This window comes from Verrucomicrobium sp. BvORR034 (assembly GCF_000739635.1).
Classification (GTDB): Bacteria; Verrucomicrobiota; Verrucomicrobiia; order Verrucomicrobiales; family Verrucomicrobiaceae; genus Verrucomicrobium.
In genome coordinates, this window is record NZ_BATQ01000179.1 from 1 (window position 1) to 57,671 (window position 57,671).

31 protein-coding genes (1 of these 31 running past the window's edge) are annotated in these 57,671 nt (G+C 62.1%); 7 read left to right on the plus strand and 24 right to left on the minus strand.

The features are described from left to right. Positions 1–23: 23 nt before the first annotated feature. The 4 genes from BV034_RS31570 to BV034_RS31585 are packed head-to-tail and all read right to left on the minus strand — an operon-like array spanning position 24 to position 9,293. The gene (locus tag BV034_RS31570; RefSeq protein WP_050030926.1) at positions 24–2,477 is read right to left on the minus strand and encodes a glutamine amidotransferase; all 2,454 of its coding nucleotides are present in this window, start codon (positions 2,475–2,477) and stop codon (positions 24–26) included. A 24-nt stretch (positions 2,478–2,501) separates the two neighbouring features. Further along, positions 2,502–3,944 (minus strand): trypsin-like peptidase domain-containing protein, encoded by a 1,443-nt coding sequence (locus tag BV034_RS31575; protein WP_050030927.1) that lies wholly within the window; start codon positions 3,942–3,944, stop codon positions 2,502–2,504. Further along, positions 3,931–7,350, minus strand: a complete 3,420-nt coding sequence (locus BV034_RS31580) for a hypothetical protein (RefSeq protein ID WP_050030928.1) — start codon at positions 7,348–7,350, stop codon at positions 3,931–3,933. Before BV034_RS31580 ends, BV034_RS31575 begins: the two co-directional genes overlap by 14 nt. Further along, positions 7,347–9,293, minus strand: coding sequence for a BatA domain-containing protein (locus BV034_RS31585; protein ID WP_050030929.1), 1,947 nt, complete (start codon positions 9,291–9,293; stop codon positions 7,347–7,349). The genes BV034_RS31580 and BV034_RS31585 overlap by 4 nt, the downstream gene beginning before the upstream one ends. A 391-nt stretch (positions 9,294–9,684) precedes the next feature. On the opposite strand from BV034_RS31585, the gene BV034_RS31590 reads away from it, so the two are divergent. Both BV034_RS31590 and BV034_RS31595 read left to right on the plus strand, forming a co-directional pair. Further along, positions 9,685–12,306 carry a DUF1800 family protein gene (locus BV034_RS31590; protein WP_050030930.1) on the plus strand — a complete coding sequence of 874 codons (2,622 nt, stop codon included), beginning with the start codon at positions 9,685–9,687 and terminating at the stop codon, positions 12,304–12,306. 40 nt (positions 12,307–12,346) lie between these two features. Continuing rightward, positions 12,347–13,792, plus strand: a complete 1,446-nt coding sequence (locus BV034_RS31595) for a DUF1501 domain-containing protein (RefSeq protein WP_050030931.1) — start codon at positions 12,347–12,349, stop codon at positions 13,790–13,792. A 30-nt stretch (positions 13,793–13,822) separates the two neighbouring features. On the opposite strand, the gene BV034_RS31600 is transcribed toward BV034_RS31595, so the two are convergent. From BV034_RS31600 to BV034_RS31610, 3 genes are all read right to left on the minus strand, one after another. Further along, complete coding sequence (locus BV034_RS31600) at positions 13,823–14,494, minus strand: PEP-CTERM sorting domain-containing protein (protein ID WP_050030932.1); 672 nt, start codon at positions 14,492–14,494, stop codon at positions 13,823–13,825. A 41-nt stretch (positions 14,495–14,535) separates the two neighbouring features. Continuing rightward, on the minus strand, positions 14,536–15,678 hold the full coding sequence (locus tag BV034_RS31605) for a TIGR02597 family protein (protein ID WP_050030933.1): 1,143 nt from the start codon (positions 15,676–15,678) through the stop codon (positions 14,536–14,538). 261 nt (positions 15,679–15,939) lie between these two features. Next, complete coding sequence (locus tag BV034_RS31610; protein WP_081888276.1) at positions 15,940–18,789, minus strand: peptidylprolyl isomerase; 2,850 nt, start codon at positions 18,787–18,789, stop codon at positions 15,940–15,942. Positions 18,790–19,043: 254 nt separating this feature from the next. On the opposite strand from BV034_RS31610, the gene BV034_RS31615 reads away from it, so the two are divergent. The 5 genes from BV034_RS31615 (at position 19,044) to BV034_RS31635 (ending at position 33,018) form a co-directional block, all read left to right on the plus strand. Then, positions 19,044–24,155 carry a DUF1800 family protein gene (locus BV034_RS31615; RefSeq protein ID WP_050030935.1) on the plus strand — a complete coding sequence of 1,704 codons (5,112 nt, stop codon included), beginning with the start codon at positions 19,044–19,046 and terminating at the stop codon, positions 24,153–24,155. Between the two features lie 47 nt (positions 24,156–24,202). Next, positions 24,203–25,660: a DUF1501 domain-containing protein gene (locus tag BV034_RS31620; protein WP_265593686.1), complete on the plus strand. Its 1,458-nt coding sequence runs from the start codon at positions 24,203–24,205 to the stop codon at positions 25,658–25,660. 24 nt (positions 25,661–25,684) lie between these two features. Then, a complete protein-coding gene (locus tag BV034_RS31625) occupies positions 25,685–26,344 on the plus strand; it encodes a hypothetical protein (RefSeq protein WP_050030937.1) in 660 nt (219 codons plus the stop codon). Positions 26,345–26,417: 73 nt separating this feature from the next. Further along, entirely contained in the window at positions 26,418–27,248 is an 831-nt protein-coding gene (locus tag BV034_RS31630) for a hypothetical protein (RefSeq protein WP_050030938.1), read from the plus strand. Positions 27,249–27,324: 76 nt separating this feature from the next. Then, the gene (locus BV034_RS31635; protein ID WP_050030939.1) at positions 27,325–33,018 is read left to right on the plus strand and encodes a S8 family serine peptidase; all 5,694 of its coding nucleotides are present in this window, start codon (positions 27,325–27,327) and stop codon (positions 33,016–33,018) included. A gap of 1,641 nt (positions 33,019–34,659) precedes the next feature. On the opposite strand, the gene BV034_RS31650 is transcribed toward BV034_RS31635, so the two are convergent. The 17 genes from BV034_RS31650 to BV034_RS31730 all read right to left on the minus strand — a co-directional run. Further along, positions 34,660–35,019: a hypothetical protein gene (locus BV034_RS31650; RefSeq protein ID WP_050030942.1), complete on the minus strand. Its 360-nt coding sequence runs from the start codon at positions 35,017–35,019 to the stop codon at positions 34,660–34,662. 204 nt (positions 35,020–35,223) lie between these two features. Then, positions 35,224–35,580, minus strand: coding sequence for a hypothetical protein (locus tag BV034_RS31655; RefSeq protein WP_265593687.1), 357 nt, complete (start codon positions 35,578–35,580; stop codon positions 35,224–35,226). Positions 35,581–35,842: 262 nt separating this feature from the next. Next, positions 35,843–36,139 (minus strand): hypothetical protein, encoded by a 297-nt coding sequence (locus BV034_RS31660; protein ID WP_050030944.1) that lies wholly within the window; start codon positions 36,137–36,139, stop codon positions 35,843–35,845. 91 nt (positions 36,140–36,230) lie between these two features. After that, entirely contained in the window at positions 36,231–36,962 is a 732-nt protein-coding gene (locus BV034_RS31665) for a hypothetical protein (RefSeq protein ID WP_050030945.1), read from the minus strand. Further along, positions 36,959–41,041: a hypothetical protein gene (locus BV034_RS31670; RefSeq protein WP_050030946.1), complete on the minus strand. Its 4,083-nt coding sequence runs from the start codon at positions 41,039–41,041 to the stop codon at positions 36,959–36,961. Before BV034_RS31670 ends, BV034_RS31665 begins: the two co-directional genes overlap by 4 nt. Positions 41,042–41,080: 39 nt before the next feature. Then, positions 41,081–41,956 (minus strand): prepilin-type N-terminal cleavage/methylation domain-containing protein, encoded by an 876-nt coding sequence (locus tag BV034_RS31675; RefSeq protein ID WP_050030947.1) that lies wholly within the window; start codon positions 41,954–41,956, stop codon positions 41,081–41,083. Positions 41,957–41,993: 37 nt separating this feature from the next. Further along, positions 41,994–42,443, minus strand: coding sequence for a prepilin-type N-terminal cleavage/methylation domain-containing protein (locus tag BV034_RS31680; protein WP_050030948.1), 450 nt, complete (start codon positions 42,441–42,443; stop codon positions 41,994–41,996). Next, positions 42,440–43,177 carry a prepilin-type N-terminal cleavage/methylation domain-containing protein gene (locus BV034_RS31685; RefSeq protein ID WP_081888278.1) on the minus strand — a complete coding sequence of 246 codons (738 nt, stop codon included), beginning with the start codon at positions 43,175–43,177 and terminating at the stop codon, positions 42,440–42,442. Before BV034_RS31685 ends, BV034_RS31680 begins: the two co-directional genes overlap by 4 nt. A 34-nt stretch (positions 43,178–43,211) precedes the next feature. Further along, complete coding sequence (locus BV034_RS31690; protein ID WP_050030950.1) at positions 43,212–45,371, minus strand: autotransporter-associated beta strand repeat-containing protein; 2,160 nt, start codon at positions 45,369–45,371, stop codon at positions 43,212–43,214. Between the two features lie 378 nt (positions 45,372–45,749). Beyond that, positions 45,750–47,093, minus strand: a complete 1,344-nt coding sequence (locus BV034_RS31695) for a right-handed parallel beta-helix repeat-containing protein (protein WP_050030951.1) — start codon at positions 47,091–47,093, stop codon at positions 45,750–45,752. Between the two features lie 69 nt (positions 47,094–47,162). Continuing rightward, entirely contained in the window at positions 47,163–48,434 is a 1,272-nt protein-coding gene (locus tag BV034_RS31700; protein ID WP_081888279.1) for a rhamnogalacturonan acetylesterase, read from the minus strand. A 26-nt stretch (positions 48,435–48,460) separates the two neighbouring features. After that, positions 48,461–50,086: a rhamnogalacturonan lyase B N-terminal domain-containing protein gene (locus BV034_RS31705; protein ID WP_265593688.1), complete on the minus strand. Its 1,626-nt coding sequence runs from the start codon at positions 50,084–50,086 to the stop codon at positions 48,461–48,463. 869 nt (positions 50,087–50,955) lie between these two features. Next, positions 50,956–51,600: a response regulator transcription factor gene (locus BV034_RS31710; protein ID WP_050030953.1), complete on the minus strand. Its 645-nt coding sequence runs from the start codon at positions 51,598–51,600 to the stop codon at positions 50,956–50,958. Positions 51,601–51,653: 53 nt separating this feature from the next. Next, positions 51,654–54,443 (minus strand): sensor histidine kinase, encoded by a 2,790-nt coding sequence (locus BV034_RS31715; protein ID WP_081888281.1) that lies wholly within the window; start codon positions 54,441–54,443, stop codon positions 51,654–51,656. Positions 54,444–54,797: 354 nt separating this feature from the next. Further along, positions 54,798–55,679 (minus strand): endonuclease/exonuclease/phosphatase family protein, encoded by an 882-nt coding sequence (locus tag BV034_RS31720; protein ID WP_265593689.1) that lies wholly within the window; start codon positions 55,677–55,679, stop codon positions 54,798–54,800. Between the two features lie 312 nt (positions 55,680–55,991). Next, a complete protein-coding gene (locus BV034_RS31725) occupies positions 55,992–56,858 on the minus strand; it encodes a glycosyltransferase family A protein (protein WP_050030956.1) in 867 nt (288 codons plus the stop codon). 209 nt (positions 56,859–57,067) lie between these two features. Beyond that, positions 57,068–57,671: the 3' portion of a response regulator transcription factor gene (locus BV034_RS31730; RefSeq protein WP_050030957.1), read on the minus strand. Its footprint extends 101 nt past the window's final position; 604 of the gene's 705 nt are visible here — the last part of the coding sequence; its start codon lies beyond the right edge, outside the window; it ends in the stop codon at positions 57,068–57,070.

The following is a 57,671-nucleotide window of genomic DNA, read 5'->3' on the forward strand; positions in this document are numbered from 1 at the left end:
TAGCCATGTGACGAAGACTCGGTTCATGCGACACCAGGGAGAGGGGTTAAAGGAGTAACGCTGAGGCGACCGACGCGGCGCAACAGCCACTCCAAGGCAAGCAGGGTCATGATGGCCGCCCACCACGGCCACCAGCTCCACACGGGCTGCGGCCAGGCCCGCGACTCCCGTGCGGCATGGGCCTCAGACGCTGCGCGATTCGCAGCCACGGCAGACTCCACGGTGGTCAGCACCTCACCACCGCCGGCTTTGGCCAGGCCGGCCATGAGTTCACCATCGGGAGCGGAGCGGGTGTATTCACGACTCTGCACCAGCACACCACACTTCACCGCATCCGTCAGAACTTCGCGGTCCGTGTTGGTGTCGAAGAGCACCTGCACCTCCTGGGCGGCGATATTTCCCGGAACCTGCAGCACACCCGTGAATTCCCGCCGATCCCGGTCGTACGTGAGACGGACGCGGGCGCTTCCCGGCAGGTCGAGACGGGCACCGATCTCTTGAACGGCCACTTTCTCTGGATCCGTCTCCGCCAGGAACTCCACCGCCACAGGAAGCTTGCTGCCCGGGTGGGCCTGCGCCACAAGGACCTTTCCTGAGAGCTTGTCCCGCCGCCAGCGGATGCTGTTTTCCGCGAGCCACTTCATGGTGTTCACCCAGTAGGCGGCATAGTATGGGGAGGGATGCGGCGGGCGCGGCGTGGTGGGTGCCTGCGCCTCACTGGGATGGGTGGTGAGCGACGCCCCCTGCCCCAGCTCAATGCGATCCCCCAAGGTGGGCGCGTGGTCAGAGCTCCAGCGGATCACCTCCGACCCCCAGCCACCGTTAGGATCTGGCAGATAGGCGATGGACCGGCCCCGTCCATAATTCTGGGCGGCGATGACGGGCTGATCGGGCTCATCCTTCACCACCGCAAGGATCGTAGCCCCGGGCTTCGCGCGACGCACCCGGTTCATCCCGCTGAAGGAGGGATGCGTGTCCAGAATCGCCGCATTCTCCTTGGGATCGTCCACCATCTGCCAGATGGGATGGTTCCGCACCGAGGACGGAATGGCAACTTCCAGGGTGCCACCGTAGTTGCCGTCGCCATAGTCCACCATGTCCACCGGAGTGATCTTTTCCCATGGCGTACGGTCATAGTTGCCGGAGTCGAATGCCGTATTGCCCCCGGCCATGAGGAAGCCGCCGCCCCGCTCCACCACCCACTCCACGACCCACTGCATCTGCTCCTCAGAAAAATTCCCCACCGGTACATCGCTGAACATCATCACATCATAGCTGTGCAGTTCTTCACGGGTTTTAGGAAACGGACGGGCGGAGTCCACCAGCATCTCGCCATTGGCGAACTTCACGCCAAAGAGGTTGGGCCGGTCCACATACTGGCTCACCGGGGTGAAGGTGGCGCATTCCATCTCGCCTGTGCCGGTGCAGGCGGAGGTGATCATCTCAATGTCATTGACGAAGTGGCCCTCGGACCCCAGGGAGCGTTTGGCGTGAGTGCCCTCTGCCACCAGCACGCGCAGCTTCGTGGTCACCACCTCCAGCGTGAAGGTGAAGCGATTGTCCTCCAGCGTTGCTTCAGCACCTGGTCCCTTGAGTTCCACCGTGTACTTCGTGGTGCGGGCCGGGCTCACGAAGAAGAGCTTGCGTGAGGCGGTGGCAACACTCGAGTCAGAAGCGGGCGAGAAGCTGACGGCCTGTCGCGTGATCTCCGCACCCTCCTCATCCCGGAGGATGAGATCAAAGCCTTCCGTCTTGGAGACGCCGCCCGCCTCCAGCTCCACGGGCACCACCACGCGGGACTGGGCACGCACCATGCGCGGTGGCAACACGGAGACGAGCGCGGCATTGCGCGCCGGCACATCTCGACCCACCAGCCGGGTGGAAAGGCGAACGCCTGACTCATGCAACGCCCCTAGTGCCGCACTGAGGCGCGGGGCATCATGCACACAACCATCTGACACCACGATGACGTGATCCAGAGCCGATGTCCCGCCGCTGGCAGACAACCGCTCCAGCGCTGCGGCCAGCAGGGTTTCCTGGCCTTCGGGCGCCGCGTGGGTTGTTCCCTCAACCCCGCCATCCATCGATTCCGATTCCGTCGCAAAACGGCGGAGTTCCGGCGCCGACAATCCCGCACGCTGTAGCGCAGATCCCAGTGAAGCCGTCCACTCCAGCGCCTCTTCCCAGCGCGTTCCCTGCTCCGTGCCCGCCATCGTCATGCTCGCTGAGGCATCCACCAGCACCAGACTCCGTGAAGCCTTCACAGGGGTGCTCACATTCTCCGAGGGGTTCAACAAGATGAAGGCGAGCAGGGCGATGGCACTCAGGCGCAACAACAGCACGGGAGCCTGCAGCCAGGCCGGACGCAACGGGCTGCCCCGGAGCGCGGTCACGATGGCCAGCAGCGCGGCGCACGCGGCAAGTCCCACGATCAAAGACACGGGCAGCGCAGGTTGCAGAGTGAAATACAGATTCATGCAGGAAGAGAGTGATGCGGGTGACTACTCCCTTTCTGCGTTCAAGGGCAGACGGATGGCAAGCGTCTGCTCCTCCGCTCCGGTTCGAGCCTTCACTTGGTTCACCCCCTCCACCAGCGCCGCCCCGGCGGCGACGGCATCCAGCACGGGTTTGCCGTTGATCTCCACAATCTCCATACCCACGGCGAGTCCCGTTTTCGCTTTCTCCTTCTTTCCGATCTGCTCCACCACGAGCCCCTTCCGCCCCTTGCGAAAATCAATGCCAGGCAGGCTGTCGAGGCGGAAGGTGGATCCGGCAGGAACGGCCTGCGGGTCATTGCGTCCCGCGGTCAAAGTGGTCGTCAGCTTCTGACCTGCCCTCTGATAGATCACTGGCAGCGCTTCTCCTGGCCTGACCATGGAAGCGATAAAGCGCAGGTCCCCACGGGCGTAGACCTTGCCGCCGGATGCCTCCAGCACGATGTCGCCCGCCTTCAATCCCGCAACCGCGGCCGGGCCACCCTCCATCACCTGGCCGAGCTTCGCCCCCGCCATGCTGACGAGACCCGCGGCCTCGATGTCCTTGCGCAAGGGCTCCTCAATCTGCCAGCCAAAGAAGCCGCGCTCCACCTTGCCCTGCTCCGCAAGCTGCGTGACCACATTCCGCACCAGGTTCGAGGGAATTGCGAATCCGATGCCCACATTGAAACGCCCTGCCGCGCCCCAGATGGCGGTGTTGATCCCGGCGAGCCTCCCATGCCTGTCTGCGAGCAAACCGCCGGAGTTCCCCGGATTGATCGCGGCATCCGTCTGAATGTAACTCTCGAACCCACCGCTGGTGAGGTCAAGATTCGCACGCCGCACGGCGGAGACCATGCCTTTTGTCGCGGTGATGCCGATCTTGAAGGGATTGCCCACGGCATACACGGGATCTCCCACACGCACCGAGTCACTGTCTGCAAGCTTCAAGAAGGGCAGCCCAGTGGCCTTGATCTTCAGCAGTGCCAGATCGGTCAGCGGATCATCCCCTACTACCTCCGCGTCATAACGCCGACGGTCGGCAAACTCCACAGAGATTGCATCCGCCTGCTTGCCATTCTGAAGATGAATGACGTGGCTGTTTGTGACAACCCACCCGTCTGCGCTGATCACCACACCCGAGCCCACGCCCTGCACACGCTCATTCTCCCGGCTGCCCCCGTCCCCGCCATTGCCTTTGGGGGCGGAGCGATCGCGGTTGAAGAATTGGTCGAGCGGATTCTCCGCATCAGGCCCCTCCACAATGCGGGCGGGAAATACCGATACCACGGCAGGAGTGACCGTGTCGATCAGGTCCGCATCGCTGGGATAGACAGGGGCCGTGCCCGAAGGCGCGGCAAAGAGCGCTGCGCCCTGGCCTGCCGGGAGACGGGGCACCTCCGCCCGCAACGCCAAGGGCGACAGGAGACAGAGCATGCTGGCGAGGCCGGCGGCCTTACTGGGGTTCATTGCCAAAGTCATCGGAAAGGTTGCGGAAATAAGCTTCGATCTCGCGGCGGTATTTTTCCGGAACGCGGTTCTGCACAGTTTGAGGAGTCACGCGACCCGGAAGGCTGGCCATGAGGAGGTCCAGACGTTCGATGATGCCGTCAAAGGCAGAGAGAGAAGGCACCACGGTGTCCAGCTGCTTCGCCAGTCCGGTGATGGTTTCATCACCCAGGCGCTTTGCTTCAGCCGAGAAGCGATCAATGTCCGCCTTGGCGCTGCCTGCACCTGGCTTGCCCTCCCCTTCGCCGGGACCTTCCCCTTTGCCATTGGCACTACCGGGGGTTGGTGAGGTTGGTTTCCCGCCCTGGGCCAGAAGTTGTTCAGGCGGAGCGGCCCCCTCACCCTGCTGGGCCGACTGGTCGCGCAGGGCCCTGGCTTTCTCCCGGAGCTCGGTGAGTTGCGCGAGACGTGAGGCATTCAGCCGGGCCGCCTCCGCATTCAGCTCCTGGGCCATCTTCTCCAGCCGCTTCGCAATGCCCGGCCCTCCCGTTGGGTTTTCGCCTTCACCGGGTTTATCTCCCAGTCCCGTCGGACCTGTGCCGTCAGGTTTGTCGCCGGATCCGGGCCCCTCTCCCTTCCCTTGATTACTTCCAGCGAGCGCCTTTAGATCTTTGGCGAGTGCTTCTGTACCAGCGCGGGCCCGGAGGGCGGCGAGCTCCGCAGCTCCCGTGCCGGGGCCGGGACCTGCACCGGCACCCTTCCCGCCTGGTGTTTTGCCGTTGCCATCTCCCCCTGGCGTATTGGACGGTTTGCTGCCACCTGCGGCGGCAAGCGCCTCCAGAGCCTTGAGGATTTCATCAGCGAGCTCCGCATTCCGCGCAGCCTTTTCAACAGCCTGCCGCCCGTCTTTGCCAACCGCTTCTCCCTGGGAGTTCTTTGCCAGCTCAGGAGCCTTGCCGTCCGCCCCCTTCTGGTTGTTTCCTTTTCCAGATTCCCCGCCCTGGGAGGATTCTCCCTCACCCTCTCCCTTGCCGCTGCCCTGGCCTTGGCCTTGGCCTTTGGAGCCGGACTTCTGGGCATCCGCCTGGGCCTTGGCGGCCATCTTCTTTAGGGTGTCGGCCAGCTTCTCCTCGATCATCGCACGGATGAAGTCGGATAGGTCCCGCAGCCGCTGCTCCGCATCTGCCAGGGGTGGCAGCGCCGTGAGATGCTCCTTGGAGTGGAGGCGCTCGTCCGCATCGCGCATGAAGTTCTCCGAGGCGGCCATCAGCTTTAGCATCGAGTCGTTCTTCTGCGGGTGGGTCACGATGATGGAGAACAGTTCACCCGCATCGGCCACAGCCACCTCCTGCTGGCGGCGGGAGGAGTCAAGCGTTGCGATAGGCCTGGCCGCGCCCTGTCCGATCTGCTCCCGCACCGTTCTTTCCTCTTCCGCCAGACGCTGGGCCTCGCGGGCCAGTTCTTCCAGACTCTTGATTTCAATGTCCTCGCCTTCGTCCGGCTCGCCCTCACCAGCATCCCCGATCAGCAGGATGAGGTGTTTGCGAATCTGGAGCAAAGAACTCAAGGCCCGGTCAGACGACTGATGGGCGGGCTCGGTGAGCAGACGGGTGAGGTGGCGGCTGGTCTCCGCCATCTGCGCTACGGCGGTGCCCAGAAGGGTCACGTCGTCCTGAGACGCATTGGGCAGTTGTTGCCAGATGGCGAGCAGGGCGTTCGCCTTGAGGACTACCTCCTGCTGTTTCACGTCGGTTTCCTGACACTTCTGACCCACACCTTCAGTGTTTTCATCCTTGGCCGCCTCCTTCAGCACATGGCAGTCAGAGACCACCACCCGCTGACCGCGAATGAGTTCGTTCAGCTTCGCGATCTGCAGGGGGGTGCCGTTGGGCGGGCGTCCCTTGGCCAGTGCGGCCAGCTTCTTGAAGTCGCGAATGTCGATGCAACGCAGCGCGCTGACGCTGCGGGGACCGCCCCGCGGCTTGTGGTCCAGCGCGTAGGCATACAGCTTGATGTTGTCGTTGATGGTCAACGGCACCGTCTCCAGCATGGCGCGGGTGAGTTCCGAAATGTCGCGCTGGTCCCGCTCAGTGATGACCTTTTCAAGAGTCCACAAAGTCTGACCTGCAGCCTCCATGATCAAGCCCACCTCCGCGACGCCGAAGTCATCACGAGCCCGGATGCGCACGGGCAGCTCCGTCACGCAGGTGGCCTGGATATCTTTCACCGGCTCCAGCAGCTCCACGGTGGGCAACCGGTCTGCCAGCCCGACCACCTCATAGCGCCAGGTGTCCAGCAGGACGCCTGCTTTGTCGAAGACGTTTAGGACACCGGAGTACTTGCCCAGCGGCGCCTTCCATGACGCCTGAACCACCGCCCCATCCCCCTGCGTGGTAATTGTTTGCGGCGCACTGGTGTCGGACGCGAGTGACCACTCAACCCGGTCGGGCGGGGTGTTAAACCTGAAACTCCAGTCCAGGCGGCTGCCCTCCACCACGCTGGCATCGCCGCCCGGCCGCTCCTCGGCATTGAGCCCCGTGTAGTCTGGGAAGTGCACCGTTACCTTTGCTTCCTCCAACCGGGGGATGGGATGATACTTCACCGTGTGCGTCGGCGTCGTGCCATCGCCTGCCACCACGCGCGCCTGGAAATCACCCGTTATACCGGTGAGCACGGCATCATAAGTGCGCCCATCTGCCAGCGTCGTGAGTGCCTGTGACCGCCATTCCCTCGAACCCGCCGTCTGCACCAGGAGCTGTGGCTCAGCGTTCCGACCCACAACCGTGACAGCGAGACGCGGAGGATGCCGGTCATCATAACGCGCTGGCGGCGACTCCCAGGCGACCGTGGTGTAAGTAGGTGCCCCAAGTGGGAACAAGATGCGGTGCAAGGCGGTCCGAAAATCCTGCGACTGCTGGACCGCCGCTAGTAGCGTCGCGGCCAGGACGCCACTCAAGGCAAGCCATCCCATCAGACGCCCGACTGGCGCGAGGGTCTGCCACTTGCCACGACGCAGGCGATCCTCCGCCTCGGTCAACAAACGTGAGGCCAGGACTTCCTGGTCGCTTTTTGTCGATGTCGGAGCCTCTTTGCCCGATAGTTCCCAGGCAGTACGCAGCATCTGGCCGTCTGCAGGGTTACTGGTCTCCATCGCCTTCACCACGGCCAGGGCATTCCGCCTCTTCCTGCCGACCAGCCAGCGTTGCAGAACCAGCAGCAGCACCCCGGCCCCCGTCAGACTGATAACCCAAAGCCGCGCCTGCTCGGGCCAGGCTTCTTTGAGATCGAAGTATGCCAGGCCCATGACGGCGGCCAACAACACCACCAGCCCGGCAAGCAAGGCGGTGGTGCCGTCGATCAGTCGGCGACGACGCACGACGGCGTGCACCGGTGACTCATCGAACCGAGGATAAGAGGGATTTTTCACCGGGCGGATGAGGGTTGTAGACGACGGGCGGCAACGACGTTCTCCACCATGAGGAGAATCAGCAGCGCCACCACCACCCATGGCCAGAGTTCGTGCCGCCAGGGGACGGATGCCCTCGCCAGCGCGAGGTCGTTCTGCGGAGTGACGAGGGGAATCGTTGAGTCTGGGGCACCAAAGGCCTGTCGCAGCGCGACCACCTCCACGTCATTCACCAGGGACTCCGCGGGCGCAGCGGCCACAATATTCGTGTTGCCAGCGGCATCGGTGTAGAGGCCCGGTGGACGACTTTCATGCACACCTGGATAGTGGGGCTTCAGCTCAGGACTCGCGGCCTCGGCCTGCGCCACATGGGTGAAGAGGCTCTTCACCAGTGGCACAAACAAAGGATCTCTCGGCAGGTCTGTCCACTCGCGGGTCAAAGAGTGGGCCAGCACGAGCACGCGCCCCTTCGAGGTGGCGGCAGCGGACTTTTCCAGCAGCAGCGCGTGTCCTCCATCCAGCGTGGCCAGTGCCTTCCAGCCTGTTTCCACCGGGACATCGAAAGCATCCCGCCACTCGGCCTCCCGGAGATCGCCGCCATCTTTGCCATCGTGGGGAGCCAGGATGGGATGCGTCCGCTCCCAGGTCGTCAAAGCCCGCACGGGGCCCGCCTCCTCTGCCAAAGCCGGCATGCTGGCCCCTGTCGCAGGACGGATGCCGGGAGGGAGGAGCCCTGCCGTTTCCAGGACAGCGGAGGCACCCCGGGTCCAGCGGGCATCCAGAGCGACCAGCAAACCGCCCCCCGTCTCCACATACTGGGCAAGCAAACGCGCATCTGCCGTGGAAACTACGGGCAGACCGCACAACGCCACTGCGGCCACCCCTGACAAGTCGGCAGCCCCCTGACGGGCGGAGAGGCCGTAAACGATCTCAGGCTGGAACGGTGTCTTCCCATGCGCCGCCCCAGAAGCCGTGAGCGCCTTGTCCACGAAGTAGGCCTGACCTTCAAACGGGGTGTTGCCCGGGCTGCCGTCCACCAGCATGACCTGCCGTGGCTGCACCCAGCGCACCGCGAAAGGACGCTCGTCATCCGCAGGCCAGTCATCCCCGCCGCTGAGGGAGATCGTACCGCGCACTTCATCGCGAGGTGGCTTGAGTCTGAAGATGACCCGGTCACCCCCTTCTGGCACCGACTGGGTGATCGTGATGCCCTCAGCCTTCAAAGACACCCTGCGGTCAACTCCGGTGGGCAGGTGCACCTCGGCTTCAATCTCCATCTCTTCCATCACATAGGGCGTGAGCAGGGTGACCTGGCTCACGGCAGCGTTCTGGAGCGAAGCGGGCTTCAGGGCATGCACTTCCAGCGCCACTCCCGGAGGCCACACCCGTGGAGGGCTGGGCGGCAGACTCCCCTCCGCCAGATGCGCGATGAGCACCACCTTCCCTGACTGGCCTGCTCCTCCATTCCCAAGCCGGTCCAGCGCCCAGTTCATGGCACGGGTCAAGTCTGTGGGGGACCCGGCGCGAGGGGCCCATTTCCCGGCATCGGGAATCACCGCCACGTCATCCGAAAACTGGGCCAATGTCAGCTTGCCGCCCTCGGTGACACCTAACGCGGCGCGTTGGACAAAATTCATCCCTGCGGTTTTCATCGCCTCCGTCACGCTCCCGGAGGCATCCAGAAGGATCACCGTCTCCGCCGGATCAGCCACCGTCTTGACGCTGGAGCTCAGAAAGGGCCGGCAGAAGACCACGGCCAGCAGAACCACACAGAGAAGCCGGAGCAGCAGGAGGGGAATCTCCTCAAACCGCGACCGCCGCCGCCGCTCCTGCAACACCTCATTGAGAAACCGCAAACTGCCCACCGGGAGCTGCCGGTACTGCATGCGGCGGCGCAGATGCACCCACAGCGGCACCGACAATGCGGCCAGCGCCCAGAGGAATCCGGTGTTCAGGAGTGACATCGGGCGACATCATAGGTGAAAATTTCCACGGCTGACAAGCAGGCATTTTCGGGCGGGGGCTCGTTGTGGGCGGGGGCGGCTGGAGATTGAGGCCATCGAGGGGGGGGTGGCCCTCTCCTTTGTTTGCCCGGATGCTGGCGGGGGATTTTAGGAAACAGCTCACGCTCCGGCAGGCGAAGGCGGCGCCTGTAATAGGCTAGAACCTCACAACACCAGCAGCAGCGGACCTGTCTTGGAGACTTCAGGAAATTACATCCCGGCCTCCCGAGATAAACTCACGCGCAGAGAGGGCTTTCCCGACCCCTGACCCATTAAGTTTTCAACTCGAAACAATTTCTCACCTTGCTGGGAACATTTGCATAGCACGATTGGCCAGTGGTACTTTACCTCCATGCGATCTCCCGCATCGTTGGTCAGTCCTTCCCGCGTCACAGATTCCCGGCTTGCTTGGGCCCTGCCCCTGTTATTCGCTCTCTTCCCAGGAGCGTCAGCCCTGGCCGAGCTGGACAAGAACACCAACCAACTCAGCGACGTCTGGGAGCTCCAGTTCAGCGCCCAAGGGCTCGCGGCAGGACTGGACACGGATAACGATGGTTTCACAAATTTGCAGGAGGCAGCGGGCGGCACCAACCCCTTTGATGCAACCTCCCGGCCGGCCATCGGCATCGGGGCAGGATCAGGCAATGACGTCGAATTCTCGTGGCAATCGGCTCCCGGCAAGCGGTACCGGATCGATGTCAGCAATACCCTGGCGCTCAATTCCTGGCAGCCGCTGCTCACCGTGGACGGCACGGGCGAGATCTTCGACCTGCCGATTTCCACGGCACAAGGCTCTCAGTTTTTCCGGCTCAATGTCAGCGACATCGATACCGACCTGGACGGTCTGAGCGACTGGGAGGAACGGCAACTGGGGCTGGATCCACGCAGCAGCGCCTCGGAACGGCAGGCGACCTCCGACTTCAGCCGGGTGAACACGGAGTGGACCGGCACCAGCGTGGTGACGGTGGGGCTGTTGGACGGGGAGATCAATGAAGACTGGCCAGACAAAGGGCTGGTGGCGATCCGGCGGACCGGGGGACTCAAACCCATCACGGTCAATCTCACGCTGACGGGCACCGCCACCCGCAACACCGACTACACCTGCCCGGTGATCGGCAGCCAGGTGACAATCCCCCTCGGAGTACGCGAAGTGTGGGTGGAGTTCACGCCCCTGGCGGATGCGCAAACGGAGGGGGCGGAAACGATCATCCTCACGGCCACGAGCGGAACCGGATACACACTGGGGACCACGACCGCTGCCACAGTGAATCTGGCGGACGCCAGCGCCCTGCCCAACCCCAAAGCGGCGGCGCGATTCTTGATCCAGGCCGCCTTTGGCCCAGATTCTGACAGCAATGACGCGGACACCCTCCCGGAGAATGTGGAAGAGGTGATGGCGCTGGGGTTTGAGGGCTGGATCGATCAGCAGTTCGCGATGACGCCGGTGGGCAAGCTGCAGCCGTATGTGGACTGGGCGGTGCCCAACGGACAGGGGCTCGCACTGTATGGCAACTACAAGGAATTCGCCTGGTGGGGGCGAGTGATGGGATCGCCCAAACTCAGCCCCACCGCACCCGCCAGCCCGGTGCAGCCCTACGACGCACTGCGTCAGCGGGTGGCCTTTGCATTGAGTGAAATTCTGGTGACCTCCGACCGGCCGGAACAACTGGCGGTGGAGCAGCAGGGCATGGCCAACTACTACGACCAGATGGTGCAGCATGCCTTTGGCAACTACAAAGACCTGCTCTATGCCGTGGCCACCCATCCGGTCATGGGCATCTATCTGAGCCATCTGGGCAACCAGAAGGCCAACTCCGCGCTGCGCATCTACCCGGATGAGAACTTTGCCCGGGAGGTCATGCAGCTTTTCAGCATCGGCCTGTGGGAGCTGAACCCCAACGGAACCAGAAAACTCGTCAACGGCAATCCGGTTCCCACCTACAACAATGGCGACATCACGGAGCTGGCGCGGGTGTTCACCGGCCTCTCCTTCGGCAACAACGCCAACTTCCAGCTTTATCCCCGGGACTTCACGGTGCCCATGAAGATGTGGGATGCCTACCACGACTGTGACGCCAAGATCCTGCTGGGAGGATTGAACCTCCCCATCAGGACGCCCTCCAACGGCAACACTGGAACCGCCGGTCTGGCGGATGTGACGGCGGCGATTCAGAATCTCTTCAACCACGCCAACGTGGGGCCTTTCATCGGTCGGCAGCTCATTCAGCGTCTCGTTACCTCGAACCCCAGCCCCGAGTACGTGGGCCGGGTTTCTGCGGCGTTTGCCGACAACGGGAGCGGTGTGCGGGGTGACATGAAGGCGGTGGTGAAGGCCATCCTGCTGGATCCGGAGGCGCGAGATCCCGCCATGATGGACGCGCCCACCTGGGGGCGGTTGCGGGAACCGCTGCTGCGGGTGGTGAACCTGGCCCGCGCCTTCAATGCCTCCTCCACCTCCGGTCACTACCCACTGGATCAGTTCAGCACGGACCACATGCAGGATCCGATGAACTCTCCCAGTGTGTTCAACTTCTTCCTGCCCAACCACAGCCCACCCGGGCCGATCACGCAGGAGGGGCTGGTGGCCCCGGAGTTCCAGATCATCAATGCGAGCACCGCCATCACCGGCCCCAACTACTTCTGGAACGCCATTGAGGGGAGCCTGCATCGCTACGGGAACGGCAACGCGACGTATATCGTGAGGCTGCAGAACGATCCGGAACTGGGCATGATTGTCCCCTCGAACCTCATCAACCAGGACACGCCTTCCGGCGCCTCCGCCATGGATCCTGATCCGTTGCTGCGACGGCTGGATCTGGCCCTGACTGGGGGCACGCTGAGCCCGAGGCAGTTTCAAATCATCCGGGAGGCAATGTTGCGAATCCCCACCAGCTCATGGCAGTGGCACCGCCAGCGTCTGCGCCTGGCGACCTATCTCATCGTCACCTCATCGGACTTCAACGTGCAGCGCTGATGCGCAGTCTGGCTCATCCATTCACCTCTTCCTTCCCTTCATGAAGCCCGCCCCCTCGATGAACCGTCGCCAGTTTCTGGGCCAGGCCAGTTGCGCCGGCGTCAGTTCCATCCCGCTGCTGAACACGCTCTTGAACTTGCGGCTGGCTGAGGGGATTGCCGAGGCGTCCTCTCCGCAGCCTGGCAGCTACCGCGCCCTGGTCTGCCTCTTCCTGGCAGGCGGCAACGACTCGTTCAACATGCTGGTGCCACGCGAACCCGGCGCATATGCCACGTATCAAGCCTCCCGATCGAACCTGGCGCTGACAGACGCGCAGTTGATCAACATCCAGCCAGAGGGGCTGCCGCCCTTTGCCGTCCACGGTGGCATGCCAGAGGTGGCCACGCTCTTCAATAACGGCAACGCCGCCTTTGTGGCGAATGTGGGTACGCTCATCGAACCCGTATTCACGAAGGCCGAGGTGGAGCAAAGCCAAAAACGGCTGCCGCTGGGTCTCTATTCTCACTCTGACCAGATTGAGCAATGGCAGACCGGGGTGCCACACTCCCGCTCCGGCATTGGCTGGGGAGGGAGGCTGGCAGACCTGATTCAGCACATCAACTCGGTGCCTACCGTGCCCATGCAGATCAGCCTGGATGGTGGCAACGTGTGGCAGACCGGAGAGACGGTGGCGGAGTATGCGATCACGCCCCAAGGGGCCGTGAACCTGAGCAACTACAACACCGCTTACGAGGCCAACCAGAGCGTGCGCAACGCCCTGAGCGCCGCAGTGGACAGCCAGTTGGCGCAGGATTACTCCAACCTGCTGGCCCAGACGTTTAACTCGCGGAAGAAGCAGGCCATGGATGCCTACGACATCTTTGCCACGGCCACCGCGCCTGCCCTCCCTGCCGGAGTCACCTTCCCCAACACCTATGTGGGCCAGCGTCTCGCGATGGTCGCCAAAGCCATTCAGGGACACAATCATGCCCGCCTCCAGGCCAAGCGACAGACCTTCTTCATCCAATGGGGCGGCTGGGACCACCATAGTGAAGTCCTCGCTGGCCAGGCCTCCATGCTCCCGCAGGTGAGCGCCGCCATCGGGGCCTTCTACAGCGCTCTCGTAGCCATGGGCATGCAGGACAAGGTCACCCTGTTCACCGCCTCAGACTTTGGCCGCACGCTCACCTCCAACAGCCGTGGCTCCGACCACGCATGGGGCAGCAATCAACTCATCGTGGGCGGGAATGTGGTAGGCAAGCGCATCTACGGCCAGTACCCCTCTCTGGTGGTAAATCCCGATTCCGGCCCGACCATCAACAATCTCGACACTGGTCGCGGCCGGTTCATCCCCACCACCAGCTGCGACTCCCTCTTCGCCGAACTCGCCCTCTGGCTCGGCGCCAACCGCAGCGACCTCCCCCTCATCCTCCCGAACATCGGAAATTTTTACAACACATCCCAATCGGCCTGGCCGATTGGGATGTTCAAACCTGACTTGGGGTGAGAAAGTCGGAGGACATGCCTCCGAGCCACCTCACGGGTGACGATTCTGGCGTCTTCTGCGGCCAAACACTGCAAACATGGCTCCTGCCATGGCGAGGAGGGAGACGCTCGGTTCCGGAACTGCGGAGACAGTGTTAGACGCATTGCCAGCAGCCGCAGGTATTGTTCCGGGGGAGAGAGTTCCCGATTCATTAAAAAAGTACAGGCTAGCCGTGGTGTTCTCGGGGGTGGTCCAAGCATTTCCCACTACAGGAGGTCCGCTGAAGCTTCCGTACGAAGTGCTCGCGCTGACAGTACCATTAATATCTCCCAGGGTCAGTGTTGGGAACCAGACTAGGGCCAATCCATCCCCCACGCTCCACCCAGTAACGGAAGTGAGTTCGAGATTGGACGCCAAGACCTGAAAGTAACCGGCAACGTTGTTAAGAGACAGATCGTAGATCCCCACAATCCGATCATCGCTTCCACCGAGAACAGAATTTACGCTGAGACTTTGCCCAGCCGCAATCTGACCGAAACCATTGTTTCCAGTATCCGCCACCAACAAAACCAACGTCGAGGTGGGGGCGAGGGCACCTCCATTGGTTTTGAGTGCATCAGCTTGGATATCAAAGGTCACTGCAGCTTCAGCTTCGCCTAGGCTGATGGCTAGCAACCCACACAGGACCAAAGGCAATTTAAAGCTTTTGAACGCAGAAATCATGAGAAATGCTTGAGAGTTAACAGCTGGCAGCCTCGATGCAATTAATACACGGCCGGAATCGTCCAAACGGTAGTGGTAGGTGTCGGTGTGGCCTGCTTCCGAATGATGAAGCCAGAACCAGGCTGAAATACCACGTCATTGTTCTTAACTGACGTGAAACCACCACCAAGCATACGCCAACCTGGACCGCCGAAGGTGTCGCCAGTAAAGTAGTAATAAATCTTTGATGCAGCCTTGTTTTTGAGGACGAGGGAGTCGTCGAAAAGCAATAGCTTGTCACCAGTCGACCCAGTAATTTGGCTAGTTCCAACGAAAGCTCCGCTTTGATACAAATTCGACTGCGCCAATGACATTGGGACGGGAATATCGATCGCCAAGACGTTATCTTGGTCTGCGTTAGGAAGCAGAGTTCCCACGATGTATTTCCGTTCTCCGGAGGGAACCAACCCCACAGCCGTGTTGATGAGTGAGGTGCTCACCTCTTCCTGACGGATGACAACATACATGTCCGGAAGGATGATGTCATCGTTCTTTATTGCAGTGAAACCACCCCCAACCTTTCTCCAGCCGCTACCCCCAAAAGTCGTTCCTTCGAAATAGTAGTAAATCGCACTCGCAGCAGGGTTCACACCCGCAAAATTTGGATCGAAGAACAGAATTCGTGTAAGTGCCCCAACGCCATTAATCTGTGCTGTCTTCGTAATTCCAACTTGACCAGGAAAAACTGTGTTTAGTGACCAGTAAGGGACTACTTGGAACTTGTCCCCGGCAACCACCCCACCCGCCCCCTGGAGAGTATCACCATTCAAGTCAACGGTAATCGTTGATGCGTCGGCGACTGTTGAACCATTGTTTGCTACCACCGTATAATACATTCCCGCCCGCGTGCCAGTCGTAAAGGTGACATAATATACATTGGATTGAACACCAGCAGAGTAGACAAGCTGATTGGCGCTTAGCGTCTGTCCACCTTGGATCGTCAAGACGCTATTGTTGACACTCAAAACTGCTCCAGCGAAAACAGTAGGCCTATGCAAAGGCAGGCTAAACCTGGTATCGGAATTCCCTAGGGCCGTTACCTTGTTAAATCCAACCGGTTCCGTCGACACCTCCGCAGCCATGGATATCCCTGGGATTGAGGCAGCAACCAAACTGGCTGCCAAGAGGAGGGCTTTTGCGTTCATAGAGATGGATGGGGAATCTGCGGCCTGTCACTAACACTATTGCTTCTGAATCTCAACAAGAAGAATGGAGTTCTGGCCCGCGTTTAAAAAAATACACTCCGGACAGGCTGAAATAAAGATTTTTTACAGTTTTTAGAGGGGATTCTCCTAGCCGAGTTTAACCATCGCTTCGTGCAATCATCGAGGGTAGCTGCCAGATGTAACGACTTCGGCATGATTTCCATTAGGTAGTTGGGGCGACGGAGTCGCAAAAGTTTGCTACTAGGGGACAACCAACCGTACCCTGAGGAACCGGCGGCTGGTAGCCGCGATGGAAACGCTGTCCCGGACCGTGACGGTGTCGGACCCCACGCCCGGGACGACACTGACTACGGCAGAGGCCGTCAGACCGTCGCCTGAGTTCCAGACGGGCAACCAGCCTGTCGGGGCCAGATTGTCACTTCCCTCAACGACATAGGTCAGGCCAGCGATCTGGTGCCGAACGGGGAAGGTCAGCTGGAGGAAGGTGCTTCCGCCACTACTGGCGGTGCTCACCACCGGGCGCTCGGTGGCGAGGGACTTGGTGGGATCACCCATGAAGGCGAACTCTTCCAGGGCGGACAGACCGTCTTTATCAAGATCTCCGGTGACCAGAGCATCCGCACCGGAGAGGGACTGGCGGGACGCCCACTCAGCGAAGGTCTGGGTCACATTGACGTTCAACGTGTGAGCTGTGGCCTGCCCATCCCGGTCCACGGCGCTAACCCGGAGGGTAGTGATGCCTGGTGCCACCGGCTCGATCTTCAACGTGGTGCCGCTTTCCACCGACGCGATGGCAACCGCGGAGTTGGGAGGCGTGATGATCTCATAAACCAGCGCTGGCACCGGCTCCGTCGAGGTGATCTTGATGAGTTTGCTCAGGTCAAGCGAGTGCGGCTCCGTCGGAGGCGTGGCCGTGAGTGGCAGATTGTAGAAGGGAGTGGAGAAGACATCTTCCGCTCCCGGTCCGTACTGCACGGGGACGTTGTAGTCTCCCACTGGAGCCAGGGCCATCTGGGTGAGAACGGGGTAGCTGGCCAATCCCACCCGGGCGAAGACGGTGAACCCGCCATTCTGAAAATCCAGATTGGCCTGGTTGTCGTTCATGTTGAAGAAGAACTGACTCGTGGCGCTGTGCGGGAGGTCCTCCTGCTTGGCCATGGCGACCGTGCCTACCGCGTTTTGCAGACCCGGCTCATTGGGGACAGGCGCATAGGTAGGGATGGGTTCGAACCAATTCGAGCCATTCACTTTGTAGCCACCTCCCTGGAACACGAACTGATCCTCCGAGGTGTGGAACAACGCCCCATCAAACCGGCCCGAGTTCACGTAGCTCAGGAAGTTGGCCACCGTCTGAGGCGTGGCGGTCTGGTGGAGCAGCAGGTCCAGGTGACCCACATTGGTGTGGAGGCGCAGGACGGACTCGGAGTCGGGATCTGAAAAGAAGTTCTGTAAGGGGATCTGCACCGGGCTGCTCAAGGTGAGGGTCTGGTCCGGCACCGGAGTCGGCATGAGGGGTGCCGCAGGCATATGGATGGCCCGCACCGTCATGGTAGTCTGATGCGAGGCCCCACCCTGGAAAGTGGCGGTGACGGGGAAGGTGTACACCCCTGGCGAGGTAATCGTGCCAATCACCGCGGTGTTGGAGGGCTGCAACAGGGTGACTCCAGTGGGCAGGGAAGAAGCACTGATTCCCGTTCTGGGTGTCTGGCTCAGCGTGCTCAAAGACCACGTGAAGGGCACGTTCACATACACCTGGACAGATGGTTGGCTGCTGAATCCAGGGGGCGTGGTGACCGTCGCGACCGGTGTGTAGGCCGTCTCCAGATCCCCAAGGACGGACCGAATACGGAATTCGTAGGTGGTACCGGGTTTGAAACCTGGCAGATCGGCATACGACGTCTGGTAGGGTGAAGCCAGGTCCCTCCCCGTGATGTACTTCCTGGTATAGAAGAGGCCACCAACGCCACCTTCACGGAATTGGAGCTCATAGGCCTCTTCAACTTTGGAGGGGTCCGTCCAGTTGAACGTGATGTGGTAGGGGCTGGCTGTGGCCGTGGCGCTGAAGTTCGTGGGGGCGTAGAACGGGGTGGTCACCGTGCCGGTGGGCGACCACGAAGAATAGGTGCGGGGACCATTCTGTGTCTCCACGAAGAAAGAGCGCACACGGAAGTCCAACGCGGTGCCGGGTGGCACGCTGTCCAGGAAGTTGAGGATGTCCAGGCCATTGCCGGTATCTGCGGGGTCAGCCATCGTGGCAAAGGCGCTGAACTGGTTCATTCCAGCATAGCTGATCTCCACCTCATACCCGACGGCGTTGAAGCTGTTGTCCCGCAGCGTCAGGGAAACGGAGGTTTCATCCGTGGCGGTGACGGCAAGATTCGACGGTGCCACCAAGCCCGGGATCACATCCGTGAGCACCACATTGGAATACGCGGTGACCGCAGATGGGCTGGCCGCCGCCCCCTGAAAGGCACGCATACGCACCTCATAGCGCACCCCGGGCTTCATGATCGGCAACCACATCCCGTCGCTATTGGCCGCGCGGGCAGGGGTCACGGGGAGGAAATTCCCCACGGACTGTTCCCGCATCTCCACCAGATAACCCGCCTCAGCATAGGAGTTGTCCGTCCACAGCATGAGCACCGCGCCATCGGCCTGCAGGTAGGTGCCCTTGATCGCCGGGGCATTAAATGGCGTGGTGACAATCGTAATGGGCTGGCCCGAATAGGCAGAAGTGCCCGTACCGTCGTACGAGCAGACATCGATCACATAGGTGATGCCCAATCCCACCGTGACGTTGGACACCAAAGCCCCCGTGGTGCCGGAGTAAGACCCTGAGCCGATATCAAATGTCTGCTGGGCACCGCCGTTGGCAGTGTATCGAAAGCGGAAGCCCGTCTCACCCACCGAATTATCGTTCCAATAGAGCGTGATCTCAGCCTGATTGGTGGAGATCTGCTGGATCACCACCCCATGTAAAAGCGATGGCGCTATGGGAGCAGCCTGGGCTGTCCAAGTTACACCAAAAATCCACAGGACAACGAGAGCACAACAGATGCGGTGGAAGCCCACCACGGGCGTGAGAAACATGAAGTGTATGAAGAGGGTTGAGGAATACCCTTACTGATTACACTCTGCGTTTCTACGACTTTTATAGGGAAAAATATTACCTCCGCGGCCGTGGATGGGTAACAACCCCTCAATTGAGGACTTTTCTCCGCCAACATCAAAAGAGTAGTGTAGGCGCGACATTGCTCCCCGCCCCTACTTGATCTTAAGGCGGTCTGAAAATTGCTAATATTCTAGAACAGTCGTAATCTCCCCGACTTCCAAAACATATGCGAATGCCTGCCCTGTTGGTGCTGGTGACTTGGGCGGCCATTCTGCCCCTGCCTGCGCTCTACTCCCAGTTCACAACACTTTGGTCCATCGGCGTGGAAAACAGCGACCCCCAGGAGCTGGGGGGCGAAACGTGGCCCCAAAACAACCTGCCCGGCAGCGCGACGGTGCGCGACAATGACTACTACTTTGCCGGGACTTACGGCATCGGTACTGTGGCAGCCACCGAGCCCGCTGCGCAGTTCGAGCGGGTGCTGAGCACGACCAACCACACTCAGCGCATCCATTTCAATCTCAACGCCGGGCAGGCCACCACCACGGCGAGAATCCGGTTCCATTTCAACCAGGTGTGGGGCGGCTGGTGGCAGGCGGCGACCAGCACCCAGGGCCCTGGCTACGGTAACCATTCCCTTCAGGTAAAGCTCAATGGCGCTGTCATCGGGACGAAGCTTTTCACCACCCGGGGCGAAATGCTGGTGGAGGCCAATGCAGGCACCTTTACACTCGTGACAGGGGAGAACGTGTTGGAGATCACCCGCGTGACGACCAGCCCCTCCAGCCCTGACGGGTCCATCCAGTTCGACTACCTGCAACTCGAGTTGCACCCCACCGCGCTCCAAGATGCAGATGGCGATGGCCTGCCCCGCTGGTGGGAGGAGGATCACGGATTCGATGACCAGAACGCCGCCGACGCCGGGTACGATCCCGATCAGGACGGCCTCACCAACGCGCAGGAGTTCACCCGCAGGACACTCCCCCGCAACGCCGATACCGACGCGGACGGCCTGAAGGACGGATACGAGACCAACACCGGCACCTATGTGGATGCCACGCACACCGGCACCGATCCCAACAACCCGGATACAGACGGGGACTCGCTCCTGGATGGAGAGGAAGTTTCCTTAAACCCACGCCCGAATCCCCTGCTGGCTGACACCGACAACGATGGTGCCCCGGACGCCTGGGAGGTCCGCACCGGATTCAACCCGACCAGCAACAGCAGCAAGCCGCCGACGTTCCCCGGTGCGATCGGCATCAAGTTTGTGTCCGATCTCACTCCGGAGCACGGCCTGCTGCCCAAGGAGGTGACCGGCATCACCCCGCAGATGAACTGGAACAGTGCGATGCCCCTGAGCACGTGGAATGACCCCGCCGGATCGGAGATTGACATCGTGACCCCGATCGCGGGCAAGGTGGCGTACGCCACGGGAGTGGACTCCGGGGTAAAGTTCTCCTGGACCAACCCCGGCTACACCTGGGGCACAGGCAACGGTGGCGGCCCCACCCAGAAACTCTTCGACGGCATGCTCTCCGTTGCGGGCGATAGTCCCGCGTCCCTGACCGTCACGCAGGTGCCCTACGCTACCTATGATGTTATCGCCTATGTGGGGGCGCAGTCGGAGGCTTCAGTAGGCTATATCCGGCTCAACAACAACAGCGCCTCAGATCTGCGGTTCAGCAGTGCCAGCTCCCGGCCGGAGAAGACCTTCATCGAGCAGGGCATTTACAATGCGACCTATCCCCGACGCGGGAACACTGTGCGCTTCCGCAACGTGACGGGCAGCAGCTTCAACCTGCAACTCTATCGGACGAGCTACTACAATGTGGGCCTGCACGGGATCCAGATCGTGAATGCCACCGCAGACACGGACAGCGACGGACTGCCGGACCACTGGGAGTATCGCTACGGGTTCAACCCGGGGTCCAATGCCGATGCCACGCTGGATGCTGATGGCGACGGCCTTAACAATGTGGGTGAGAAAAACCGCGGCACGGATCCCCGGGTGGCAGACACCGATGGCGACGGCCTGCGGGATCTGGTGGAGACGGGCACCGGCATCTGGGTGAGCGCCACCAACACGGGCTCAAATCCGCTGCTGCAAGACACCGACAATGATGGCCTGACGGATGGCGCCGAGGTGGCCACCCTGCCGCTGCCAACCGACCCCAACAAGACCGACACGGATGGCGATGGACGGAGTGATCTCCTCGAATCCACGGAGCGCACCAACCCCCTGGCCGCTGAGGCGACCACCTTCAGCATGCCAGTGGTGACCACTTCGCCCTCTCGCACCTTCGACTGGACGGTGGAGAATGTGCAACTCGTCTGGGACCACTCACGCAATCACTCGGGCTTCAACGACGACCTCTTTGCGCTGGGAATCACCAATGCTGCGCGGCCGCGTGAGGATGCCCTGTACTTTGCCCTGCCGGTTCGCAACGGCAACGTCACCTACTATTTCCACACGAACTACTGGGGCGCATTCAGCCACCCGGACAATGACACCGCCCATGTCTGGGACAGCGACTGGTCCACCACTCCCGCGGATCTAAAATCGGCCATGGGCTTCAGCGGACGCGGCAAGGTGGACATCTCCGACCGTCTGCGGTTCCGGGTTTCAGCCACCAGCGCGGGCTCCCAGACGAGCTGGAACGTGACCTTCGCCATCATCAATCAGCGCACTGGATCGACGGTGGTGAGTCGCACTTACAATGGGTGCGCCCTGGCCACCAGCGCGCACAACAACACCGCCACGTGGCAAACCCATGACGATCCGGCGGTGGTGAACCGCTTCAACTTCCGCGTGCCGGATGCCGTGACTGTTTACTTCCAGGCGACCCCCTTGGAGAACACCGCCGCCTTCAGTGCCTACAAGGATACCGACAATGACGGGATGCCTGATGTCTGGGAGACCCAGTATGGTCTGAACATCAACAGTACGGCGGATGCCGTCCTGGACCCCGACAATGATGGATTGAAAAACAGGGATGAGTACACGGCAGGCACCTCCCCATTGCAGCGGGACACCGATGGCGATGGCGCTCCAGATGGCGTGGAGGTCTCCAGCCGGAGCAATCCGCTGCTGGCCACGAGCCTGCCGCCTCTCTACCGCGGCACGGGGAACTCGGGGGAAGATCTCAATGGCAACGGCCTGGCAGATGCCTGGGAGCTCTGGGCCGGCAGCTTCAACCTGGTGGCCAATGTGGACACCGATGGCGACGGCATGAGCAATGCGGCGGAAGCCGCGGCAGGGACGGATCCCTTTGATCCCGCGGACCGGCTGTGGTCTGCGATTGTCGCTCAAGGAAACAACATCCTGGTGCGCTGGCCGGCGCTGGTGCAGAAGCAACATGCGGTGTGGGAAAGCGGCAACCTCACCGACTGGAACCCCGCCACGGGCACACCGGTCACTACAGACGGCGTGAACCAGCAGACCTTCACCAATGTGCTGAACGGCCCCACCCGGGTGTTCTACAAGGTGCGGGTGAATGACCTGGACCGGGATGGCGATGGCGTGAGTGACTGGACGGAGAAGAACGTGCTGGGCTCTGACCCTCTGGCGGCCAACAGCTCCCGCAGCGCCACCAGCGTGGACACCAACCAGGACGGGGTGGTGGACACCACTTACAGCGGGGACTATGTGACTCTGGTGGAGCATCTCCAGGGCACCACGGCTGCGGGCGGATTTCCCGGCTCCGGCAGCGGGGGCAGTGGCGGCACCGGCATCGCCAGTGGCAGCACGGCCATCTCGCGCACCCAGGCGGCGAGGTTCCTCACGCAATCCACCTTTGGTCCCACACCGGAGGACATCCAGACGGTGCAGGAGCAGGGCTATGCAGGCTGGATCACCCAGCAGGCGGCGCAGGCTCCCACGCTCCACTCGCCCTACATTCAAGAGATCTACAATGACATTCGCGGGCAGCGCACCGGCCAGGGCTACAGCTACGGCGGCAGTGACAATGAGTACTTCCTCTTTGGCAACAACATGATGACCGCCTTTGCCCGGGGCGCTGTGAACGGGCAGGACCAGCTCCGGCAGCGCATGGCCTTCGCCCTTAGCCAGATCCTCGTGGCCTCGCGCCGCGATTCCGCCCTGGAGAACAAGGCGATCGGCATGGCCAGCTTCTACGACATCTTCGTCCGGAACGGTCTTGGAAACTACCGTGACGTCCTGCGTGAGGTGACCTTCCACCCCATCATGGGGCGGTACCTCAGCCATGTGGGCAACCAGAAGGCGCATCCGGAGATCAACCAGTATCCGGATGAAAACTACGCCCGTGAGGTGATGCAGCTCTTCAGCATCGGGCTCTGGGAGCTGAACCCCGATGGCACGCGCAAGCTGGACAGCGGCGGGCACCCCATCCCCACCTACACGAACACCGAGATCACCCAGGTGGCCCGCGTGCTCACCGGGCTCTGGTACGGCGGGCAGGAGTGGGGCAACGGCGGCTGGGATGACGCGGCCTTCTCCACACCCATGACGATGCACTCGGACCGTCACGACTTCGGGAAGAAGACGCTGCTGCGCGGCTTTGCGGTGCCCTCCCGCGCGCCTTCCGCGGAGAATGCCTTGCGCGACATCGACGACCTCATCCGCATGCTATTCGAGCACCCCAACACGGGTGTGTTTGTGGGCCGGCAGTTGATCCAGTTCTTCGTCACAGACAATCCAAGCCCCACCTATGTGCAGCGAGTCTCGGCGGTGTTTGCCAACAACGGCCAGGGTGTGCGCGGCGATCTGCTGGCGGTGATCAAGGCCATCCTGCTGGATGAAGAAGCCCGTGACACACGCTACTCCTCCGGGGCCTCGTTTGGCCGCCTTAAAGAACCCGTGATCCGCGCCATGTCCATCGGGCGGGCCTTTGGCCTGAAGGGGGAGACCAATCTGCTCTGGTGGGACTGGAACGACTTCTTCAACGTGAGCCGCCAGGAGCCAACCTTCTCCCCCAGCGTGTTCAACTTCTACCGCCCTGACTATCAGGCGCCGGGCCTGCTGACGCAGAACAGCCTGTCCTCCCCGGTCTTCCAGATCACGGACAGTTTCTCCTCGATCTCCTTCCCCAACCGGCTCTGGGATCTGGTGCAATACGGCTTCCGTCTCTGGAACGTGTACCAATTCCCCCTGGACATGGAGCGGGAAAAGGCGCTGGCCGCCACGCCGGAACTGCTGGTGGACCACCTCAACACGATCTTCTGCGCAGGCAACATGGAGGTGGGCACCCGCACCTACATCCTGAATGCGATCAATCAACTGCCGGCCAATGAACTGGCGATCCGCGCGCAGGTGGCGGCGTATCTGGCCATCGTCTCCCCGGAGGGGGCCGTGATCCGGTAACCCCCCAGCCCTCTTTATTGAAACGCGACGCTGTTCTCCGTATGAGCATGAAAGACCAACAGTCCCCCTTTCATCGGCCAAACCGCCGGCAGTTCCTCGGCCAGTCCGCCTGCGCGGCCCTGGGGAATCTCTCGATCCTCAACACGCTGCTGAATCTGAAGCTGGCTGGCTCCGCTGCCGCCCAGTCAGCACCGACAGACTACCGCACCCTGGTGTGTGTCTTCCTTCATGGAGGCAATGACTCCTTCAACTGGCTGGTGCCCCGCGATGCTGCCCGGCACGCGGTGTACACGACCACGCGGGACAATCTGGCCCTGGGGCTAAACACCCTGCGGCCCCTGACCCAGTCCGGAGGGGACGGGCAGGAGTACGGCCTGCATCCGAACTGCCCGGGGTTGCAGGAAATGTTCAACGGCTTGGGCGGGGACACCGCGAAACGCCGCGCCGCCTGGATCTCCAACGTGGGCACGCTCATCGCTCCCGTGACCAAGGCGCAATATCTGGCGGAGACCATGCCGCTGCCCAGGGCGCTCTTCTCCCACAGTGACCAGATCGACCAGTGGCAGACCTCCGTGCCCCAGGGGATGACGCAGCTCAGCGGCTGGGCCGGCCGCGCGGCGGACGTGCTGCACGCCTCCTCCAATGCGACGAATTTTTCCATGAACCTCTCCCTGGCGGGGAACAACCTCCTGCAGGTGGGCAATCAGACCAGCCAGTTCGTGGTGACAGACCAGGGAGCCCTCACCTTCACGGGCTCCTACATCGGAGACACGAGCCACTTCCACCGCATCAAGAACTCTGCGCACCGCAGCATCCTGTCCCAGCAGTACTCCAATCTGGTACAGGAGTCCTTCTCCGGCCTCACGCGCAGCAGCATCGAGCTGCAGGAGTTTTTCCTCCAGAAGTTCAGCACGTACGACGACAGCGCCGTGGCCGGCATGTTCCCGAACTCTTACATGGGTTCCCAGTTCCGGGCGGCGGCCAAGATGATCGGCCTCCGCCAGGCGTTGGGTCTCCACCGGCAGACGCTCTTCATCGGCTTCGGCGGGTGGGACCACCACACGGAGCTGCTGGACTCCCAGGCCCCCATGCTCTCCGTGCTGGACGCCGGACTGGCGGGCTTCCAGCGGGCGCTGGATGCCATGGGCCTGCAGGACAGCGTCATCAGCTTCACCTCCTCCGACTTCAGCCGGACACTGCGCAGCAACGGCCGCGGCACCGACCACGCCTGGGGGGCGAACGCCCTTGTCATGGGCGGACCCGTGCAGGGCGGCAGGATCTACGGCACCTTCCCAAATCTCGCGATCGACAGCAACAATGACACCGGCTACGGCGGCAGGATGATCCCCACCACGTCTGTGGACCAGTTCGTGGGCGAGATGCTGCGATGGTTCGGGGTGAAGGCCTCGGACATGCCCTATGTACTGCCCAACCTGGGCAACTTCTACAACGCGAGCTCCTCCACCCTGCCCATCGGTTTCCTGAAACCCGGCACCTGGAGCTGACCCCTCGCTTCTCCTTTACATCGCATGACAACATCAGGAAAGGCGGGCAGGTCGGCGATCAAACGCCCCGGCCGCCTCATCGCCGCAGCCCTTTTGCTGGCGGCGATTGCGGGAGGCTTGTGGCTGGCCCTCAAGCCGAAACCCGAGGCTGGCCTTCCGGTTGCCAACACCACCCCGCCAGCGCCCAGCCCGCCCCTCCGGCCGTTGCCCCCGAATCCACCACCGGGCACCAAGCTGCCGGGTGAAATGATCCTGCAGGCGTATGCCAGCCCCGGCTCCCGTCCCCAGGATGACCTGCACGCGGTGGCCCATGCGCTCGATAATCTGGCGCTCCTGGTTAAAGGAAACGATCCATTCCGGCTCGGTGCCAATGAGGAGTTCGCCGACGCGCTCAAAGGCCGCAACAAGGCCCAGATCCGGTTCCTCCGGGATGACCACCCGGTCTTCAATGAAAAGGGCCAGCTCGTGGACCGATGGAAAACGCCGCTCTACATCCATGCCGCGAGCCGCGACCGCCTGGAGATCCGCAGTGCCGGGCCGGACCAGAAGATGTGGACGGAAGATGACCTCCAACGCGAGCCCGACGGCCAGTTTCTGAAAGGGAAGGACCTGAATCCCACCAGCCTCTATCTCCCGCAAGCCCGCCCCCAGGGACAACCGCCAGCTGAAGCATCCGGTCGGTGAACCGGTCAAAATGTTGTGGCGAATTGTCACACTCGGAGGACACTGTGGGAACGCTCGTTTTTCCCCCAAGTCCATGTCCTCCGCTCCAGCCTGCGGTTTGCAGCCAGCCCTCCCCCGCCGCTCCGCGGTGTGGATGCTGCTGGTCTGCGCCTTCCCGGCCCTGCTGGCATCCGAGGCAGCGGCACAGCAAGCGTTTGTTCCGCCACAGCCTTTCCCGGAGGAGAAGTATGAGAACGGTTGGAGGAAGAACCCTTTCACACTGAAGACGGCTCCGGTGGCCATCCAGCGGGAGTCCTTTTCCAAGAATCTCGCCCTGGGGAGCATGTACGATGATGCCGAGGGAGTCACCTGCGTGGTGGTGGTGAACACCAAGACACGGGAGCGGACGCGACTCAAAGGCCAGGAACCCGCCGCCAACGGCATGCGGGTGACGGAGTCCGTCATCGCAGACACCCGACGGGATTCCTACGCCGTGATCGTCTCTGGAGGGGAAAAAGCCACGCTGCGATACGACACTGCCTTCCTGAAACAGATGGCCGCTGGGCAGGGCGGTGGCGCGACGACACAAGCCCCTCCCCATGGGATGGGCCAAAAACAACCCTCCAACGGGGCAGCTCCTGATCCAGCCACCGCAGGCATGAACATGACCAACATGGATCAGGACCAGAGCGGGGCGCCCCAGCCCCCACCAGGGGCCTATGGTCAACCCTCTCCGCAGGGTGCCAATACCGGCATGATGAATGGCGGAGGGGCTCCCACGCCCGTGCCTCCAGGCATTCGCCCCCAGCCTGGGCAGCCTCCCAACATGGGCGCAGGCCGTCCCAACATTCCCAGCCGGCGACGTTTGACGGTGCCCCCGCAATCTCCTCCGCCGCCGGTTCAGCCAGTGCAGGAGAATCCGTAGCCTTCCAGGTTCCGCAGGGGTTCACCTTCCAGTGGCCAAAAATGCACGTTCCCAGTAGCATGGGGCGATTTTCCTCATGAGCACGCGTACCTTCCGAATTTTCCCCTTCCTGGCAGGCGGTATCCTTGTGTTGGCGGGCTTGGCCATCACCACCGCGTGGCTGATGCGTGATGCGTACTCCGACAGAAGTGGTGACAGCGATGCTTCGCGAGAGGGTTCTTCGACGGCCAGTCCCACCGCGCAGAAGCCGTGGGATCTGAGCCGCTCCACCGCCGGGGGCAAGCCGGAAGCTGCCCTCTCAGGATCCGCCTCGTTCCCCGCCCCCGCAGCACCTGCCAGCCCAGTGCAAGCGGGTGCCCCCAACTCTCCCCGCCGGGGAGTTCCCGCCGAAATCGCAAATGGTAAGGTGGTGGCCACGGACAACTCTGAAGTCTCACCGGAAGGCGTGCAGCGACGGGTGACGCTGCATGAGACGAACTTCAAGTACCCGCATCTGCGCATGGAGGAGCAGGTGCACCGCCTGGCCAATGGCGGAGAGGTGCTGGTGAAACGGCATGTGATGGTGGCAGATCACCTCATGGTCACGCTCAAGCCACGCGTGACGGAGCCGGAATTTCAGGCCTGGCTCAGCCAGCACCAACTGACCATCCGTGAGCGCATCCCCAACGCTCCCCTTTATCTGGTGGCGACAAAGGATCCGAGTCTTGAGACTTATGATGCCGCCCTGCTTGCCCTCGCAGAGGCCGGCAGCCCGATCGCCTACGCCGACCCGGACTACATCGTGCAGAACCAGGCGCAAGCTCCGGTCCCCAATGATCCGTCCTTCAACCAGCAATGGGCGCTCTCCAACACGGGCCAGACCGGCGGCCTCGCGGGAGCAGACATCAATGCCCTCACCGCATGGGCGGTGACGGAAGGCAGCAGCAATGTGATCGTGGCGGTGATCGACACCGGCATGGACATGGACCACCCCGATCTGGAGCCCAACCTCTGGACCAATGCCGGGGAAATTGCCGGCAATGGCCTGGATGACGACAACAATGGCTATGTGGATGACATCCACGGCTACGACTTCGTCTCGAACGATGCCAACCCCGAAGACGACCACGGTCATGGCTCTCATACTGCCGGCACCCTGGGCGCGGTAGGACGCAACGGCACGGGCGTGGTGGGCGTGAGCCACCATGTGAAGATCATGCCGCTGAAGTTTCTCAATTCAGCGGGGTCCGGCGCGGACTCCGACGCGATCAAGGCCATCTACTATGCCACGGCCAAAGGTGTCCTCCTTTCCTCGAACTCATGGGGCGGGGGCGATTACGTTCAGGCGATGGAAGATGCCATCAACCATGCCGGGACCAACGGCGTGGGTTTCGTGGCGGCGTCGGGGAACGACGGACTCGACAACGACGTCATCCCCAACTACCCCTCCAACTACGTGGCGGCCAACCTGATCGCCGTAGCGGCTACGGATGCGAATGATCAACTGGCGTGGTTCTCCAACTACGGAGCCAGCAAGGTTCACCTGGCCGCACCGGGTGACAGCATTCTCTCCACCTACCGCGACGGAGGCTACGCTCACTCCAGCGGAACTTCCATGGCAACGCCGCACGTGTCGGGTGCCGCGGCGCTGCTCAAGGCGGCGAACCCGGCGATGAGTTTTGCCCAGATCAAAGCGGCGCTTCTGGCCAAGACGGATCCCGTTGCCAATCTGAACGGCAAGGTGAGCACCGGCGGGCGTCTGGATGTTGGCAACGCGATAGACCTGGCCACTTCTGCTTACCCCGTGCTGGTCAAGACCACCGTCGTGGATGGAGGAGCACCCGGCACCACGGGCAATGCCGATGGCATCATCAGCCCCGGAGAAACCGCGGCCCTCACCCTGGAAGTGCAGAATCTCGGCGGCCTGTCCACCGGCCCGCTCCAGGCCACGGTGACGATGAACACCGCCGATCCCAAGGTGACGCTGGGCCACACCACTCAGACCTTCGGGGTGGTGCCAGCCGCCGCCCGCCAGGCCAACACCGGCACCTCGCTGACCATCACCGTGGCGGCGGACCACACAACGCCCGCCAGCCTGCCGCTCAGCCTTGCTTTCACAGATGGTGCGGGTGTGAACCGGATCGAGGAGGCAACGCTGGAGATCTACACCGTTTCCCAGATCAGCGGCCGCGTCACCAACGTGAGCGATGGCTCGGGGTTGGTGGGGGCCACCGTGCATCTCAATGGCACGATCACCAGAACCGCCACCACCACCGCAGACGGCAGCTACAGCGCCAGCGTGGTGGATGGCAGCTATGCGGTGCACGCCAGCGCGGCAGGGTTTGTTTCCTCCAGCCCGCAGACGGTGGTGGTCCCACCCTCCGCAGAGAACGTAAACATGATCCTGGGCTACTCGGCCCTCCAGATCACCCCCTCCACCTTGGGAGCGACCGTGGAGGAAGATGACGCGACCACCCAGACGATCACCCTGCAAAACAACGGCAACGTGCCCCTGACCTGGAAGCTGGTGGAAACCCCACAACCTGACAACGTGGCCACCGGCAAGCTGTTGGCCAACCAACTGGCAGGATTGAAGCCCGTGCATCCCGCTGCGTTCCTGCCCACCGGCTCTTCCGTGCAGGCCGTGGAAGAAGGCCCCGGCCCCGGACGTCTGCTGCCTGCCCGGCCCGGTCTCAATGCCTTGGACAACAATACGGCCACCTATCCGTACCTGCCCTTCGCCGATGGGTTCGAGGATGGAACTTACAACAAGTGGTTTGAGAGCTGGACGGACGCGCATCGTGAGGTGGTGTCCAACACGGCAGGCGAGGGAACCAAGTCCTTCCGCTTCAACATGGCCGGCACAGAAGACCACTTCTCCGGGGTTCATCAGGAGTTTCAGTGGGCGCAACAGCCCGGGCACGTGTCCTTCTGGGTGCGCACGGCGGCGCGGGATCTGGCCACGGCTTACATGGTGCTGTGCGATGTGAACAACGGCTATCTGGTGGATTTCATCTGGTTCTTCGCCCACCCGAACGGGCGCTTTTACCTGAACGCGGATGTGGGGGGCAACCAGCTGGTGAGCTACGACAAGGACACCTGGTACCACATCGAGTTCCGCAACATCAACTGGGACACCCAGAGCTTCGACTACTACGTGAATGGTGCGGTAGTGCAGGCGGGGGTCCCCTTCCGCAACCCCCGGGTCGACCAGTGCATCGCCGCATTTTCCTACAACTACAGCGGCAACGTGAACTCGTGGTTGGACGGAGTGGAGTTTTCCAATGACGCGCTGGACTGGATGACACTCTCTCAAAACTCGGGCACCATTGCTCCGGGAGGTTCCGCCACCGTCACCGTCACGTACAATGCCTCCCGGCTCACCGCCGGGACCTATGAGGGACTGCTGGCGCTCACCACCAATGATCCCACCAGCAGTGCTTCCACCCTGCCAGTAACCCTGCAAGTCACGCCCACCACAAACACTGTGCCGGTGGCGGGCCCCAGCACTTTGTCAACGAGCGAGGATTCGCTCACGGTATTCAATCTGAGTGGATCTGATGCCGACAACGACACGCTGCAGTATTACATCACGCAGCTCCCCACCAAAGGGAGGCTTTTCCAGACCTCCGACGGATTTGAACCGACGGTCCCCATCACCACGGCCCCCACCCTCGTGAGCAGCCCCAGTCACCAGCTCATCTATCTGCCGGAGACCAACGAGAACGGGACGCCGTACACTAGCTTCAACTTCACGGTACGCGACAAACGGAGCGAATCGGCTCCGGCCACAGTCACCATCAATGTCTCCGCGGTCGCCGATGCTCCGGTGCTGGAGGCGGATGTCTTCGCGGCCATGCCCGGGCAGCCGCTTTCGTCTTTGAATGTGCTGGGCAATGACTACAGCCCGGACAACCTGCCGCTCACGGTGCAGTCCTTCACCCAGCCTTCGTTGGGCACCGTGACGGCCAATCCGGACGGGACGCTCGCCTTTCAGCCCGGTGGCGGATTCCTCTCCGGCTCCACCAGCTTCACGTACACCGTGACAGATGGCGCACGCACCTCGACCGCCACCGTGACGGTACACCTAGGCGACCTGCGCGGCGGCACCTGGCCTGCCCTTGGAGGAAACAACCACCGTTCCGGCCTCTTTCCCGCGGTGCTGAACGGCTCGCTGCAATTGCGCTGGACGCAGCCGCTGCAAGGCGTGCCCACCACGCCGGTCGTCGCCAACAACCGCGTTTATGTCACCGGACATCGGGCGGATGGTTCCGACGAGATCAAGGCATTGCATCTGGATACCGGGCTCCCAACCTGGACCCGCAACGAAACCATCTCTGGAGGGATCAACCCTCCGCTTCTCTATGGTTCGAGCCTCTACTATGTGCTTAGCGACCCCGGCTACACCTCCAGCATCACGGCGCTGGATGCCGCCACAGGCACAGGCCAATGGTGGGGCACCTTCGATCCCACGGTCAGCGAGCTGGGCAAATCCCTGCTGGGATCCCATGGCTTGATCCACATGCCGGGTGGTTCGGGCCCCAAGATCTACGGAGTGTATCCCTTTGCTCCCTCGGCCGCCTACATCACCACCCTGCCGGGTGCCCAGACGGGCACGCCGACTGAGGGTGCCGATCTTATCCTCACCGCTACCGGTGGAGCGATCCACGCTCTGGATGCCAACTATGGTGCCCACCGCTGGACCTTCCGCCCCAATCCCGCCCTGCTCACCACCAACTCCACGGTGGTCTGGGAGGCCGGCGATGCCGTGGTGAATCTGGAAGGGACGCTGTACTGTGTTGCCACCCATCAGGCTCCCTTCACGCGCTGGAGCAGCACGAGCAGCAAGCACCTTTTCACCCCCGCCGTGCGGCAGGGCGTGGTGTATGCCGCCTATGAGGACGGCACTCCAGGTGTGCACGTGTTTGACCGGCGCACGGGGGCGCTGGCACGCACCATTCCGTTGCCCGTGACGCCAACCAGCCAGCCTCTGTTTACACAAGACCGAGTGATTGTCAGCACCGCCAGCACCACCCACGTCGTCAGCCTGACGGATGGCACGGTGCAGCAGACCCTGCCCAAGGGAGGCCTGCTGGTTCCCGCCGACAACAACCTCATCATTGTCGATACCGCGAACCCTGGAGTGACGGCTTACGGATCTCCGCCGGTGATCACGTTGAGTCCCGCCACGGCCTCGTCCGCCAACACCATTCCCTGGAAAATCGGCACCACGGTACCAGAGGGGTTCATTCACTTCACCCTGGACGGTTCCACGCCCACTTCGCAGAGCCCGACCCTCGCCAATCTGGGGGCATTCAGCTCTCTGCGCACCACCACAGTGAAAGCCGTGGGCATTCATGCAGGTCTGACTGGACCAGTCGCCACGGCCACCTTCACGGTAGGTGACAGCAACAGCAACCAGCTGCCGGACTGGTGGGAGCAGAAGTACGGCGGCCTGCGGGCCAATCCCGTGAGTGTGCTGGACCCTGCGGCGGATGACGACGGCGATTCCAGAAACAATCTCGCCGAGTTTCTCGCTGGCACAGACCCCAATCAATCTGACAGCGTGGTCACACCGATGCAGGCGAGCACAGACGGCAGCATCACGATCTCCTGGCCAAGCGAGCAGGGCCGATTCTATTCCGTGCAGACGAGCCTGGATCTGAAGACCTGGGATCCCGTGAGTACGGCCACCCTGCATGCGGGCTCCGGTGCCGTCATGTCCTGGAAAGACACCGCTGCAGGCAGTGGGCCGAGGAAGTTCTATCGCGTGGTGATTATTACGCCGTAAGGGAGGCGGCAGGAGGGAGACGTTTCGTTTCAGCCTGCCTCAGCTTGCAACGGCCCCCGCTTTTCCCTGCTGCCGAATCACGCCCGAAGCCGATGTAGTTGTCGACGTGAGGAGGCACAAATTTCCCCGTATGTGGCGACGTGGCAGGAAAAGGATTCAAGGGGCCAAGGTGTGCGCTTGGGCGGGTGGGAGCGGAGCGTTGGGCAGGCGGGCGTCTGGAGCGTGAGTCACCCCGCAGACGCTTCAGTCAGTGCCTGCCAAGGAACCTGAGGAACGCATGGTCTGACAGCCCTCAAATGGTCTGTGCCCGGGCAGCTTGGGGAGCGCACGCATCCTGCGTGCTGTTCGCGGCATCTTGCCGCGAACATCAGTCAACGCACGACATCGTATCCGCCTGACGTGGAGGTGTTGATGGCGGAGGGGAGAAAGCGGATGCTGTCGGCCTTCCCACCTGATCAACATCTCCGGAGGTACCCAGGGTTGACTCGCTTAAGGCTCGTCCAACCGCTGGGCTGTGCTAGAAATCCCCTTCGGGGATTAACTTCGAACTGAGATTGACCTGCCAGAGCTGGTTCCTTGGCAGCCACCCCAAAATGCGCGCGGTTGGTCGGTTCTCCTCACGTCGTCAACTACGACCAGGTTGCTCTAACTCTGGCAGAAGGTGCTGATACAGGGCCTATGTGGCCAGAGGCAAGCTGATGGCAGGGGGCTGGCGAAGGTTGAAGGGAGAGTTGGAGCGCAATCGGCAGGCAAAAGCGGCGTCGAGCCGCGACGATCTCCGAGACGCTTCGCGCAGCGGACGGCGCTGGAGTTTGCAGGGTTTCACCCGTCTGTGCACATTCTTCTATTGAAGCCCTGCCAGCGCTTGCTCCAAACGCGCAAGTCTTGCGCCTCTAGCAATAGATTCACCTCCGCCCGTCGCGGCCCGGACACACCAACGCGCCCGAAACACGGCCTCAGCAAGGAGGAAGCTACGAAGAGCTGGATCCTGTACCGTCCCTGCCGCATGCTCCAAGACCAAGGATCCAAAGTCCGCATCGTCCACATACGGCAGGCATCCCGCGCAGTCGTGAAACTCCGCCGCCAATTCCCGATGTTGATCGCGAGAGGTGCAATCAAACATGTCGGCCAGAGTTTCCAGATGATGCGCAATGACCCCGTACTCGCTTTCGGGCTGCCTGCGAAGCGATGCCAAGCGCTGTCGTGCGACCAATAGTTCTTGGCTAAGCGAGTTCAAAATGTAAGAGGCAGTGTTCGCTGATTCAGTTGGGCCGCGCTTGATCTTGGGGCCACCGGTGATGAAAGTAGCCCACCAGTTCATCAGCCAGGTTGTAGAGTTCAACCCGATGCAAAAAACTTGCAGCGGTTAACTTCTGTGAAAAGTCCCCAATCAACTCCACAGCCCGTTCCAAGGTTGCCTCCACGTCACCAGAAAAGACAAATTCGCGAGACTGTCCCGAGTCCATGCGAATGTCGATCTCGTCGGGCCCGGTTGTCTGCAAATCGAGCGTTCAGTTGCATCCCGACTTCTTGACGTGGATCGGCCAGGAACATGTTGAAAGAGCCTGGGCGAGAGGTTCGATGCCCGCCCCGGAGATGACTTCCCCATAGAATAGAAACTCCTGCTTCATCTCAGTCTGGTCAGGATTGCGGCGGCTTACCGTCTGCACCGCCGATGCCTCGGGGCAGGTCACCGGCTGCCTCGATAGCTTGATGGATGTTGGAGACCCGCTGCCCGCCGGGATAAACAAAGTACCCAGAATCCTGGATTTCCACATTGTCGGCAACCAACCCGCTGGATGTCTCGATCAGTTTTGCGGTGGAGATGTACACCCATGACGAGTCCGGACGCTGGTACGTGTACACAGCCACCTTTTTGCGCAGTTGAGCATCGGCGGTTTCGCTCCATTTCTTGGCACCAACAGGATCGATGTTCTCCTTTTTGGAGCAGGAGCCAAAGAGGGCAATGCCAAAAAGGAGGATGGGAAGGGGAATTTTCATGCAGCCCGTGAACGGGCGCTACCATCGTGCAGAAGAGGACCCGGTTTGTCAATGCGCCAGGCGAATGGGCAGCGCGGTGGATTGATGGCCATCCAGAATAGAATGTCACCAGGAGATCAGTATGGTCTCCAACAAAACGGCCGCCTGGGGGCAGGCGGCCGTCGGGGGCTTTTTTGTGATGCGAAGTCACCAACAACGAACAAATCAATCGTCGTCAACTTCCACGCGGTTGACGTAGCGGACGTCTCCTTCAGTGTCGAAGGCGATGCGCACGGGCACCCCCACTTTGATCCGGGCTTTCACCTGGTCTTCCGTGAGAGTCTTGCCGGACTTGGTCACGTAGGTGACGGTCTTGGCATACTTGTAAGCCACCGGGCCGCTGGTTTCCTTCACGATGAAGGTGGTTCCAGGAGTGTACTCGTGAAGAGTCCCGCTGGAAGTCGTCACCGAGGTGGTGGTGCCACCGGCCGTGGTCGTGGTGGTGGTGCTGGTGGACTGCGCCGTGGCGACGCCAGCCCCCAGGAGCAACGCGCAAGTCGCGTATGTGAACAGATTTTTCATGGTATGGATTGGTTCCGTTTTGTACTGGCGGGGCACTGGTAGTACCGCGCTTTCAATGTGAGGTTCGCGCAGTCCCCGCATGCTGGTTGGACCCAAGGGGTATCTGCTTCACAACGCTATCAGGCACATAGGCCTTGATTCCGCTGAAATACCCCCATCCGATACCGGATCACGTTGAAACTCAACGCTTCCCACGCATGCTGGTCCAGTTCTCATGCCGCACCCTTAACCGGGCATCAGGCGTTTTTTGATGCACCGAGCCTCACCACTTCGCCCCCGCTGCGCACACCGCGCTGACGACGACGGTAAAGACGGGGTTGCCGACCACCTGGCCGTCGTTGGAAAAGAGCGGGAGCCGTGTGGTGAAGTGCCCGCTCTTGCGCTGGGTGGACGCCGGAGCAGGGTGCACGTCAACATCCAGCCTCCCCACGATGTCCTCCTCTGCCTGAATACCCAGCCGCTGGCGGGTGGCATTGCTCGCGGCGACGAACCGGCCCTCCTTGTCTTTGATGAAGAACTCCAGGTCCGGCAGAGCCTCCAGCAGCCCCTTAAACTGCATGCCCTGCAGGCTCTGGAAGAAATCTTCCTGAAACCGCTGGTGAGCGGGAAGTGAAGTCTGGCGGCCGTTCGTGAGATGGTGCGGACAGATGTCACGGAGGAGACGACAGGCGGGCCTGCTTGAGGCGCTTCCGCCATTGATCCGCCAAGCTGGCAATCTTGGCAGGCGGATTCAATTGGGAGGAGGGTGCGGGGCTGAACTGATAGGTCGTGAGCCCCTCACCCACCTGGAGGGAAACCGGCAGGCGGGTCTTGTAATCCACGACGGCCAAGGCCTCGTGTGTCTCGCCCTCCTGGCCCTTCAACGTATCCTTGAAGACCATGCACTCCACTCCGCCGATGCTCTGCACGCCGGTAAAATTCTTTCCTGAAATCCATTCAAAGCCGTGGAAGTCACTTTTGGAGAAATCCATGTAGTAGTCATCGCGTTCCGCGGGTGTGGAAATCACGGGCAGCTGGGCATTGGGGAGGGTGGTGACCTGCACATCCTGGAGGCACCACTTGTCCACGGCGAAGCGGGATCCAGTGGTCCACTGCACGTGGTAGAGGGTGCGGTTCTTGACGATGATCTTCTGATAGTCGGACCCGTCCGGTTCCGGTGCCTTGGCGGTGGCCGGAGCGGCGGCCGCGCCATTCGCCGCCGGCTTGGGCAGAGGCTGCGCCTTGTAGGTGACCTGCCATTGAGCCATGTCCGGGGCGCGCGTGGCGCACAATGGTCCCGAGGGCAGGGCCTGCTCCACACGCGACTGCGCAGTGGCGCACGGTGTCCACAAGACAGCGGCGGCAAGCACCAAACCAGTCAGCAAATGATGGAGAATCTTCATTCGGTCACGAGTTCGATTTGTTTGTCAATCACCTGCCCGGTGATCCGGTCGATCGCCAGATGCACCCAGATGCGTTTCTCCCCTTCCACGGCAAAGTTGGCCAGATCCGTGGCGCTGGGCGGGAAGCGGCCCGTCTGCACCATCACATCCAGCATGAGGTTCCACACGCGGGTGGTGCCCATGCTGGCGAGCGGTCGGATGGCGGACTCGCGGAAGCGTTGCACGTTGGTCATCGTGCTGTTGGCTCCATAGGCCTTCTCCATGATGGCGGTGAGGTCCTTGGTGAGACCATCGTAGGCGGTGGAGCCGTTGATGGGAGCCGTGCTGGACGAGCCGGCCCATTTACCCACGAGCTCGCTCACATTGGTGAAGGTGTCTGCGGCCGCTCCTGGTGCCGGATCGGTGCGCTTGAGAATGGCATCCGCCACCTGGGTGGCCACGCCGTTCGTGGCTCCATCGAGCCCTGACGATCCAGGCACGCGCTCATCACGATAGGCCTTGGCCAGCAGCGCGGTGAGTACAGGAGCTTGGCGGGTGTTGAGGTTCACACGGCCGGCCAGCAGGCCATCGGTGTTTTCCGACTCATTGACGCAGAAGACATCGAGCAACGCGGCATCCCCACTCTCTGGAGTGAAGAAGTCGAGCTGCTTCCAGGGGGTGCCGGAGAAAACATAGCCCAGCTCTGCTACAGACCGGAAAGGACGGTTCAGCATCCACGGGCGGCTCTGTCTCTGTCCGGCAATGGAGCTGCCATCAGGATTGAGCGTGGTGGCCATGGGCAGGCCGACGGTGGTAGTGCCAGTGGCGTAGGCTCCCATGGCGCGACGCACCACGTTGTCTGCGTCTTGATAGTAGTTGGCCACCGTGGCCGAGCTCATCTGGTACGGGTCCGTGCCAAAGACACCGGAGTATTTCAGGTTGTCATTGAGGGAGGAGAAGGAGTTCTGCGAGAGCAGGCCCTGGCGCATGTTGGGGCTGCTCCAGCCGGGGGCCATGTTGGGCACGCTGTCCACGAAGTATCCCGCATTGGCCGTGGGGCGGTTGGTGATCAGGATATTATTGGCAGCGCTGAGCCATTCCTTGGCATTGGCGGGCTGGGTCTCCGGCATGGCGTAGGCCTGGGCACTGTTGTTGTGAGCCACCTTCTTTGCCGAGCCCGGTCCATTGTACCTGTCCGTGACGCTGGTGTTGGTAGCTGGCGTGATGCCGCCAAATCGGGTGCTCCTGGGGTCTGTGAATGAGGCCCAGATGTCCAACCCCTGCATCATCCCTCCGGCCCCATCCGGACCGAGGATGTTGTGCATGAAGGGTGTGGTGGGACGCACATACTTCATATCATAGGTGATCCAGTTGTCCAGGTTCGTGGGATCCTGGTACTGCAGACGCAGCGTGATGGCGTTGTTGCCACCAGGGCTGGCGAGGTCACTGCGGGCAATCATCCGCGAGGTGGTGGGTTCACCCGACTGACGCCATCTGAGCCACTGGCAGGGAAAGAGGCCGAAGGGAATGCCTACGTACTGGGTGGAACTGGAGACGAGACCCGCATCGGGCAGCACGAGTGGATTCTTCACATCTCCCTTGAAGCCGCCGTTCTCAGTAAAGGATTTCCCGGAAGTTGTTTCCAAGTCCAGATAGTCGATGTCTGGAGCGACATCGCGGGACCACTTGGTCGAGTCGATCTTCAGTTCGCTGCCAGTAGGAATGCCCACGCGGGCCAGCAGGGTGGGTTCGCGGAAAGCAGCCACGTCCGCCACTTTGAAGGTCATCGCAGTATTGGCTGCAGTGAGGGTGTGCAGATACCCTTTGTAGCTGCCGGTAATCTCCGGCCCCGTGCCGCCGCGGGCCCGGGAGAAGGGGGGCTGGCCCAAGCTGCCGGTGACTTCCGATCTGTCGGTCGAGCTGGGGTTGCCGGAGGAGCGGCTGTCCGCACCCTTGGCCGTGACCTGGGAGTAGGCCCCGCCGTTGACCACCATGTCCGGGTCTGCACTGTCCGCCACAATGCGGAAGTTGGTGGGGCGCAGTCCCGTGGCGAGATCCGGGATGTGCTGGTCATGCGGGTTCCAGATCTCCGGAATAAGGAGGACCATGGAGACGCCGGGATCGATCAGCTTCCCCTGGCTGGCCTGCCACTTGCCAGCGCTGGCTGGCACCACGCCGGGAGCAGCGCTGGGCCAGGGCAGTTCCCCGGTGGCGACAGGGCTCTCATTGCGCACCTTGAGCACACCCCACCGCGCGCGGTAGATGTAGGGGAGGTTCAGCACGCCGTAGAATTCCTTGGCGGGAAGAGCCCCGTCACTGAAGCCGAGACGCACCCCATAGCCGTCCACCCGGGACTGGGCAATGATATTGGCCCCCATCTGCAGGATGGCGTAGTCCACGGAGTTGTCATACTGCGCCTGGTAGTCCGCAGGGGCGGTGGTGCCCTGGTTGATCGTGGCAGCCTTGGCCTTGGACCCCGCACCGACGCCCGCCTTGAGCAGTTCGAAGAAATTAGGCTCCCGCGCCGGATCCAGCGCCGCCACACTTGCGTCATCTCCCGTGGTGCCGAGGCGCATGATCGGCCCTTCAGGGCCGGTGCCGGTGGGCCCGTAGTGCACGTCATAGACCCACTTGCCGAACTCGCTGTTCTCGTCCTTCACCCAGCGGAGGCCAAAACACTTGCGGATGTTCTCGTCCGTCCCCTTCTTGAGATAGCTCGAAGGGACGTGATGGCTGTTGATGAGGAGCTGCATGTCCGAATCCGACTCGGCACGGGAGGCGCTGGGTCCTTTGCAGGTGAGCCAGACCAGGCGGCTGAGGGGAAAGCGCTGCTTCACCAACGGCTCACCGGTCTCGGCCTTGCTGCCGTCGAACCGCGTGAAGGACTTGCGCACGCGCACGAGCGGGAAAGCGGGGTTCACATAGGCATCGAGGGACTCCTGGTTGTTTCCTCCATTCGCCACGCTCTGCACCTTGGGTGCATTGGTCTCATAGCCAGGCAGACTCGCATGGGTGGACTGGGTCCGCACATAGGAAGGCTGGTTGAGATCCCGCGTGAAGGTGGCCAGATACACCAGGGCCTTCTGCATGGCCTCCTTCTCACTCGCCGTGGCTACGCGCTCGAGCAGGAACTTCTGCATCTGCTGACGGCTGGTGAAGTAGCGGTCGGAGGTCTGGTCCTTGGTAAGACGGGTGTTGGCCGTGGTGAGGAAACCCTTGGGGTTCCAGGTCGCCCAGGCGTCGAAGTCGGACTTGTTCAGCTCAATCGTCGCTTCGTTGCGCCATTTTACCAGGGCATCCACAATCTGGTCGGCGCGGGAGTTGCCGAAGCCCATGTTCACAAAGAGACCCGCCAGATCCGCGTAGGCCAGGGAGCTCTTCCGGGCCTTCAGGCTCGGGAGCAGGTCCGTCGGGCTGCCGGCGGCATTCACATCCAGCAGGCCGCCCTCGTCATAGATGGTGAAAGCATAACGGCCCACCACCGTGGTGGTCTCATTCTTTGAGGTCCGCACGCCATCACTCCAGGCGGCGGGGTTGGACCCGTCACGCGCCACATAGATCCAGTGTGGCACCTCGAACCCCGCACTCTGCGGCGGGGTGGGATCGGCCACGCTGGTGGCCGGCAGGAGCAGCGGCTTGTTCCAGCGGGCTGCGGAGATGGCCCGACCACCGAGGGACTCCGTGGTGGTGGGAACCTGAGAGGCGCGATTGATGCCCTTGGGGTAAAAGGGGTGGAAGCCGCTGCTGCGCTTTACCAGATTTTCCAGGCCATTGGACCCGCTCGATCCCGCGAGCGCTGGCACCATCCCGGCCGGGGTGCTGGGGAAATAAAGGGTCGCCTTGCCCGCGGTCACGGGCGGATTGGAGCTCGCCGTGATTTCTGCCTGTAGATCGCTGAGGATGTTCTCCACCGCCGCCTTCCCCAGCATCTCCGTTTTCACCTGGGAGGCGCTGGACTGGGAGATCTGCTTCTGGAGGAGGGAGTTGGAGAAGAAAGCGAGAGCCACGCCGACCAGCAGCACGATGGCGCCGAGGACGATGACGATGGCGAACCCCGACCGGTGGTGGTGGTGGTGGTGGTGGATGGGCTTCTTCTTCATACAGACAGATGCGACCATGGTGAGCGGGGAACTGAAGGGTCAATTGAGCGGAAAGATGCGCTGGTAGATGCGCACCTGGCCTGCCACGGGGATGGCGAGGCCGAGGGAATCGGGGTTCTCAGCGACAGCCTGCCACGAGCTGCCGGGGGTGGCGCCCTCCACAGTATCAGGAAATTTTCCAACCACGGCGGTCATGTCCCCGGCAAGCACGCGGCTGTTGGCATCCAGCACGGCCAGGGTCACCACGATGGCCTGCACGTCCTTCATCCCCTCCCCCTGGTTCACGAAGGGTCCGGTGCCTCCGGTGTAGAAGGGCGAAGAGGAGTACTTCGTCTCATTGTCCACGCGATTCTTGAGCAGGAAGTCGATCTCCATGCGGAAGACGCCCTCCCCCACCACGTGATACTGGTCCACATCCTCCAGCACTTCGGCATAGGCGCCCTCGATGGTGCTTTCCTCAACCCTTGCGGAATCTTTGAAGGTGAGGAACACGGGCCCCTTGGGCGCGGCGGCGTCCCAGGAGAGGCCCTGCCCCAGGCGCTCGCACTGCTCGGCTTCATTGACGCGGTAGCCCACCAGCGATACCGGCTGGGCGGGGTCGGCCCCTGCCAGACGGGCCGGTGCCTCGGCAAAGAAGAAGATCTCGTCATTGCCGGCCTTCTTTCGCACCAGGAAGTCCACATCCGGACGATTGAGCATGCCCGCCAGGTCAAAGGTCAGGCGGTCAAAGATGCGGCGAGCCTCGCTGTCGGCATCGATCCGCTTGCGACTGACGTTCGTTGATCCCAGGGCTCCATTGACGACCTGCACAATCAGCAGGACCAGCAGGGAGAGCACGGCCATGGCCACGAGCAACTCCAGGAGGGAAAAGCCGCGGAGCTTGCGCTGCCGCAGGGAGGTAAGGTGGGTCATCATGGACGTGGAGCAGGGACGGGGTTCAAGACCTGACAGCTCAGTTCCGCTCCAGTGCGGTCAAAGCCTCAAAGGAATTCACCGGGTACTCGGTGGCGGGCCAGGCGACGACAACGCGCACTGTGGTGGGCGTATGGAGGGAGGCCGCAGGCACGACGGTCACGGCCGCGCGATAGTCGGCCTCGTTGGCCTCACTCACCCGGGTGCCGTCTGTCTTGCAGTACACCAGCGAGGGGGTGACATTGGGCTCCAGCGTCAGGCCGTAGAGCCTGGACGTGCCGCTCTCTGCCGTGCCGCGCAGGTCCATGATCAGGGCCTCCGCCACGCTGGCGGCATGGGTCATGTTCACGGAGTCGCGGTTGGAGGCGATGCCCATGGGCAGCAGGGCCACGACCCCCAGCAGGGAGACAGCAGCGATGCCTATGGCCATGGTCACCTCTACAAGGGTGAAGCCATGCGAACGGGTGGATGCGAGGGACTTGGTTTTCATGGGCGGTAAACTCTGACGGATCCGGTGACGCCATCGACCTGCAGCGCCGCGATGTCGGCGGTGTTGCCGTGGACGGGTTGAAGGGGAATCTCGATCCAGCCGTCAACGCTGCTCTTCTCGGAGAAGCGGGCCACGCCGCGGGGATCAAACTCAATGACTTTTTCAAACGCCAGCTTCCCGGCGACCGAGGCGGTCCAGTCCATGGGGCCGAAGCTGGAGCTCGCGGTGTCAGCCACATTGACCACATCATCGCCCGTGCGGCGGGCAAGGCCACCGTCAGTGCCGATCGCTGCCATCTTCACGTTCTCAAAGTGGTAGAGCGGCGAGAGGGCGACGAGTTCCGGCCCGTTCATGGCCAGGGGCCGCACGCCAGACTTGGAGGCCATGACGGCCACCGTGAGGTTGCCCCCATCATCCGCCGCCACCAGATCCTTGGCCATCTCATCCGTCTCCACGAGACCCACATAGACATAGGTGTTCTTGGCCATGGCATGGGAGCGGGCCTGCTCCATGACGCCGGAAAGTTCAAAGACCGTCTTGGTCATGCGCTGTCCTGCAAAGAGCCCGTTGAAGGCTGGCATGGCCACGGCCGTGAGCAGGCCGATGACGGCCACGACCACGATGATCTCCACGAGGGTGAATCCGGCGGAGAGAGAGCGTTGGCTCCCAGTACCCGCCCGTCTGCACAGGGGTCTGCTTCCGGATCCGGAGGAGGGCTGGAGGTGGGATCTCATCGTAGGTTGCAATGGCGTTGTAACGACTTGAAGCTCACTGGAGCACGAAAGCATCACAGGGGTCGGCTGCGCGGGAACTGCGTCTTCTGGTGAAAAGCAGTGTGCCCAGGCTCAGGCAGAGCAGGATGGCGCGAGTGGGCTCCGGCACGAGAGCGATGTTTACGTAGAAACCGGCATTGGCCCCGCCGTCATCCACGATGGACTGCGTGAGCGTGTAGCCCAGGCCCTGGAAGGTGCTGATGGTGGAGGCACTGAGGGAAAGGTTCGTGGAGGTGGGGGAAAGATTGGTCCAGTCAATCAAGCGCCAGGTGGTGAAAGTGGTTCCCCATCCGCTCGTGTTCGCCCCCTCCCCCAGCGCCAGTTCCACCTTGGCGTTGGAGAGATCAAGGAAACCACTTCCGGAGTTCAGGTCGAGCACGTCGCCGTCCGTGGAAAAGAGGTCGAACTGCAGCGTGCCGTTCAGATTGATGTCGCCGACACCTGTGGTGAGGGTGAGGGTCTGCTTCGTCAGATCATTCCCCGTACCAGCCCCGTGGGTCTTGCCCACCATGAGGAAGCTGCTGGATCCCAGTGTGATGGTGGAGGCGCTCGCCCCCGTGATGCTGCCCGCGCCACCGAGCTTGGCTCCAGCAGCTACGGTGTAACTACCAGCATCTGTATGCGAGCCGTTGACGAGTACGGTACCGGCATTCACCTTCGTCTCACCCTGGTAGGAGTTGGCGCCGCCCAGCGAGAGAATGCCGTCACCTGTTTTGGTGTATCCGCCTGTGCCAGTAAGGGCACCGTCCAGAGTGATGTTCCGGGCGACATTGGAGGCATCGGCAGCCTTGATGGTCAGGGCATCGGCCGTGCCGCTCAAAGTCATGGCGAGAGAGGAAGACCAGTTTGCTTTGGCGCCGAGAGTGCCTGCGGCGAGTGCGATCGTGCTGGTATAGGTATTTAGCGCAGGCTTCACCATGCCGCCGGACCCAACGTAGAGGGAAGCGGCCGCTCCATTGAGGGTCAGGGTACCGGTGGATCCTGTGGCCGTAGCACTCTGACCAAAGGCAATGCGTTCAGCCGTGGTGGCTCCTCCTGTCAGAAGCAGAGAGGTGTTGTTGGCATTCGCCGAGCTGCGGGCGAGAATGATGCCGCCCGTTGCATCGGTAGAAGTGAAGGTGCCGCCGCTCACTTGAAAGACGAAGAAGCGCCCCGTGCCACTGGTACTGTTACCGATCCTAACCTCCCCGCCCACGGTGAGACTGCCACCAGAAACGAGTGCAGAAGTGTTGGAATTTGACCCCGCAAGATCAAGAACCCCGGTGACGGATGCCGTTCCGCCCGTAACCACGAAACCAGTGGTGGCCGAAGCTGCTGTGGTGGCGGTGGCGGAGGAGTTTCCCCAAGTTCTAAGGAGGCTGACAGATGCGGCACTGAAGGTACCGCCGCTCACCTTGAACAAGCTCCCATCCCCCACTGAGGAGTTCATGCTCATGCCTCCGTTGAAGGCCACACTGCCGGACTTTAGCTCGAACTTTCCGGTTCCCGTACTCGATCCATACTGGGATCCGTTCGCGACCGTGACCGTTTGGCCGTCAATGTTCACCGTGCCACCACCTGTCGCACGCAGTGTACCGAGAGTGCTTGAAACCGCTCCGGTGAGGTTGACTGTTCCCGTACCCGTATTGGCAAGATTCAACACACTTGCGCCCCCGGCACTCACCGTATTGGTAAAGTTGATGGTGCCTGCACCGGCAGTGTTTACCGTCTTGGTTCCCGCCGCACCACCGGTGCCGCCCTGCAGCGTGCCGGCAAAGGTCAGACTGTTTGTCGTGCTGCTGTTGGTGATCGTTGTCGTGCCTGCCGTAGCTGAACCAAGGACCACGTTGGCATTGAACAGTTGATTGTTGACGACTGCGGCATTCATCGTCACAAGGCCCGTCGTATCCAGCGTGAGCGTCTGTGAACCGACGATACCCGATCCGATGGTGTAGGCCGCGGCGTTTGCGGTATCAAAAACGATGCCCGCCACCGTCACCCCAGCGCCAAGATCAAGGGTCGTGCGGCCGTTGACGGTGACAGAGCTCTGGCTGAAGGTGGCAGTGTCACCCGTGCCAGGCACGGCGGCCGGATTCGTCAGCCAGTTGTTGCTGACCGACCAAAGCGCGCTGTCAGAACCATCCCAGGTGTCGCTTGTGGCCAGTGCGCAGGGCATTGAAGCACCCATAAAGGCAGCACCCAGACCAAGGGCGATGATTCCAAAGAGGCGACCCTGGCACCCTCTGGAAATGACTGGCTGTACGAGTGGTGAAAGCATGGACAATTAATTTCCACCAGCCTATCAGTACGAGGGGGAGCGACAATTACCCCAAACGGGTTAATGCCCAGTAAATCACATGTAATAGACTCATTATGAGCGATTTAAAATCGCCATCACGGTTCCATTGCTCCAATTATTGACGGCAAAATTGCGCCATGAGAGCGCCTAAAATCACTGATGCCTTTCGAAATTCGGAAAAATCAAAAAAATAGGGTAGCGCCCTTTCGCGCTGCCCCACCAGAGGATGTTGGTGCTCGATGACAAGGCGAACTTTCACGGTCGGCCGGGAGAGGACGCGAAGGCGCCGAGGTCTGGCTTACCCGCAGAGGAAGAGGATTCGAAGACAACCCCCGCGTCAAGCAAAGGGCTCTTTGCAGAAGGTTTCAGGAAACGCATATCGGGAAGGCTGCCGCCCTTCTGGCGGGGCAGAATGAATTCATCGGCTTCCAGGCTGAGGAAGTCCCGCGAGCGCAGTTTGAGGCCGGTGGTGAAGGTGTTGCCCAGCAGTTCGCAGTTGGAGAAGTCCACCCGGATCAAGTCCCGGCTGGAGCCATAGCTGACATTGTTGATGAGGCGGTGACCAAAGCCATCCACATCCGTGCGGTTGTCCGCCAGGCGGCCCAGCATGTTGTAGTTGGAACCATTGCGAAAGGCGGTGTTGTGAATCCAGTCTCCGCCGCCCGGATGATGGTTGGCGTAGAAGCCCGACTGCTTGTTTCCTACAGCCAGACAGTAGCGGACGATGTGGCGGGGGATGCGCTTTGGCAGATGCTCCGGCGGCATCGCCCCATAGCCTCCCGCTTTGAATCCATTGCCATCGGCCAGGCTCTTGAACTTGGGAGAAAATCCATTGTAAGCGGCCCGGCAATTCTCAAAGACCACCGGTTCATAAGCCCCCAGACAGTCGTAGCCATCATCGCTGTTGAACCAGGCCCGGCACCCGCGAAAGACATTGCCCGTGCTGCCACGTGTCGGATGACAACCAAAGCCGTCCACATTCCCTCCCAGGCCGTCGCCAGAGGTGTGGTCCCAGTTGTTCCAGGCGTCGCAGTTGAGAAATAGGTTGTCCGAGCCATCCACATGGTAGATGCCAATAGCCTGCCCATCGTGCAGAGCCAGCTGCTCAAAGACATTGTGGCTGCCTTGACTCTCAATGCAGATGGACTGCGTGTGCCCTTTGATCGTGACTTGCACTCCCACGACCTCGATCCCCTTCAGCTTGATCCAGCTCCCGCTGACATAAAATGCCGACACGCGCTGACCCGCTGGCTTGACCGCGCTGAAGTCGAAGACAGGGCGCTCTCCGTTGTAGGCCTGGTAGGTGATAGGTTTGCCGCGGGAGCCGCTTTTGGTGAGCGCGATCACCCGGGCAAAGATGCGTTTACGGCTGGCAATCATCTGCTCCGTCATCACATAGGTGCCGCCGCGGATGTTAATGATGTCCCCGGCGGATGCGGCCTCCTGAGCCCGTTGCAGCGAAGCGAACGGCTGCTCCAAGGTGCCTATGGCCTGATCACTGCCCGCTGGCTCCGGCGCTACAAACCAAGTCGCCGCCATGCCCCTGGCCGCGAGAAGCAAGCTGAAGACCACGACGAGCAACGGAGAAGCGGTGTGCATGACCTGATTGTAGGAGGAACGGTTCCAGACACAATCCTGCTGGGCTCCGGGACCTGGATACCGTCTTCCTTAACTGCCCTCGGGAGTCAGCACCGCACCGGAGGGCGGGCTGAGGGGGAACGTCACCTGGTCCGGGGCATCAGGCTTGGCAGGATCGAAGGTGCCTGCATCCTTGCTCAAGTGCACAGCCAGCTCCGGCAGTTGCGCGCGGATGCCTTCCACGATGCAGCGGGCCAGTTCATAGGCACCGAAGGTGTTGTGATGCGTGTTGTCCTTCAGCGCTTCGCTCTGGCCGGGGAAGGTATTGGCCGGATAGAAGGCGAAGGCGCGCATGGACGGGTCCGGCCCCAGGGCGGTGTAGAGCTTGATGCTCATCGCGTTCAGATCGATCACCGGGACCTTGTCCTCCGCACCCACCTGGCGGACGGCTTCGGCATAGTCAGAGAGCGTGGGCCTCAGGCTGGAGCCCTCCCAGCGACGACGCTCCATGGGGGTGACGAGCACGGGCACGCCGCCTTTGGCACGGGTTCTTTCCACGTACCGCTTGAGGTTCTCCTTGTAGCTGGTGAAGGGACCGGCTCCGGTGGCCTTGTCCTTCTGATCATTGTGGCCGAACTGGATGAAGAGGTAGTCGCCCTTCTTCAGCATGCTAAGCACCTTGTCGAGACGCTTCTGCCGCTCAAACGAACGGAGGGCGAGACCGGACTCCGCCTGGTTCGATACGGCAACACTGCGATCAAAAAACCGGGGCAGCATCTGCCCCCAGCCCGCCCAAGGCTCATTGCGCTGGTCGGTGACGGTGGAATCTCCGGCGATGAAGACGGTGGTGACGTCGGTGGCAGGCTTGATCTCTAAGGCGGCCACTCCGGGGCTCTCGCCGTTGAACTCCAGCGTCAGGAGGTCATCCCAGCTTGCCGAGAGGGGCGGGCCTTTTTCACGGTCGTTCAGCGTGGTGTTGCCGCCGGTGCCGATGGCGGGCTTGCGCACGTTCACGGTGAATGTTCTCACCTCGAACTTGCCCGCGGAGGTCTCTGCCTTTTCCAGCATGAGACGGCGGTTCTCCGCCTTGACGGTGGTGGAGGTGGGGCGGGCGCTGTCCCCCAGCAGCAGGGAGACGTGGTAGTTCCCCTCCTCCAACCGTACGCCGAACACCCGGGCATTTCCCGCCTTGCTCACGAAGCCGAAACCGCGCTTCTCATCAAAGGCTTGGTCCGGGGCCACGGCGGTGCTGCCGGGCACAGGACGCTTGCTGTCGAAGGAGAACTTCAGGTCGGCCGCATGGAGAAGGAGCGGACCGGCAAATAGGATGGCAAGGGTCAGGCTGAGGGAGCGGAAGATCATAGGAGGCAAACGGTGAAGGGTTTGAGTCAGTAGAAGTCCACGCAGTCGATGCCATAGCCCGGGCTGAGAAACTGAGGACCGCGATTGCCGCTGACGACGGAGAGGGTGAGCACGTTCTCTCCGGCGACCAGGGCCTGGGCCGGAATGCGGAAGGTGTAGGTGGCGTTGTTTCCGCGATAGCTGCCGATGGTGAGGCTCCGGCTGTCCACCTTGCGTGGAGCGGGCTGGATGGAGGCCTTCCAGGTGTTCAGCTTCACGCTTGGCCGCGCCCCGGCGAAGCTGGCGGTGATGCCGACGCGCAACGTCCGGCTGGCGACCTGCTCCGGAGTGAGTTGGAACTTCACCACCTGCTGCCCGTTCACATCTGACCACAGACAGGAGGGGAATGCTCCAGCGCGGCTCTGCCCGATGACAAAAGGCTCTCCCTGCCAGGGCTCCATGCGTTTGTCCGAGGGGTGCATGAGGGCGATGCTGCGGCCTTTGCGGAACTCCAGCGGCGTGCCGTCCCAGTCGCCGATACGCCAGAGTGGCTTCGTCTGGGAAGGGTCTGCGGTGAGGGTTCGAGACCCCACTTCGGTGATCGCACTGGCCGTGACGGTCACGGTTTCCGTGTGCACCGCGAGTTCCCCTTTGTAGACGGTGAGGGCATACATGCCCGGCTTCATATCCGGGGAGGTGGCGCTGCCCCGCCCCTTGGAGACGGGTGCCCAGTACTGCGCGGTGCCGTTTGCCACGTCGAGGCTGTACTCCTGATCTTCATCACGGCCTTTCAGCCCTCTGAGCTGCACGCTGCCACGAGCCTCCTTGTTGACGCTGCCCTTCAGGCCCAGCGCATCGATGAAGCTGAGATCGGGTGCCTTGGGCTTGGAGCCGTCCGTGAAGCACAGCACATAGGGCCCATACAGCACACCGAGCCGCAGCTTCTCCGTCTGATTGTGGCCCGAGTTCATGTAGTTGTACACCTCTGCTGCCGTGCTGGTCTGGTTCTGGATGTCACGGTAGAAAGGACCGCCTGCGGAGCTCTCCCGGTTGCCATAGACCATGAAGACCCCGCGCCCGCGCCCGGTGACACCGCGCACGCCCAGATCCCGGGCCTGATCATTGCCAAAGTACTTGCTCCGTGAGGTGCCATCCGCCATGCCCAGCACATCACGGGACTCGATGGCCCCGGTGCTGCCGCGCAGGTCGGACTGGGCCGGGGCATTGGGGAAGAGATCCCCTTTCAGCCGCGTGATCCAGCGCAACTCGCCGTTGGAAGGCTCGTTCTGCGCATAGGTGGCCATGTAGAGATGGTTCAGTCCCTTGCGCACGATGTAGTAGTGCGTCAGGTCCGCCACCACCTCGTTTTCAGCATCCGTCTGCGTGGTGATGATGATGGTCTCGCCATCGACCTGAGTCGTGACCGTGGTATGGCTGCCGCCCACGCCGGAGTTGCTGCTGGAGTCACGAAAGGGGCTGTGCAGCTCCGTGTCCTGCCACTTGATGCTACGAATGCCGCCGTTGAGACGATCCACCTTGAAAACCAGCCCGGCCCCAGTGTCCACGCGATGCTGTTTCTTCTCGGTGATGAGGCCGAACTCCGCGAGAGCATTGTGGGAAGAAAGAAGGCTGCCGGCCAGGATGGCGAGCAGGAGGCCAAGAGCTCGAGACAAGGAGAAGGAGATGATCACGGTGGTCTCTGGGATCAGGAAGAAGGGTGAAGCCCGAAAGTTGCCACCACACCGTGCCCCGGCAATTACCCCAATCGGGTTAACCCTGACCCTCCGCCAGCCTGTTGTTATCAGTTTGACTACGGCCACGCTGGGTCTGGGGCGAAACCTTCTGCTGAGGCAGCCACAACACCGACCGTAGTTGTCGACGTGAGGAGGCACTGACTGAAGCGCCTGCAGCGTAAATCTCGCGACAGATCTCCGCCTGCCCACCGCCCCGCTCCCGCCCGCCCGAGCTTCCACCTTGGCCCCTTGATCCCCTCTCCCTGCCACATCGCCCCAGACCGGGAAATTTGTGCCTGCCAAGGAACCCGGGGGGGGACTGACATGGAGGTGTAGAGGGCGGAGGGGAGAAAGCGGATGCTGTCGGCCTTCCCACCTGATCAACATCTCCGGAGGTACCCAGGGTTGACTCGCTTAAGGCTCGTCCAACCGCTGGGCTGTGCTAGAAATCCCCTTCGGGGATTAACTTCGAACTGAGATTGACCTGCCAGAGCTGGTTCCTTGGCAGCCACCCCAAAACGCGCGCGGTTGGTCGGTTCTCCTCACGTCGACAACTACGGCCGGTGTTGTGTGTATTTGGGCAGAGGGCAGGCGCTGGAGCGGTTGTGAGCTGAGGCAAGCTGGATAAGAGGCTGCCAACAGCGTTGCTGAAGCTCATCAGCTTCAGGAAATCACATGACGCACGCCCTGCGCTGGCGCTTGATGAGAAGCCCCCTTCCGTTGACTCACGCAGGCTGAAGCCTGGACTCCGTACAGCTTCGGGCCCAAAGCCTTGACGTACTGCCCACTGACGGACTGACTCACCGGCCTCACCCTCGCTGCGTATTGCGGTACTTCATCGCCGCCTCGGTCCGGGAGTGCACGTGCAGCTTGTCGTAGATGCGCTTCAGGTGCACGCGCACGGTCTCCACACTGAGAGTCAGGCGTTCGGCGATCTCTTTGTTGGCGAGGCCTTGGGAGAGGAACTCGAGGATTTCGGTTTCGCGCTTGGAGAGGTGCACCTGCTCACTCGCAGGTGCGATGGCCGGGGGCTGGGGTTTGTGGAAGGCCTCCACCACACGGCGGGCGATCTCTGCGCTCATGGGAGCGCCACCTTCCCGCACATCCTGAATGGCACGCCGCACCTCGGCGGGTGAGGAGCGCTTGAGCAGGTAGCCGCAGGCACCGGCCTTCAGCGCATCGAAGATCTTGTCGTGATCACGGTACACGGTGACCATGATGACGAGCAGGCCGGGGATGTCCTGCTTGAGCCGGGCGGTGGCCTCGATGCCGGAGATGCCGGGCAGATTGATGTCCATGAGCACCACGTCTGGCTTCACCACGGGCACCTTGTGCAGGGCTTCTTCACCACTGCGCCACAGACCGGCGAATTCACAGTCCGGGGTGCTCTCCACCACGCGCTGCAAGCTCTCGCCGAGTCCGAGATTGTCTTCAACGATGCCGACGGTGGTCATGAAAGGGAGGTTCAGTGCAGCAATGAATTACGCGATGCCTTCTCAAGGTACTATCAGGTGTTCCGGCGGAGTGGCAGAGAAAAAGTGATGCAGGTGCCGGAGGAGTCGCTTTCAATGCTGCAGGTGCCGCCAATGCGTGACAGCCTCTTTTGCATGTTGTGCAGGCCTTCGCTCAGGCGGGACTGGTCGCCGCTGATGCCTTTGCCATTGTCCATGACCACGATGGTGAGCACGTCCAGCCGCACCTGCAGACGCAGTTTCACCTCGGTGGCAGCCGAGTGCTTCACGGTGTTGTTCAGCGCCTCCCGCACGGCCAGGAAGAGCTCATGCCGCTGTTCGGCATCCAGCGCGGTGCTGGGGATGTCATCAGGGATCTCCAGCCGCAGGGCGACGCCGCCCACATCCAGCAGCTCTGCGGCGGAGGCGGTGAGGTAGTCCACAAAGGAGGCCAGCGTATCGTGCCGGGGATTCACCGCCCAGACGATCTCATCCAGCGTGCCCACGAGGTGCCGCGCTTTGCTGGCAATGATGGGGGCGGTTTCGCGACGCGCTTCCGGGCCGGTTTCTTCCGCCGCCAGCTCGGCCAGCAGGGAGATCTCCGTGAGGCTGGCCCCCAGGTCATCATGCAGATCCTGGGCGATGCGTTCGCGCTCTTTTTGCCGGGAGGTCTGCGCTTCCAGTTGCAGCATGCGATTGCGCAGCCGGGAGCGCACCGCCATGGCGCTGACAGCCGAGGCGCAGACGACCAGGAAGGTGATGAACGAGACGCGAAACCAGAGCGTCTCCCAGAAGTGCGGCTTGATGTGGATCTGCAAGGAGGCTGCGGTGGCACTCCAGATGCCGTCGTTGTTCGACGCCATGACTTGGAAGACGTAGTCCCCCGGCGGCACAGCTTCATACGCGACCATGCGCTGCGCCCCGGCCTCCCGCCACTCGATCTCCAGCCCCTCCAGCCGCGTGCGGAACTTCACCTTCTCCGGCGCGCTGAAGCTCAGCGCCGTGTAATGCAGTTCGATGCGGGAGCGCCCCGGCCCGGCCTTGAGCTCAGCAGCGCCGGGCTCTGCCCACTCACTGCCAGCACGGGCCTCCTCAATCGCCACCCAGGGCTTCACGCGATTGAACTCCAGGTTCTGCGGCCGTACCGACGCCACACCCTGCACGGTGGGGAACCACAGGGTACCATCCTGCCCACGCCAGCCAGCGGGTTGGAACCCGCCGGTGCACTCCCGGGAAATGAGGCCGTCTGAACGGTCGAACTGCAGCCAGGCGATGCTGGATGCCGTGCCAGGCTTATATTGCAGCAGGTCTTTCTTCGCCACCCGGATGATACCGGTGAGGGAGCCCATCCACAGGTGGCCTGCCTGGTCATCCAGTACACAGGTGAGGCGGTCATCCGGCAGGCCTTGCTCGCTGGAGAAGGCCGTCACGCTCCCGTCTTTATTGCGAAGGAAGAGACCGCTGCCCAGCGTGGTCGCCCAGAGTCCACCGGCCTCCTCATCCGGCAGCATGGCGGAGACCTGGGTGGTGCCCAGAGTGGCAGTGAGCGTGAACCGCCCGTCCCGATGCTCATAGAGGGTGCTGCTGTTCGTGCCCGCCCAGAGCGCACCCGAGGCATCGATGATCAGGGAGGTCACTTCCTGCTGCGGAAGGCCTTGTGCCTCGCCAAACTGGGTCAGCACGCCCCTGTCCCAAAGGGAGACGCCGTCCCCGCCCGCCAGCCACAGGCGCGAGTCTTTATCGAACGTCATGGCCCGCAACCGTCTGGCCAGGGGCGTCTTGCGCACCAGTTCCTGGAAGGCGGTGCCATCGTGGTAGTAGAGGGTGCCATTCTCCTTGCCCAGCCAGAGCGTGCCGGTGGGATCCTCCGCGATGGCCATGACGATCCGGGAGGCGTCCCGGTCGCCAAGGACAAATGGATTGACCCAGCCGCCGTGGATGCGGTCCACGCCGCCGCTCTTGTTGGCCGCCCAGAGCACGCCCACGGAGTCCTCCAGGAGGGCCAGGATGTTGCGATTGGTGAGGCCGTTGCTGACGTCCATCACGTTTACGCGTTTCACCCGCACCTGCACCAGGCCGTTGCCGTTCGTGGCCACCCAGACATTGCTCTCGCGATCCTCCAGCAGGGCCATGACGAGCACGCCCTCAGACAGCTCAGTAAGGATCTCCAGTGGCCCGTCTTGGGAGGGGTCAGACACGGCCAGATGCCCCTCCAGCGTGCGCATCCAGCGGCGACCTCGTCCATCGATCAGATCGAGCGGAGCCCCTGGTGGGGCCATGATGCAACGTTGCCAGGGGACGAACTTCGACCTCGCACGGGCCTCCGCATAACGGTCCTCCTTGAGCAGGCGCGGGGGTTGCTCGCGCTCGGCATGGTAGATCTTGTCCCCGCTCTCGATGAGCGCGCCGCCTGCCTCATCGCTCCACACCCGGGTCACCGGCTGCACCCCTACGGCACCAGCAACGGTCCCGGCCCAGGCATCCACCAGACGCCTGCCATCCCAGCGCAAGAGCCCCCCACGCATAGTGGAGATCCAGACCTCGCCATTCTCCAGAGCGAAGAGCTCGCGCGGCGGCTGCTTGGCCAGTTGCGCGCTGTTCTCCCCTTTGAAGGAAGTGAACCTCACGCCATCAAACCGCACCACGCCCTCTGCCGTGGCCACCCACAGGTAACCATCCGCCGACTGCACCACGGCGCGCACGCTGTTGCTGGGCAACCCGTCCTCTGACTGCCAGGAGCGCACCAGGAACTGCTCCCCGGCTTGGGTCCGCGTGGGGGTGGCGAGCGCCAGGATCCCCGTCAGCACAGCCACGACACCGCAGAGTCTGATAAATCTTTTTTGCATCCCGTTTACACCGGCTGTCGCTATTTCCGCCAGCCTCACCCGTCTCCATCAAACCGGAACGGGCCACCTGCCAGTCACGCCAACAAGTGACACGGCTGATCGTACCCGGCCCGCTGCGTTGGGAGCAAGATGGATTTTCTGGCCTGCTGCGCGGGGGGGCCAGTGCGTCAGTAGGCAGTAGGCAGTAGGCAGTAGGCAGTAGGCAGTGGGCAGTGCGTCAAGGTGTTGGGGTCGAGATGGTACGAAGTCCAGGCTTCAGCCTGAGAGAGCCAAGGGAAGGTCTCAATTGAGCGGTCAGTATAAGGAGCGAGGGACATTCTTGTCCCGGTTCGTGCCGAGCGTCCCATGGCGTCGCTATCTCTTTGGCCTCCCGCCATGCGTCAGCTCAGGTCTTGCGTCTTGTGTCTTCAAGTCTGGCGTCTCTCGCGTAGCGAGCCTCACCCGGCTCTGCAGCGGCCGATGATCGCTTGCCTCCGCATTGGGCACGACCTTGGTCCCGGTATCTTCCAGACGGACGCTTGCTCCGTCTCGCAGCAACACGTGATCGATCACCACGCTCGGTTGGTCCGCAGGGTAGCTGCTGGCATCGCCTTCCGGCACGCATCTGCGAAATCCGGCCTCGGCAAGCAGGGCGAGAGTGGCGGAGTCCGGACGATCATTGAAGTCGCCCGCCAGGATCACCGGGTTGGTTGTTTCCTTGAGCGCGGCGATCAGGCCGCGGGCGTTTTCCCGCCGGGCGGCATCGTCCGCACCGGAGTCGAAGTGCACGCTCACCAGTGTGACCTCTGCCTGAGGGACGGTCGGGATGGTCACCGTGATCAAGGTGGCCGCCCGGGGCTCGCCGCCCTTCACTGGCAGCGCGATGGTGCGCGAGGCCGTGATGGGAAAGCGAGACATCGCCGCCGTGCCATACTCCCCTCCCGCAAAAGGCATGGCCGCCCCATAGGCAAAGGTCATGCCCAGCGCTTTCGCAAAATCCGCCGGCACATCCAGGCCCTGCACCCGCGTGGTCTTGCGGTCCACCTCCTGCAACGCCACCAGGTCCGGCTTGAGCTCGCCGATCACGCGATGCTGCAACGCGTGGTCATACTGGCCGTCGAAACGCCGCCCGCCGTTGCGGAGGTTAAAGGAAACGATATTGATCCCGGATTCGACCGGCTCCGCGGCCGGGAGGACGGGAAGACCGGAGAGGACAAGCAGGGAAATCAGGAGGTGGCGACGGCGCAGGTGGGGCATGGGGCACCCATTGACCATTCAGCCAAGACTGCAACTGGAAGGCAAGCAAGTGACACCGGCTTCCAGCCGGTGTGTGCTCCCGGCGTCCCCGCCGGGATGGCATGCGGCATGGACAGCGGACGAACGGACCAACCTACCCTCCCCCCCTGCCTTTGGACGCACCTCTGCCCTGCTCTACTCTTGCGGTTCGAGACCATCACAAGCCCCGCCAAAGCGGTGTCGAGCCACACGCACTCCAAGACGCTTCGCGACGCTGTTCACGCTGGAGCAATGTTTCCCAAAACGGAATTGGCCGCGCTCAACTCATAGCATCTAACCCTTTCCCGACCCATACAACACAGGCCGGGAGAAATGAAACGCCCGCCAGCCCTTGAGGCGCTCGCACAACTGCTCGCGGAGGTCGCGCGCATCGGGCTGGTTGGGTCGAAGCCAGTAGCCTGCCAGACACCGCACGGAGCTCCAGACTCCGGGCCAGGCGGGCTTCAAGTGATGCCACGCTGCGAGCTGAAAGGTTATCTGGGAAAAGAGCTTCTCCCGCGAGGCGCTGTGCCGGGCCAGGGTAAAGGGGAAGTTCAACCGGCGGCAGACGTGACCCGCGTTCACCTGCTCCAGCGCCCAGGCGTAGTCCTCCGCCGTGGGCAGGGTTTCATCGAACGGACACTCCGCCCAGCAACTGCGGCGCAACAGGCCCAGATTGTTGCTGTAGAAGGAGCCGAACTTGAGCCCCTTTTCCTGGATCTCCTGCCAGGTGATGGCATCGCTGTACTCGTTGCCGTGGTCGCGATCCCGATCCGACTCCTGATCGCGCACGCCCTTCCCGCTCACGCACGCCACGTGCGGATCCGCCATGGCGGCCACCATGTGCTCCAAGGTACGGGGATCTTCCAGCACGGTGTGGGAGCTGAGGATCAGCACCAGATCCGTGGGCAGATGACGCAGGCCGTGATTGAGCACGCGGGAGGGTTCATACTTCTCCTGCCAGCGCAGGACCTCCCCTCCGGCGGAGCGGATGAGCTCGCCACACGCGACACAGCCCGAGCTGTCCACCCCTAGAATCCGGTCCGGCTGCAACGTCTGCGCCTGCAGCGCCGCCATCACACGCGGCAGGGTGGAGGAGGCGCGGGCATAGCGAATCAGCACGCCGACTGTGGGGCGGGTAGAGGGAAGTGCTGTGTTCATGGTCGGTAGTTTAATGAAAACCGACGTTGGCAAACAGGCCCTCATTTGAGGGGCGGTGCTAGGCAAAAACTTCAAACCTCAATCGGCCAGCCCTCACTCATCGATCACTACAGATCAACGAATCAGCTTCCGCAGGCTGAAGCCTGTACTCCGTACAGATCCAGATCCAACACCTTGACCACTGACGCACCGCCTACTGACGCACTGGCTCAAGTCGCCCAACCTTCGTTGTTGTTGTGCTGGAGGAACTTGATCACAGCCTCGGTACGGGAGCGCACGTGGAGCTTCTGATACACGCCCTTTAGATAGTCCCGCACAGTTTCGTAGCTCAACGAGAGCTCAAAGGCGACCTCCTTGGGCACCATGCCCTGGGCCAGGCGTTCCAGGATCTGGGTCTCGCGCGGGGTGAGACCGGGGATGGGAGCCTTCTCCGTCTTGGGCGGTTCCTGGAAGGATTGGATGAGCAGTCGGGCGATCTCCTGGCTGAGCGGAGCCCCGCCCTCACTGGCGGAGCGGATGCCGCCAACGATGTCTTCTGGCTTGGAGCCCTTGAGCAGATACCCGTGAGCCCCGGCCCGCAGGGCGGCAAAGACCTTGGCGGGATCATCGTGCACGGTGAGCACGACAAAGGCAGCGCTGATCATCTTGCGGGACAACACGGCGATCAGCTCCGCACCGGACATCAGGGGCAGCTCCAGATCCACCACGACCACATCCGGCTCAAATTCAGGCAGCTCCCGCAGGGCCGACTCCGCATCCGCCCAAGCCCCTACAAACTGGCAGTTGTGCTCCGGTTTGCCGAGCAGCCGCTCG

What these genes read in the sequence shown, in the direction of transcription:
- BV034_RS31570 (WP_050030926.1), bottom strand. Translation starts at nt 2,477, where the DNA reads ATGAATCTGTATTTCACTCTGCAACCTGCGCTGCCCGTGTCTTTGATC.
- BV034_RS31575 (WP_050030927.1), bottom strand. Translation starts at nt 3,944, where the DNA reads ATGAACCCCAGTAAGGCCGCCGGCCTCGCCAGCATGCTCTGTCTCCTG.
- BV034_RS31585 (WP_050030929.1), bottom strand. Translation starts at nt 9,293, where the DNA reads ATGTCACTCCTGAACACCGGATTCCTCTGGGCGCTGGCCGCATTGTCG.
- BV034_RS31590 (WP_050030930.1), top strand. Translation starts at nt 9,685, where the DNA reads ATGCGATCTCCCGCATCGTTGGTCAGTCCTTCCCGCGTCACAGATTCC.
- BV034_RS31595 (WP_050030931.1), top strand. Translation starts at nt 12,347, where the DNA reads ATGAAGCCCGCCCCCTCGATGAACCGTCGCCAGTTTCTGGGCCAGGCC.
- BV034_RS31600 (WP_050030932.1), bottom strand. Translation starts at nt 14,494, where the DNA reads ATGATTTCTGCGTTCAAAAGCTTTAAATTGCCTTTGGTCCTGTGTGGG.
- BV034_RS31605 (WP_050030933.1), bottom strand. Translation starts at nt 15,678, where the DNA reads ATGAACGCAAAAGCCCTCCTCTTGGCAGCCAGTTTGGTTGCTGCCTCA.
- BV034_RS31610 (WP_081888276.1), bottom strand. Translation starts at nt 18,789, where the DNA reads ATGTTTCTCACGCCCGTGGTGGGCTTCCACCGCATCTGTTGTGCTCTC.
- BV034_RS31615 (WP_050030935.1), top strand. Translation starts at nt 19,044, where the DNA reads ATGCCTGCCCTGTTGGTGCTGGTGACTTGGGCGGCCATTCTGCCCCTG.
- BV034_RS31620 (WP_265593686.1), top strand. Translation starts at nt 24,203, where the DNA reads ATGAAAGACCAACAGTCCCCCTTTCATCGGCCAAACCGCCGGCAGTTC.
- BV034_RS31625 (WP_050030937.1), top strand. Translation starts at nt 25,685, where the DNA reads ATGACAACATCAGGAAAGGCGGGCAGGTCGGCGATCAAACGCCCCGGC.
- BV034_RS31630 (WP_050030938.1), top strand. Translation starts at nt 26,418, where the DNA reads ATGTCCTCCGCTCCAGCCTGCGGTTTGCAGCCAGCCCTCCCCCGCCGC.
- BV034_RS31635 (WP_050030939.1), top strand. Translation starts at nt 27,325, where the DNA reads ATGAGCACGCGTACCTTCCGAATTTTCCCCTTCCTGGCAGGCGGTATC.
- BV034_RS31650 (WP_050030942.1), bottom strand. Translation starts at nt 35,019, where the DNA reads ATGAAAATTCCCCTTCCCATCCTCCTTTTTGGCATTGCCCTCTTTGGC.
- BV034_RS31655 (WP_265593687.1), bottom strand. Translation starts at nt 35,580, where the DNA reads ATGAAAAATCTGTTCACATACGCGACTTGCGCGTTGCTCCTGGGGGCT.
- BV034_RS31660 (WP_050030944.1), bottom strand. Translation starts at nt 36,139, where the DNA reads ATGCAGTTTAAGGGGCTGCTGGAGGCTCTGCCGGACCTGGAGTTCTTC.
- BV034_RS31665 (WP_050030945.1), bottom strand. Translation starts at nt 36,962, where the DNA reads ATGAAGATTCTCCATCATTTGCTGACTGGTTTGGTGCTTGCCGCCGCT.
- BV034_RS31670 (WP_050030946.1), bottom strand. Translation starts at nt 41,041, where the DNA reads ATGAAGAAGAAGCCCATCCACCACCACCACCACCACCACCGGTCGGGG.
- BV034_RS31675 (WP_050030947.1), bottom strand. Translation starts at nt 41,956, where the DNA reads ATGATGACCCACCTTACCTCCCTGCGGCAGCGCAAGCTCCGCGGCTTT.
- BV034_RS31680 (WP_050030948.1), bottom strand. Translation starts at nt 42,443, where the DNA reads ATGAAAACCAAGTCCCTCGCATCCACCCGTTCGCATGGCTTCACCCTT.
- BV034_RS31685 (WP_081888278.1), bottom strand. Translation starts at nt 43,177, where the DNA reads ATGAGATCCCACCTCCAGCCCTCCTCCGGATCCGGAAGCAGACCCCTG.
- BV034_RS31690 (WP_050030950.1), bottom strand. Translation starts at nt 45,371, where the DNA reads ATGCCCTGCGCACTGGCCACAAGCGACACCTGGGATGGTTCTGACAGC.
- BV034_RS31695 (WP_050030951.1), bottom strand. Translation starts at nt 47,093, where the DNA reads ATGCACACCGCTTCTCCGTTGCTCGTCGTGGTCTTCAGCTTGCTTCTC.
- BV034_RS31700 (WP_081888279.1), bottom strand. Translation starts at nt 48,434, where the DNA reads ATGATCTTCCGCTCCCTCAGCCTGACCCTTGCCATCCTATTTGCCGGT.
- BV034_RS31710 (WP_050030953.1), bottom strand. Translation starts at nt 51,600, where the DNA reads ATGACCACCGTCGGCATCGTTGAAGACAATCTCGGACTCGGCGAGAGC.
- BV034_RS31715 (WP_081888281.1), bottom strand. Translation starts at nt 54,443, where the DNA reads ATGCAAAAAAGATTTATCAGACTCTGCGGTGTCGTGGCTGTGCTGACG.
- BV034_RS31720 (WP_265593689.1), bottom strand. Translation starts at nt 55,679, where the DNA reads ATGCCCCACCTGCGCCGTCGCCACCTCCTGATTTCCCTGCTTGTCCTC.
- BV034_RS31725 (WP_050030956.1), bottom strand. Translation starts at nt 56,858, where the DNA reads ATGAACACAGCACTTCCCTCTACCCGCCCCACAGTCGGCGTGCTGATT.